At 65.5% G+C, this 56362-nt stretch carries 50 protein-coding genes and 1 pseudogene (2 of these 51 only partly in view); 22 read left to right on the top strand and 29 right to left on the bottom strand.

The window, feature by feature from the left end:
* The 4 genes from BMZ43_RS10695 to BMZ43_RS10680 form a co-directional block, all read right to left on the bottom strand.
* Window positions 1–71: the beginning of a LysR family transcriptional regulator gene (locus BMZ43_RS10695; protein ID WP_026083654.1), read on the bottom strand. It extends 871 nt beyond the left edge of the window; the window shows 71 of its 942 coding nt (coding positions 1–71); it begins with the start codon at window positions 69–71; its stop codon lies beyond the left edge, outside the window.
* A gap of 232 nt (window positions 72–303) precedes the next feature.
* Complete coding sequence (locus BMZ43_RS10690; protein WP_064307759.1) at window positions 304–3354, bottom strand: efflux RND transporter permease subunit; 3051 nt, start codon at window positions 3352–3354, stop codon at window positions 304–306.
* On the bottom strand, window positions 3351–4421 hold the full coding sequence (locus BMZ43_RS10685; RefSeq protein ID WP_017639332.1) for an efflux RND transporter periplasmic adaptor subunit: 1071 nt from the start codon (window positions 4419–4421) through the stop codon (window positions 3351–3353). The genes BMZ43_RS10690 and BMZ43_RS10685 overlap by 4 nt, the downstream gene beginning before the upstream one ends.
* Window positions 4418–5521, bottom strand: a complete 1104-nt coding sequence (locus BMZ43_RS10680) for an efflux RND transporter periplasmic adaptor subunit (protein WP_143075251.1) — start codon at window positions 5519–5521, stop codon at window positions 4418–4420. Before BMZ43_RS10680 ends, BMZ43_RS10685 begins: the two co-directional genes overlap by 4 nt.
* 308 nt (window positions 5522–5829) lie before the next feature.
* Here BMZ43_RS10680 and BMZ43_RS26050 point away from each other — a divergent pair, with 308 nt between their 5' ends.
* Window positions 5830–6057, top strand: a complete 228-nt coding sequence (locus BMZ43_RS26050; protein ID WP_143075250.1) for a hypothetical protein — start codon at window positions 5830–5832, stop codon at window positions 6055–6057.
* A 124-nt stretch (window positions 6058–6181) separates the two neighbouring features.
* Here the strand turns inward: BMZ43_RS26050 and BMZ43_RS10670 are convergent, their stop codons facing one another.
* Complete coding sequence (locus BMZ43_RS10670; RefSeq protein ID WP_017639329.1) at window positions 6182–6391, bottom strand: DUF1127 domain-containing protein; 210 nt, start codon at window positions 6389–6391, stop codon at window positions 6182–6184.
* Between the two features lie 355 nt (window positions 6392–6746).
* Window positions 6747–8135, bottom strand: a complete 1389-nt coding sequence (gene gabP, locus BMZ43_RS10665; protein WP_064307758.1) for a GABA permease — start codon at window positions 8133–8135, stop codon at window positions 6747–6749.
* 574 nt (window positions 8136–8709) lie between these two features.
* Here gabP and BMZ43_RS10660 point away from each other — a divergent pair.
* The 6 genes from BMZ43_RS10660 (at window position 8710) to gpmA (ending at window position 14870) form a co-directional block, all read left to right on the top strand.
* Window positions 8710–9441 (top strand): gluconate 2-dehydrogenase subunit 3 family protein, encoded by a 732-nt coding sequence (locus BMZ43_RS10660; protein ID WP_064307757.1) that lies wholly within the window; start codon window positions 8710–8712, stop codon window positions 9439–9441.
* Window positions 9441–11228 carry a GMC family oxidoreductase gene (locus BMZ43_RS10655; protein WP_064307756.1) on the top strand — a complete coding sequence of 596 codons (1788 nt, stop codon included), beginning with the start codon at window positions 9441–9443 and terminating at the stop codon, window positions 11226–11228. Before BMZ43_RS10660 ends, BMZ43_RS10655 begins: the two co-directional genes overlap by 1 nt.
* Before the next feature lie 11 nt (window positions 11229–11239).
* Complete coding sequence (locus BMZ43_RS10650; RefSeq protein WP_177344802.1) at window positions 11240–12583, top strand: cytochrome c; 1344 nt, start codon at window positions 11240–11242, stop codon at window positions 12581–12583.
* Window positions 12584–12640: 57 nt separating this feature from the next.
* Window positions 12641–13261, top strand: coding sequence for a DUF2268 domain-containing putative Zn-dependent protease (locus tag BMZ43_RS10645; RefSeq protein ID WP_093253278.1), 621 nt, complete (start codon window positions 12641–12643; stop codon window positions 13259–13261).
* Window positions 13262–13767: 506 nt separating this feature from the next.
* On the top strand, window positions 13768–13995 hold the full coding sequence (locus BMZ43_RS10640; protein WP_017639323.1) for a hypothetical protein: 228 nt from the start codon (window positions 13768–13770) through the stop codon (window positions 13993–13995).
* Window positions 13996–14123: 128 nt separating this feature from the next.
* Complete coding sequence (gene gpmA, locus BMZ43_RS10635) at window positions 14124–14870, top strand: 2,3-diphosphoglycerate-dependent phosphoglycerate mutase (protein WP_064307752.1); 747 nt, start codon at window positions 14124–14126, stop codon at window positions 14868–14870.
* A gap of 360 nt (window positions 14871–15230) precedes the next feature.
* Here the strand turns inward: gpmA and BMZ43_RS10630 are convergent, their stop codons facing one another.
* From BMZ43_RS10630 to BMZ43_RS10615, 4 genes are all read right to left on the bottom strand, one after another.
* The gene (locus tag BMZ43_RS10630; RefSeq protein ID WP_093253271.1) at window positions 15231–16220 is read right to left on the bottom strand and encodes a YihY/virulence factor BrkB family protein; all 990 of its coding nucleotides are present in this window, start codon (window positions 16218–16220) and stop codon (window positions 15231–15233) included.
* 126 nt (window positions 16221–16346) lie between these two features.
* On the bottom strand, window positions 16347–17189 hold the full coding sequence (locus BMZ43_RS10625; protein WP_068384589.1) for a glycosyltransferase family 2 protein: 843 nt from the start codon (window positions 17187–17189) through the stop codon (window positions 16347–16349).
* Window positions 17186–18223, bottom strand: coding sequence for a hypothetical protein (locus BMZ43_RS10620; protein WP_093253266.1), 1038 nt, complete (start codon window positions 18221–18223; stop codon window positions 17186–17188). Before BMZ43_RS10620 ends, BMZ43_RS10625 begins: the two co-directional genes overlap by 4 nt.
* A gap of 7 nt (window positions 18224–18230) precedes the next feature.
* Window positions 18231–19307: a glycosyltransferase gene (locus tag BMZ43_RS10615; protein WP_093253259.1), complete on the bottom strand. Its 1077-nt coding sequence runs from the start codon at window positions 19305–19307 to the stop codon at window positions 18231–18233.
* Window positions 19308–19494: 187 nt separating this feature from the next.
* Between BMZ43_RS10615 and BMZ43_RS10610 the strand changes: the two genes are divergently transcribed.
* Window positions 19495–20226: a glutathione S-transferase gene (locus tag BMZ43_RS10610; protein ID WP_068384583.1), complete on the top strand. Its 732-nt coding sequence runs from the start codon at window positions 19495–19497 to the stop codon at window positions 20224–20226.
* Window positions 20227–20277: 51 nt separating this feature from the next.
* On the opposite strand, the gene BMZ43_RS10605 is transcribed toward BMZ43_RS10610, so the two are convergent.
* Window positions 20278–20469 carry a CsbD family protein gene (locus BMZ43_RS10605; RefSeq protein WP_026083651.1) on the bottom strand — a complete coding sequence of 64 codons (192 nt, stop codon included), beginning with the start codon at window positions 20467–20469 and terminating at the stop codon, window positions 20278–20280.
* 247 nt (window positions 20470–20716) lie between these two features.
* Here BMZ43_RS10605 and gloA point away from each other — a divergent pair, with 247 nt between their 5' ends.
* The 3 genes from gloA to BMZ43_RS26895 all read left to right on the top strand — a co-directional run bounded on the left by gloA (window position 20717) and on the right by BMZ43_RS26895 (window position 23346).
* On the top strand, window positions 20717–21241 hold the full coding sequence (gene gloA / locus BMZ43_RS10600) for a lactoylglutathione lyase (protein WP_017639315.1): 525 nt from the start codon (window positions 20717–20719) through the stop codon (window positions 21239–21241).
* Between the two features lie 195 nt (window positions 21242–21436).
* Window positions 21437–23065: a methyl-accepting chemotaxis protein gene (locus BMZ43_RS10595; protein WP_082731533.1), complete on the top strand. Its 1629-nt coding sequence runs from the start codon at window positions 21437–21439 to the stop codon at window positions 23063–23065.
* Window positions 23066–23223: 158 nt separating this feature from the next.
* Window positions 23224–23346 carry a hypothetical protein gene (locus BMZ43_RS26895; protein ID WP_256562921.1) on the top strand — a complete coding sequence of 41 codons (123 nt, stop codon included), beginning with the start codon at window positions 23224–23226 and terminating at the stop codon, window positions 23344–23346.
* A gap of 42 nt (window positions 23347–23388) precedes the next feature.
* On the opposite strand, the gene BMZ43_RS27330 is transcribed toward BMZ43_RS26895, so the two are convergent.
* Both BMZ43_RS27330 and BMZ43_RS27325 read right to left on the bottom strand, forming a co-directional pair.
* Entirely contained in the window at window positions 23389–24252 is an 864-nt protein-coding gene (locus BMZ43_RS27330) for a methyl-accepting chemotaxis protein (protein WP_371099768.1), read from the bottom strand.
* A pseudogene (locus BMZ43_RS27325) lies at window positions 24244–25014 on the bottom strand (MCP four helix bundle domain-containing protein); the annotation flags it as partial. The pseudogene BMZ43_RS27325 and the gene BMZ43_RS27330, both read right to left, overlap by 9 nt.
* 669 nt (window positions 25015–25683) lie before the next feature.
* Here BMZ43_RS27325 and BMZ43_RS10585 point away from each other — a divergent pair.
* The 3 genes from BMZ43_RS10585 (at window position 25684) to BMZ43_RS10575 (ending at window position 28847) form a co-directional block, all read left to right on the top strand.
* A complete protein-coding gene (locus tag BMZ43_RS10585; protein ID WP_017639311.1) occupies window positions 25684–26391 on the top strand; it encodes a carbonic anhydrase in 708 nt (235 codons plus the stop codon).
* Window positions 26392–26600: 209 nt separating this feature from the next.
* On the top strand, window positions 26601–28148 hold the full coding sequence (locus BMZ43_RS10580) for a SulP family inorganic anion transporter (protein WP_068384581.1): 1548 nt from the start codon (window positions 26601–26603) through the stop codon (window positions 28146–28148).
* 423 nt (window positions 28149–28571) lie between these two features.
* Window positions 28572–28847, top strand: a complete 276-nt coding sequence (locus tag BMZ43_RS10575; RefSeq protein ID WP_017639309.1) for an HU family DNA-binding protein — start codon at window positions 28572–28574, stop codon at window positions 28845–28847.
* A gap of 88 nt (window positions 28848–28935) precedes the next feature.
* Here the strand turns inward: BMZ43_RS10575 and BMZ43_RS10570 are convergent, their stop codons facing one another.
* Entirely contained in the window at window positions 28936–29103 is a 168-nt protein-coding gene (locus BMZ43_RS10570; protein ID WP_007161456.1) for a rubredoxin, read from the bottom strand.
* Window positions 29104–29277: 174 nt separating this feature from the next.
* Here BMZ43_RS10570 and BMZ43_RS10565 point away from each other — a divergent pair, with 174 nt between their 5' ends.
* The 3 genes from BMZ43_RS10565 to BMZ43_RS10555 all read left to right on the top strand — a co-directional run bounded on the left by BMZ43_RS10565 (window position 29278) and on the right by BMZ43_RS10555 (window position 32122).
* Window positions 29278–30426 carry an MFS transporter gene (locus BMZ43_RS10565; RefSeq protein WP_068384579.1) on the top strand — a complete coding sequence of 383 codons (1149 nt, stop codon included), beginning with the start codon at window positions 29278–29280 and terminating at the stop codon, window positions 30424–30426.
* Window positions 30427–30524: 98 nt separating this feature from the next.
* Window positions 30525–31850, top strand: a complete 1326-nt coding sequence (locus tag BMZ43_RS10560) for a type II toxin-antitoxin system HipA family toxin (RefSeq protein WP_093253245.1) — start codon at window positions 30525–30527, stop codon at window positions 31848–31850.
* A complete protein-coding gene (locus BMZ43_RS10555) occupies window positions 31847–32122 on the top strand; it encodes a helix-turn-helix domain-containing protein (protein WP_064307743.1) in 276 nt (91 codons plus the stop codon). The genes BMZ43_RS10560 and BMZ43_RS10555 overlap by 4 nt, the downstream gene beginning before the upstream one ends.
* Window positions 32123–32173: 51 nt before the next feature.
* On the opposite strand, the gene BMZ43_RS10550 is transcribed toward BMZ43_RS10555, so the two are convergent.
* The 4 genes from BMZ43_RS10550 to BMZ43_RS10535 form a co-directional block, all read right to left on the bottom strand.
* Window positions 32174–32950 carry a MetQ/NlpA family ABC transporter substrate-binding protein gene (locus BMZ43_RS10550; protein ID WP_044341151.1) on the bottom strand — a complete coding sequence of 259 codons (777 nt, stop codon included), beginning with the start codon at window positions 32948–32950 and terminating at the stop codon, window positions 32174–32176.
* A gap of 70 nt (window positions 32951–33020) precedes the next feature.
* Window positions 33021–33803: a MetQ/NlpA family ABC transporter substrate-binding protein gene (locus BMZ43_RS10545; protein ID WP_371913873.1), complete on the bottom strand. Its 783-nt coding sequence runs from the start codon at window positions 33801–33803 to the stop codon at window positions 33021–33023.
* Window positions 33804–33854: 51 nt separating this feature from the next.
* Window positions 33855–34520, bottom strand: coding sequence for a methionine ABC transporter permease (locus tag BMZ43_RS10540; RefSeq protein WP_017639302.1), 666 nt, complete (start codon window positions 34518–34520; stop codon window positions 33855–33857).
* A complete protein-coding gene (locus BMZ43_RS10535; RefSeq protein WP_068384573.1) occupies window positions 34520–35527 on the bottom strand; it encodes a methionine ABC transporter ATP-binding protein in 1008 nt (335 codons plus the stop codon). The genes BMZ43_RS10540 and BMZ43_RS10535 overlap by 1 nt, the downstream gene beginning before the upstream one ends.
* A gap of 285 nt (window positions 35528–35812) precedes the next feature.
* Here BMZ43_RS10535 and katE point away from each other — a divergent pair, with 285 nt between their 5' ends.
* Window positions 35813–37942: a catalase HPII gene (gene katE, locus BMZ43_RS10530; protein ID WP_093253241.1), complete on the top strand. Its 2130-nt coding sequence runs from the start codon at window positions 35813–35815 to the stop codon at window positions 37940–37942.
* 531 nt (window positions 37943–38473) lie between these two features.
* Here the strand turns inward: katE and BMZ43_RS10525 are convergent.
* Genes BMZ43_RS10525 through rpoZ form a run of 3 tightly spaced genes read right to left on the bottom strand, consistent with a single transcriptional unit; the run spans window position 38474 to window position 41349 of the window.
* Entirely contained in the window at window positions 38474–38854 is a 381-nt protein-coding gene (locus BMZ43_RS10525) for a RidA family protein (protein ID WP_064307739.1), read from the bottom strand.
* Window positions 38855–38913: 59 nt separating this feature from the next.
* A complete protein-coding gene (spoT, locus tag BMZ43_RS10520; protein WP_017639298.1) occupies window positions 38914–41073 on the bottom strand; it encodes a bifunctional GTP diphosphokinase/guanosine-3',5'-bis pyrophosphate 3'-pyrophosphohydrolase in 2160 nt (719 codons plus the stop codon).
* A gap of 3 nt (window positions 41074–41076) precedes the next feature.
* Window positions 41077–41349, bottom strand: coding sequence for a DNA-directed RNA polymerase subunit omega (rpoZ, locus tag BMZ43_RS10515; RefSeq protein ID WP_007161465.1), 273 nt, complete (start codon window positions 41347–41349; stop codon window positions 41077–41079).
* 304 nt (window positions 41350–41653) lie between these two features.
* Here rpoZ and BMZ43_RS10510 point away from each other — a divergent pair, with 304 nt between their 5' ends.
* Entirely contained in the window at window positions 41654–42646 is a 993-nt protein-coding gene (locus BMZ43_RS10510; RefSeq protein ID WP_017639296.1) for an Abi family protein, read from the top strand.
* A 182-nt stretch (window positions 42647–42828) separates the two neighbouring features.
* On the opposite strand, the gene BMZ43_RS10505 is transcribed toward BMZ43_RS10510, so the two are convergent.
* The 5 genes from BMZ43_RS10505 to glcD all read right to left on the bottom strand — a co-directional run bounded on the left by BMZ43_RS10505 (window position 42829) and on the right by glcD (window position 49385).
* Window positions 42829–45003, bottom strand: a complete 2175-nt coding sequence (locus BMZ43_RS10505) for a malate synthase G (RefSeq protein ID WP_093253237.1) — start codon at window positions 45001–45003, stop codon at window positions 42829–42831.
* 173 nt (window positions 45004–45176) lie between these two features.
* Window positions 45177–45581 (bottom strand): heme-binding protein, encoded by a 405-nt coding sequence (locus BMZ43_RS10500; protein WP_017639294.1) that lies wholly within the window; start codon window positions 45579–45581, stop codon window positions 45177–45179.
* A 14-nt stretch (window positions 45582–45595) separates the two neighbouring features.
* Window positions 45596–46828, bottom strand: a complete 1233-nt coding sequence (gene glcF, locus BMZ43_RS10495) for a glycolate oxidase subunit GlcF (RefSeq protein WP_093253234.1) — start codon at window positions 46826–46828, stop codon at window positions 45596–45598.
* 11 nt (window positions 46829–46839) lie between these two features.
* On the bottom strand, window positions 46840–47886 hold the full coding sequence (gene glcE, locus BMZ43_RS10490; protein WP_093253231.1) for a glycolate oxidase subunit GlcE: 1047 nt from the start codon (window positions 47884–47886) through the stop codon (window positions 46840–46842).
* The gene (gene glcD, locus BMZ43_RS10485; RefSeq protein WP_093253229.1) at window positions 47886–49385 is read right to left on the bottom strand and encodes a glycolate oxidase subunit GlcD; all 1500 of its coding nucleotides are present in this window, start codon (window positions 49383–49385) and stop codon (window positions 47886–47888) included. The genes glcE and glcD overlap by 1 nt, the downstream gene beginning before the upstream one ends.
* A 207-nt stretch (window positions 49386–49592) precedes the next feature.
* On the opposite strand from glcD, the gene glcC reads away from it, so the two are divergent.
* The gene (gene glcC / locus BMZ43_RS10480; RefSeq protein WP_093253226.1) at window positions 49593–50360 is read left to right on the top strand and encodes a transcriptional regulator GlcC; all 768 of its coding nucleotides are present in this window, start codon (window positions 49593–49595) and stop codon (window positions 50358–50360) included.
* A gap of 147 nt (window positions 50361–50507) precedes the next feature.
* The gene (locus BMZ43_RS10475; protein WP_093253223.1) at window positions 50508–51872 is read left to right on the top strand and encodes a hemolysin family protein; all 1365 of its coding nucleotides are present in this window, start codon (window positions 50508–50510) and stop codon (window positions 51870–51872) included.
* A gap of 12 nt (window positions 51873–51884) precedes the next feature.
* Here the strand turns inward: BMZ43_RS10475 and BMZ43_RS10470 are convergent, their stop codons facing one another.
* Both BMZ43_RS10470 and BMZ43_RS10465 read right to left on the bottom strand, forming a co-directional pair.
* Window positions 51885–53786, bottom strand: coding sequence for a sensor domain-containing diguanylate cyclase (locus BMZ43_RS10470; protein ID WP_017639288.1), 1902 nt, complete (start codon window positions 53784–53786; stop codon window positions 51885–51887).
* Window positions 53787–53974: 188 nt separating this feature from the next.
* Entirely contained in the window at window positions 53975–54862 is an 888-nt protein-coding gene (locus tag BMZ43_RS10465) for a M23 family metallopeptidase (protein ID WP_093253219.1), read from the bottom strand.
* Window positions 54863–55212: 350 nt separating this feature from the next.
* Here BMZ43_RS10465 and BMZ43_RS10460 point away from each other — a divergent pair, with 350 nt between their 5' ends.
* Window positions 55213–56013 (top strand): helix-turn-helix transcriptional regulator, encoded by an 801-nt coding sequence (locus tag BMZ43_RS10460; RefSeq protein ID WP_093253216.1) that lies wholly within the window; start codon window positions 55213–55215, stop codon window positions 56011–56013.
* Between the two features lie 215 nt (window positions 56014–56228).
* Here BMZ43_RS10460 and BMZ43_RS10455 read toward each other — a convergent pair whose 3' ends face one another.
* Window positions 56229–56362, bottom strand: the 3' portion of a protein-coding gene (locus BMZ43_RS10455; protein WP_093253211.1) for a peptidoglycan DD-metalloendopeptidase family protein. 766 nt of this gene lie beyond the right edge of the window; the window shows 134 of its 900 coding nt (coding positions 767–900); the start codon falls outside the window, past its right edge; the stop codon is at window positions 56229–56231.

Here is a 56362-nt window from a genome sequence, read left to right as displayed (position 1 = left end):
TGGGCGGCAGCCGTGAGACTGCCCAGATCCACCACCCGGACGAAGATGCGCATGCCTTGGAAAATATCCATTATTGCCTTTTTCGCAATGGAGTTTCGTCAAGCCGTCACTTTATTGAAAAAGTCACACGCCCGATAGTGGTGCGGTGAGCTGCTGTGGATTCGACATTTTGACCGCGCGAATCCTTCCCTCCGGCAGTGGCTCCTTGGATAGCTCCTTGCGGCCTTCCGGCAGACGTCTCCTCTGGAGACCTTGGTCGGAAGGCCGTTTTTTTTGCCCGGCTTTTGAGCCAGGCCCGCTGCCTCAGCCCTTCCGCTCCGGCTCGCGAATGCGGTAGCTGGCGATATAGAGCGCCGGCAGGAACAGCAGGGTCAACAGCGTCGCCGCGACGATACCGCCGATCATGGCATAGGCCATGGGCCCCCAGAACACCTCGCGGGCGATGGGAATCATGCCCAGGCTGGCCGCGGCGGCGGTCAACAGGATCGGCCGGCGGCGGTGGCGGGTGGCTTCCACTACGGCGTCCCAGGGCGAGCGACCGTCACGCTCGAAGGCGTCGATCTGGGTCACCAGGATCACCGAGTTGCGGATGATGATGCCGATCAGCGCCAGCACCCCGAGGATGGCGACGAAGCCCAGCGGCTGGCCGAAGGGGATCAGCCCCAGCACCACCCCGATCAAGCCCAGGGGCGCCACGCTCGCCACCAGGAACAGCTTGCGGATGCTGTGCAGCTGGATCATCAGGAAGGTAGCCATGAGAAACAGCATCAGCGGCACCACCTCGGCGATGGGGCCCTGGGCCTTGCTGCTCTCCTCCACCGTGCCGCCCACCGCCACCTGATAGCGCGGCGGCAGCTTGGCGATGAAGGCATCCACCTCCGGCTGCAGCTGCTTGACCAGGTCCGGTGCCTGGATCTCGCTGAGAATGGACGCCTTGAGGGTGATGGTGGGCAGGCGGTCGCGGCGCCACACCAGCGGCTGCTCCAGGGCGTAGTCGATACGGGCGAAGGCCTTGAGCGGCACCGCGACGCCCTGGGGCGTCATGATCTGCAGATTCTCCAGGGTCTCCACCGAGCGCCGCTCGGCCTCGCTGGCGCGGGCCACCACGTTGACCAGGTAGATGTCGTCGCGCACCTGGGTCACCGGGGTGCCGGTCACCACGCCATTGAGGATCTGCGCCACGTCCTGGGAAGAGAAACCCAGCTGCCGCGCCTTGTCCTGGTTGACCTCGACCTTGAGCATCCGCGCCGGCTCGTTCCAGTCGTAGAGGAAGTCGCCCAGCTGCGGACTCTTGCCCAGCACGCTGGCCAGGGCCAGGGCCTGGCGACGCACCTCGGCGACGTCCGGGCCGCTGATGCGGTACTGAATCGGCCGCCCCACCGGCGGGCCCATTTCCAGGGGCTGAACGTAGCCGGACAGCCCGACGAAGTCCTGGCGCAGGCGCTGTTTGAGCTTGGGCAGCAGCCGATTGCGGGCTTCCAGATCCTTGGCCACCAGGATCACCTGGCCATAGAAGGGATTCTCCAGCTGCTGGTCCAGCGGCAGGTAGAAGCGCACCGCGCCCTGGCCGACATAGGAACTCCAGTGGGCCACGTCCGGATCGTCGGCCAGGGTCTTTTCGAACCTGTCCATCTGCGCGCGGGTGGCGTCGAGGGAGGCGTTCTGCGGCAGGTTGAAGTCGATCAGCAGCTCGGGCCGATCCGAAGACGGGAAGAACTGGTTCTGCACGAACTTCATGGCGAACAGCGCCGCGGCGAACAGCAGCACCGTGAGGATGATGGTCAGCCAGCGATGGCGCATGGCGCCCAGCAGCAGGCCGTCGGACCAGCGCGCCAGGCGACCGGGCTGGTCATGATCCTTCTGCTTCACCTTCTTCGGCAGGATGTGCACGCCGATCACCGGCGAAAAGAACACCGCGACGATCCAGGACAAGAGCAGCGCCACGGCGATCACCGCGAACAGGGTGAAGGTGTACTGGCCGGCGCTGCTGGAGTTGAGGCCGATGGGCACGAAACCGGCCACGGTCACCAGGGTGCCGGTGAGCATGGGAAAGGCGGTGGATTCGTAGGCGAAGGTCGCCGAGCGGTGCAGCGACTCGCCCTCCTCCCGCTTGGTCACCATCATCTCCACGGTGATCATGGCGTCGTCCACCAAGAGGCCCAGGGCGATGATCAGGGCGCCGAGGGAAATCCGCTGCATGGTGATGCCGCTGTATTCCATGAAGACGAACACCAGCGCCAGGGTCAGGGGGATCGACAACGCCACCACCAGGCCGGCGCGCACGCCAAGGCTGATGAAGCTCACCACCAGCACGATGATGACCGCCTCGAACAGCGCCCGGGTAAAGCCGCCGACGGCCTTTTCCACCACCTGCGCCTGGTTGGAGACCACGTGCACGCCGATGCCCACCGGCAAGGCGCCGGTCAGCTCCTGCATCTTTTCGGTCAGGGCCGCGCCAAAGGTCTGGATGTTGCCACCGCTGCTCATGGCGATGGCCAGGCCAATGGCCGGCTGGCCCTTGTAGCGGAACAGCGAACTGGGCGGATCGGCATACCCGCTGCGGATGTCGGCCAGATCGGTGAGGCGATAGAAGCGATCGTCGATGCGCAGATTGACCGCGGCCAGATCGGCGGTGGAGCGGAATTCGCCACTGGTACGCACGCTGATGCGCTCGGCGCCGGATTCGATGGTCCCCGAGGGCGTCACCGCGTTCTGCTGCTGCAGACTCTGCATCACCTGGCGCTGATCCAGCCCCAGGGCGGCCAGCTTGCGGGTGGAGAAGTCCAGGTAGATGACCTCGTTTTCCGCACCGATCAGTTGCACCTTGCCGATGCCCGGCACGCTGCGGATCTCGCGGCGCACCTGCTCCACCTGGTCGCGCAGCTGGCGCATGCTGAAGCCGTCGCCGGTGAAAGCATAGATGCTGCCGAAGACGTCACCGAATTCGTCGTTGAAGGCCGGTCCCTGGATGCCCTGGGGGAAGTCGCCCTGGATGTCGGAGACCTTCTTGCGCACCTGATACCAGATATCCGGAATCGCCTTGGCCGGCGTGGTGTCACGCAGATAGACGAATACCGTGGACTGGCCCGGCCGGGTAAAGCTCTTGGTGTAGTCCAGCGAATCCAGCTCTTCGAGCTTCTTTTCCACCCGCTCGGTGACCTGGCGCAGGGTCTCCTCGGTGGTCGCCCCCGGCCAGCGGGTCTGGATGACCATGGTCTTGATGGCGAAGGACGGGTCTTCCTCGCGGCCCAGCTTCATGTAGGAGAAGACGCCCATCAGCAGGGCGACGAACATCAGGTACCAGACGAAGGATTGGTGGCGCAGCGCCCAGTCCGACAGGTTGAAGCCTTTCATGGCCGAGCGCCCTCCTGATCCTTCACCCGCTGTCCCTCCTCGAGACTGTTGACCCCGGCTATCACCACCCGCTCACCGGCGCTCAGACCATTGCCGATCCATGCCAGGCCGTCCGCCTCGCGCAGCACCTCGACCGGCCGCTGGCGCACCTGCGCCTGCTCGCCCTGGCCTGCCACCACCCAGACCGAGGTCTGGCCGTTCTGGCGCCGCAGCGCCTGGGCCGGCAGAGACAGGCCCGCGGCCGGTGGCGACGCCAGTTCGCCCTGTACCAGACTGCCGATGCGCAACGCGGCCGGTGGCTCGTCCAGGGTCAGGCGCACCCGCCGGGTACGGGTGGTGGCATCGGCCTGGGGCTCGATCTCGCGCACCTGGCCCTGCACCGCCACGCTCGGATCCAGCGCCATGCGCACGGTCAGGACACGACCTGGGGTCAACTGGCCGATGGCCTGGGCCGGCAGGTCCAGCACCGCCTCGCGGATGTCCGGGCGGGCGACCCGCACCACCGGCTGACCGGCGGACACCACCTGGCCGACCTCGGCCTGCCAGGCGGTGATCACGCCGTCGAAATCGCTGTAGAGCTCGGCATAGTTGCGCTGATCGCGGGCCTGCCGCTCGGCGCTCTGGGCCTGTTCGCGGGCGGCCTCCAGGGTATGCAGCCGGGTCAGCGCCTGGTCCAGCTGGGAGCGCGAACCAACGCCCTGGTCGAACAGCTGCTGCTGGCGCCGGGCATCGTTGCGGGCATCGCGCCACTGGGCGTCGGCATCGGCGCTCTGGCCCTGGCGACTGCGTAGGGCATTGTCCTGATCGGTGGGGTCCAGCGCGGCCAGCAACTGGCCGCGGCGGACCGGCTGACCCACGTCCAGCAGGCGGCGGGTCATGCGGCCACCGACGCGAAAGCCCAGCACGCTCTCGTAGCGCGCTTGGATGCTGCCAGCGAACACCTCACGCTGGGGCTGCGGCGCGCTGAGGGTCAGGGTCGCTACCGGCCGGATCGGCGGCGGTGGCGCCTCGTCGTCGGAACAGCCGGCGAGAACCAGCAGCAGGCAGAGCGGCAGGAGGGGCTTCATGGGCGCACCTCGTTGAAGGCGGAGCGCTCGGCGACCTCGACTTTCTGGCCGGGACTCAGGGCCTGGCCGCCGGCGACCACGATGCGGTCGCCGGCCTTGAGGCCGTCGCTGACGATGATGCTGTCGCGGGTGTAGCGCTCGATGCGCAGCGGCTGCAGGCTGACCCGGCCGTCTTCGTTCAGGCGCCAGGCGGCGGGCTGATCGGTGGTGCCGTTCAGCGCCGTCCAGGGCAGGGCGAAGCCCTGCTCGGCCACGCCCTCCAGCTGCGCATTCACCACCGCGCCAAGGGTCATGGCGGCGGGTGGCCGGTCCAGCTGTACCTTGATGCGTACCGTGCCGCTGCTCGCCACCGTCGGGGCGATCTCGCGCAGGGTGCCCTGGGTCGCGATCGCCGGTTGCGCCTGCAGGGCGACGGGCAGCCGCTGGCCGACCTGGAGTTCGCGGGCCAGGGATTCGTAGAGATCAAAGACGGCATCGAGTTCGCCGCTCACCGCCAAGTCGAAGATCGCCGCGCCGGCCTGCACCACCTGACCGGCTTCGGCATGACGGGCGGTCAGCACCCCAGCGGCGCTGGCGCGCAATTCGGTATAGCCCAGCTGCTTGCGCGCATCGTCGCGCTGGGCTACGGCGGTTTGCAGCGCACTGCGGGCGCCATCGAGGGTGGCCTGGGCCTGGTCGTACTGGCTGCGACTGGTATAGCCCTTGGGCAAGAGCGCGGCCTGGCGCTCGAAATCGACCCGCGCCAGCCGGGCGCGGGCTTCCTGGGCCTCCACCTGGGCCTGGGCGGCGGCCAGGTTGTTGCGCAGATCCTGAGGATCCAGCCGCGCGAGGATCTGGCCCTCGCGTACCCGATCCCCGACGTCCGCCAGCCGCTCGCTGATCTTGCCGCTCACACGGAAGCCGAGCGGTGCCTGCACCCGCGCTTGGATATCACCGGTGAAGGGAATGCGCTGGGCATCCTTTATCGGGCTCAGCTGCGTCACCACCACCCGCGCCGGTTCCTCGGTGGGCGGTCGCTCCTGGGAACAGCCTGGCAACAACGTTACCAGGGCCAGAGCGACCGTTACCTGGCAGAGGTGAGCAAGGCGGAGAGCCCTCATGATTATCCTTATCGGTGGAAGAGGCGCGATCTGCGAACTGACCACAGGCGGCGCGGGGGGTTCGTCCGACGAATTGTCCGGCGCTGGGCGCTGCTTGGGAAGCGCTACGGCGGTGCCGCCTGCGCAAATGGTCGGTACCAGAGCGGCAACTTGCCCACAAATGTTCACAAATGCTCTGGAACCCGGCATTCCAGGGCGCAGTCAACTACAACGAGCGCTGTGGACCTGCCCGTTCGCAGCTGATGCCCGTCTCTCCACTGGAACGGGCCCAACCAGATTCCCAGGTTTACTTCGACGAGGCCGAACTCATGAAAAAGCTGCTGATCACCTCTACCGCTGCTGTGATGCTGTCGATGGCCACGGGTGTCTTCGCGGCCGAAACCTCCAAGAGCGCCACGGCCGTCAATGGTTCGGCTACCGAAGCCGTACCGGGCAAGACCACCGTCAAGGGCGGTGCTGATGGTGGTGCCGAAGTCCCCTTCAAGAGCGAGAAGCCCAACAAGGTCGACGCGCGCAACCAGAACAACATGCAGTAAGCCCAGCTTTCTGGCGGTAACAAAAGCCCCGGCATGCCGGGGCTTTTTGCTGCCTGACGTTCGAAACGCAGACAAAACAAACCCCGCCGAAGCGGGGTCTGTGGAAACTGTGCAGCAGCCGGGCTTAGCGCCAGAACGGCTTGTGCATTTCCTGGTAGCGCTGGGCCTCGGTGATACCAGCGTCAGCCAGCATACGGGTGTCCAGGCGAGCCAGTTCGTTACGGCTGGCGATGCGACGTTGCCAGGTGGACAGGGTGGAGATAACGCGCAGGGCAACGGGCACACGGTTGCTGGGCTTGGCGTTGTACAGCGAGGAACTGAAGGTGCGTTCCATGGTGGCTTTCCTTCCCGCTTGTGACGGGTACTGGTCATCGAATGGCGCCATTGTCTCGCCAGACGAGTGCTACCACCAGTAACAGTACAAGGAAAGGTTCGCGGATCACTCAGCACACAATTGCAACTGTACTGCTGCAATTTGGGTCATTCTGTAACGCTTTGCACCATTGCAGTGCAAAAATTGGTTACCAGAAGGAACATCGCGAAAAATCGAGCTATACAGTTGGCCCGAAGCCAACGAAACAGGACTGCTGTTCTACCTGTTACCGCACCCACTGTCCAGCCTGGAAACGCCGTCATGCTCCAGAAAGGAGCGCTTCCGACGCCCGGTGGGCGCCGGAAGCCTCTCACCGTCAACGCGCGGCAGCGGCCAGGCTCGGGGCGGCAGGCTGACGCCGACCCACCCAGGTACCGATGGCCACGACCACCAGTGCCAGCAGCCCGGTCGCCAGGATCTCGAAGCGATGGGCGTCGCTGAACAGCATCACGGTCAGGGCGCCAACGATGAAGACGATCACCGCCCAAGTCAGCCAGGGGAACAGCCACATACGGAATTCCAGACGCTCGCCACGGGCCATCAGCTTGCGTCTCAGGCGCAGCTGGGTCACGGCGATCACTAGGTAGACCAGCAGGGCTACGGCACCGGAGGTGGACAGCAGGAAGCTGAACACCGCCTCGGGCATGGTGTAGTTGGCGATGGTGGTCAGGAAACCCACGGCGGTGCTGGCCAGCACCGCCGTACGGGGCACGCCAGCGCTAGAGGCACGGCCCATCTTGGCCGGGGCATCGCCACGGCGGGCCAGGGAGTAGAGCATGCGCGACGCGGTGTAGAGCGCCGAGTTCAGGCAGCTGGCCACGGCGACCAGGACCACACAGTCGACGATCAGCTTGGCATTGGGAATCGACAGCACTTCCAGGGCGCGCTGGTAGGACCCCACCAGCGGCAGCTGGGCGTCGTTCCAGGGCACCATGGACACCACCAGGAAGATGGAGACCAGATAGAACAGCGCGATCCGCCAGATCACCGAGTTGGTGGCCTTGCTGATCTGCCGGGACGGATCCTTGGACTCGGCCGCGGCGATGGTGACGATCTCGGTCCCCATGAAGCTGAACATGGTGGTCAGCAGGGCGCCCAGCACCGCACCGAAGCCATTGGGCATGAAGCCACCGGTATGGGCCATCAGATTGCTCAGGCCACTGACCTCACGACCTGGCAGAGCACCGACCAGCGCAGCCGCGCCCAGAGCGATGAAGGCGACGATGGCGATGACCTTGAGCAGGGCGAACCAGAATTCGAACTCGCCGTACTTGGCAACGCTGAACAGGTTGGTCACGGTCAGGATGCCGGTGATGATCAGCGCGAACTGCCAGGTGGCAATGGCCGGGAACCAAGCATTGAGGATGGCGGCCGCAGCCACGGCTTCAAGCGGAATGACCAGCACCCAGAACCACCAGTACAGCCAGCCGATGGTGAAGCCGGCCCAGCGGCCGATGCCCTGTTGGGCATAGGACGAGAAGGAGCCGGTATCGGGTGAGGCGACCGCCATTTCACCCAGCATGCGCATGACCAGAACCACCAGGGTGCCGGCCAGGGCGTAGGCCAGCAGCACGGCCGGGCCGGCAGCGGCGATGGCATGACCGGAGCCGACGAACAGACCGGCACCGATCACTCCAGCGATGGACAACATGGTCACATGGCGCGGTTTGAGCGCCGGAGAGAGGTTGCATTCTACGTTGGACATAAGGTGTTACCTGACAACGGAAAGCCTCCCAAGTGCAACTTGCGCGCCACCCCCGCTGAAATCGGCACAAAATGAACTCAAAGGGTGCAACGCTTCGCGCAAAGTCGCGAAAAAGCGGCACTTTGCCTAGCTATTGCACTAACTATTTGATGTGCAAAACGATTTCTTTCGTGTGCCGCTGCGCTTCCACCTTGCTTCGTTAGGTATCACTTTGTGCAACTTGCACCATCATGGTGCCGACAAAGGTGGAACCTCAGGTAACCGCATGTGACGAGGATGCTACTGCCTCCACCCGACGAGGCAGCAAGAAGGGCTCGATCTCCTCAAGAAATATTCTTTCCACGGTAAAGGTCCATCGCAGCTGCTCGGACTGACGAAATCAGGACTTCAAAGGCCAACAAAGAGGCTTTTGCGCATCGCCGCACGGGTGAAGGGAACTTGAATGCCTGCCAAGCCTCTGCACAGCTGCGACAAAATGTAACCGTGGCGGACAGATGTTGGTAATATTCCAACATATTAGCTAGCTAACCATAAGCCCTGCGGATCACGTCGGGCACCTGATGAGACCCTGATCATGTCCGCAGACGATTCCGTCCCGGCCCGTCGCGACTTCCTGCGCAAGTCCCTGAGCCTGATCCCCGTGGTCGCCCTGGCGGGCGGCACGAACCCCGGCCTGGCCTTCGCCACGCCCGCCGCGGAAAACAAGCCTGGCAGCAGTCCGCGCGCCGACCACTACCAGCCGGTGTTCTTTACCGCCGAGGAATGGGCCTTCGTACAGGCTGCGGTGGCCCGGCTGATTCCGGCGGACGAACTGGGTCCGGGTGCCCTGGAAGCCGGCGCGCCGGAATTCATCGATCGGCAGATGCAGACCGCCTATGCCCGCGGTGGCCTCTGGTACATGCAGGGCCCCTTCGCCGCCGATGCCGCACCGGAAATGGGCTATCAGAGTCGCCTGGTGCCCCAGGATCTCTATCGCCTGGGGATCGCCGCGGTGGACCGCTGGACCCGTCAGCAACACGGCAAGGTCTTCGCCGAGCTGGTACCTGCCGAGCAGAACGCGGCCCTCAAGGCCCTGGAAAGCGGTGACGCCACCCTGGAAGGGGTACCGGCCAAATTGTTCTTCGCCCAGCTGCTGCAGAACACCAAGGAAGGCTTCTATTGCGATCCGCTGCATGGCGGCAACAAGGAACTGGTCGGCTGGAAACTGGTGAATTTTCCCGGCGCCCGCGCCGACTTCATGGACTGGGTGGAACGCGATGAGCGCTATCCGCTGCCCCCGGTCTCCATTCGCGGGGAGCGCGGTTGATGGCCAAGGTACTGCCCAGCAAGAACGTGGTGATCGTCGGCTTCGGCTGGACGGGGGCCATCATGGCCAAGGAACTGACCGAGGCCGGCCTGGACGTGGTGGCCCTGGAACGCGGCAGCTACCGTGACACCTATCCCGACGGCTCCTATCCCCAGGTGATCGACGAACTCACCTACAGCATCCGCAAGAAGCTGTTCGTCGATGTGTCCAAGGAAACCGTCACCATCCGCCACAGCGTCAACGACGTCGCCCTCCCCAACCGCCAGCTGGGCGTCTTCCTGCCCGGCGATGGCGTGGGTGGCGCGGGCCTGCACTGGTCGGGCGTGCACTTCCGGGTCGATCCGGTGGAGCTGCGCCTGCGCAGCCACTATGAAGAACGCTACGGCAAGAAATTCATCCCCGACGGCATGACCATCCAGGACTTCGGCGTCAGCTACGCCGAGCTGGAGCCCTACTTCGACTTCGCTGAAAAGGTGTTCGGCACCTCGGGCACCGCCTGGAGCGTCAAGGGCCAGGTGGTGGGCGACGGCAAGGGTGGCAATCCCTATGCCCCGGATCGCTCCAGCGACTTCCCGCTGCCGGCGCAAAAGAACACCGTCTCGGCGCAGCTGTTCGAGAAGGCCGCGCGCGAGGTGGGCTATCACCCCTACAACCTGCCGTCGGCCAACACCTCGGGCCCCTACACCAATCCCTATGGGTGCCAGATGGGCCCCTGCAACTTCTGCGGCTACTGCAGCGGCTACGTCTGCTACATGTATTCCAAGGCCTCGCCGAATCTCAACATCCTGCCAGCGCTCAAGCAGGAGCCGCGCTTCGAGCTGCGCAGCCAGGCCCATGTGCTGCGTGTGAACCTGGACAGCACCGGCAAGAAGGCCACCGGGGTGACCTACCTGGACGCCCAGGGCCAGGAGCTGGAACAGCCAGCCGACATCGTCATCCTCGCCGCCTTCCAGTTCAACAACGTGCGCCTCATGCTGCTGTCGGGCATCGGTCAGCCCTATGATCCCAAGACCGGCGAGGGCGTGGTCGGGCGCAACTTCGCCTATCAGAACATGGCCACCATCAAGGCCTTCTTCCGCCAGGATCAGCACCACACCAATCCCTTCATCGGCGCCGGTGGCAACGGCGTGGCAGTGGACGACTTCAATGCCGACAACTTCGACCATGGCCCCCACGGCTTCGTCGGCGGCTCGCCCATGTGGGTCAACCAGGCCGGCACCCGGCCCATCGCCGGGGCAGCCAATCCACCCGGCACCCCGCAGTGGGGCAGTGCCTGGAAAAAGGCCCAGGCCGGCTACTACAACCACCAGCTGTCGATGGACGCCCATGGCGCGCACCAGTCCTATCGTGACAACTACCTGGATCTGGACCCCACCTACCGGGACGCCTATGGCCAGCCGCTGCTGCGCATGACCTTCGACTGGAAGGACAACGACATCCGCATGACCCGCTTCATGGCGGCCAAGATGAAGAAGATCGCCGAGGCCATGAATCCCGAGCACATCAGCGTCTCGGTCAAGGATTTCGGCGGGCACTTCAACACCGCCAGCTACCAGACCACCCACCTCAACGGTGGCGCCATCATGGGTACCGACCCCAAGACCAGCGCGGTCAATCGCTACCTGCAGAGCTGGGACGTGCACAACGTCTTCGTGCCGGGCGCCTCGGCCTTTCCCCAGGGTCTGGGCTACAACCCCACCGGCCTGGTGGCGGCCCTGACCTATTGGTCGGCGCGGGCCATCCGCGAGCAGTACCTGAAGAACCCCGGCCCCCTGGTGCAGGCATGAGAGGCGCGCCCATGATCCTCCGTACCCTCGCGACCCTGCTGCTGGGCGCCGGTCTGGCCATGACGGCCCAGGCCGCCGAAGACGCCGATCCGGCGCTGGTCAAGCAAGGCGAATACCTGGCCCGGGCGGGCGACTGCGTGGCCTGCCACACGGCGCCGGGCGGTCAGCCCTTCGCCGGCGGCCTGCCCATGCAGACGCCCATCGGCACTCTCTACTCGACCAACATCACCCCGGATCGGCAGACCGGCATCGGCGACTACAGCTTCGCCGACTTCGACGCCGCCATCCGCCAGGGCATCGCCAAGGAAGGACACACCCTCTACCCGGCCATGCCCTACCCCTCCTATTCCCGGGTGACCGAGGGGGACATGCGCGCCCTCTATGCCTACTTCATGCACGGGGTCACCCCGGTCGCCCAGGCCAATCGCGACAGCGACATCCCCTGGCCGCTGTCGATGCGCTGGCCCCTGGCGATCTGGCGCCAGTTGTTCGCCCCCGAGGTGGTGCAATTCCAGCCGGCCCCGAGCCAGGACCCGGTGGTGGCGCGCGGCGCCTATCTGGTGGAAGGCCTCGGCCACTGTGGCGCCTGCCACACACCACGCGCCTTCACCATGCAGGAAAAGGCCCTCTCGCCTGCCGATGGCAAGGACTTCCTGGCCGGCAGCGCACCCCTGGAAGGCTGGATCGCCAAGAATCTGCGTGGCGATCATCGCGATGGCCTGGGCAACTGGAGCGAAGACCAGCTGGTGCAGTTCCTCAAGACCGGTCGCTCCGCCGACAGCGCCGTGTTCGGTGGCATGACCGAGGTGGTGCAGCACAGTCTGCAATACCTGAGCGACGCCGACCTGCGCGCTATCGCCCGCTACCTCAAGACCTTGCCGGCCAAGGATCCGCACGATGCGCCCTTCCAGCCCGATGGCCGCGCTGCCGCGGCGCTCTGGCGAGGTGATGACAGCGCCCGCGGCGCCCAGGTCTATGTGGACAATTGCGCCGCTTGCCACCGCACCGATGGCCAGGGCTACGACCGGGTCTTCCCTGCATTGGCCGGCAATCCGGTGCTGCGCACGGCCGACGCCAGCTCGCTGATCAACATCGTGCTCAAGGGCGGCACCCTGCCCGGCCTGCACAGCGCACCTTCGATGATCGTCATGCCGCCGTTCGGCTGGCGGCTGAACGATGCCGAGGTGGCCGACGTGGTCAGCTTCATCCGCGCCAGCTGGGGCAACGACGCTGCCCCGGTCAGCGCCGCCGATGTCGCCAAGTGGCGCACCGATGACACCCGCGCCACCTCGGGCGATGACCTGGGCCAGGCCTTTGGTCACGGTCAGCCAGAGCCGCGCGAAGCGGGCAAGTAGCGAACGAAGGGGCGCGACTTCGTCTATAAAGACAGGCCGCGCTCCGGAGATGCCTGGATGACCTGCGTACTACATCTGCTCAACGCCAATGGTCGCTTGGACTCCTGGCGCGCCATCCTGGAAGAGACCTTCACCGATGCCCTGACCCGTATCGCTGCGCACCTGCCCGAACAACGGGTAGACGTGGTGGTGCAGGCGGGCGCCTGGGTGATCCCGGAGTTGGGTCTGAATGGCTACAGCCCGGACGCCGAGCGAGTCTTTATGACCCTGGACCCCGACAGCCCGCACCTGCAGCAAGCCTTCCCTGATCACTTCACCGCCCTGCTCGGCCACGAATTGCACCACTGCCTGCGGCATGCCGGTCCTGGTTACGGATCCACACTGGGCGAGGTCTTGGTCAGTGAAGGCCTCGCCTGCCAATTCGAGCGCGAGCTGACTGGCCGGCTGCCGTTCTATGCCCAGGCCGCACCCCAGGAAATGGCGGCACACTGGGAAGCACTAGATGCTGAACTGGGCCAACCGTACGATCACGCCCGCTGGTTCTTCGGCAGTGGCGACCTGCCTCGCCATCTCGGCTATGCGCTGGGTCGCTGGCGAGTCGATCGTTATCTGCAACGTCATGGCCTGACGGCCGCCGCCTGCGGACACTACCCGGCTACAGCCTTTCTCGCGGAATGATCTCACCGCCTTAGCCAAGCGAGCGCGACGGCGGCGAACACCTCGTCCAGCCATTCGACCCAGGCGCGCACCCCTGCGAGGTCTCCACTCCTAATGGTCGTTACGCCACCTAATTTTCGCCCAGCGACCTTTCGTACAGACCTGAGGACCATCAAGCCCATCGCCGACCAGCGGGCTTGCGCGGCTGGCATCGATCCTGCTAGCTTGATCGGGTTAGTACCAAGCTGACCCCAATCGCTGGACGCCTTTCCGCTCGTTGTAGCAGCGTGAAACAAGCGTCACCCAGATCAAACCGATCCCTCGATTGCTCAGGATCTGCCGCCCTGGCCTCTGAATCTCGTGCCCGGCCGGTTGCCTGCCTTCCCAAGTACTTACCTGCATGCCTGGGCGTCTCGCCCACACGCTGCCTTCCTCCAGCCAGAGATTCAGCCGTCGGCCGTTATGGGTACGAGGTTGCTGGAGTTATTTCACCGCGCCGACTGAGCGTGGATCCCAAGGATAGTTAGATGAACATTCAAAATCAGGCCATTGCGGCCATGCAACACCTCCAAGCGGCCTTCGCGCCGTTTCAATGCATCACCACCCCGGCTTCGCGCAAGGGCGGCTTCAGTTTCACCGTGATCGACGAGCGCGGTGTCGCCTGTCGCAGCGAGCGCCTCTACCCCGAGCAGTACAACGCTGCCGACGGCCTGGAGCGGGTCATCGCCCGTACCCGTCGCGCCCTGGTGGCCTAAGGCTCCCTGCGAGTGCCGGACGCATCACGGTTTCCGTGATGCCCATGCCGGCAGCCTCCATCTGCGGTATGTTTGGCACAGCTTCGCGTAGGCGTGAGCCAAACAATGAATCCCAAGATGGAGGTCGCATGTCGCAAGTCGTATTCATCCGCCATGGCCAGTCGGCGTGGAACCTGGAAAACCGCTTCAGTGGCTGGGCGGATGTGGATCTGACCGAACAGGGGATCCGCGAGGCCCACGAGGGCGGCAAGGCACTCAAGGACGCCGGCTTCCTTTTCGACGTGGCCCACGTCTCGGTGCTCAAGCGCGCCGTGCGCACCCTGTGGCACGTGCAAGAAGGCATGGACCAGATGTGGCTGCCAGTGGTGAGCGACTGGCGCCTCAACGAACGTCACTATGGTGGCCTGACCGGTCTGAACAAGTCCGAGACCGCTGCCAAGTTCGGTGAAGAGCAGGTCCTGGTCTGGCGCCGCAGCTACGACGTACCGCCGCCCGAGCAGAGCGTCGAGGAGCAGCAGGCCCTGGCCGCCGATCCGCGCTATGCCGGTCTGTCGCTGGATCAGGTGCCGCGCACCGAGTGCCTCAAGGATTGCGTCGAACGCGTCCTGCCCTACTGGAACGAAGTCCTGGCCCCGGCCATTCGCAGTGGCCAGCGCGTGCTGGTGGTCGCCCATGGCAACTCCATGCGCGCCCTGATCAAGTACCTGGACAACATCTCCGACAGCGACATCGTCAGCCTCAACATCCCCAACGGCGTGCCGCTGGTGTACGAGTTCGACGAAGACCTCAAACCCACCAAGCACTACTACCTGGCCGACCCGGACGAGGTCGCCGCCAAGATGGCCGCGGTGGCCAATCAGGGCAAGGCGAAGTAAGGCCTCTTTCGTCCGTCCTCTGGTGGAGACCTGGCACGGTTTTCCACAGGGTCGACGAGGTGTGAGCGGTGGATAAGGCTGAAGCCATTATCCACCCTGCCGACGGCTGACCTATCGTGGTCACGGGTCGCCGTAGGTTGGGTTGAGCGCAGCGAAGCCCGACAGGTCTCGCCTCAAGGTGCTGGCCCTGTTGGGCTTCGACGGTGAAGCCGTCTCAGCCCAACCTACGATACTGGCGCGGCCCATGGCCGCCATGCCCCGTACGCCCAGACCCGCGGAAGGGAAAACCGCCTGGCGTTTTCCACAACCAAGGCCGCAGGGGAACGGTGGATAAGGCGGCGCCGTCATCCACCCTACCACTCAGGTTCGGTCATTCGGGCGCTTCACCACCCGCGCCTCACCCAGGACGCCTTCTCGCTGGGCGCCCTCGTCCTGACCCGCCTGAATCTCTTCGTCGGCTTCCAACCCACCGTCGCCCGGGGTCTTCTCGCCCTTTTCCTTGCCTTCGTCGCTGTGGTGTTCGATCACCGCATTGATCTCCGCGCCGAACAGCAGCACCGCCGAAGACAGATAGAAGTACAGCAACAGCACGATGATGGCGCCGATGCTGCCGTAGGTGGCGTTGTAGTTGGCGAAGTTCTGCACGTAGTAGCCAAAGCCCAGGGACGCCAGGATCCAGACCACCACTGCCAGCACCGAGCCCGGGGTGATGAAGCGAAAGCTCTGCTTCACGTCCGGGGTGACGTAGTAGAGCGCCGCCACGGCGATCATCAGCAGGGCCACGGCCAGCGGCCAGCGGATCAGCGCCCAGAGGGTGACCATGTAGTCTTCCAGCCCGACATAGGCGGCCAGCCAGTTCATCACCTGGGGGCCCAGCACCATGAGGGCGGCAGCGCTGAGCAGCAGGCCGGCAAGGCCGATGGTGTGCAGCACCGACAGGGGAATGCGCTTCCAGGCCGGGCGGCTTTCCACCACGTCGTAGGCGCTGTTCATGGCGGTCATCAGCGAGCGGAAGCCACCCGAGGCGGACCAGAGGGCAACGATGATACTGAAGGACAGCAGGCCGCCCTTCTGCGTCTGCAGCTGGTCGATGATGGGGTTGACCGTGTCCAGCGCGGTGACCGGCAGCAGGTAGGCGGCCTGTTCGCGCAGGAAGGTGAAGAAGTCCGGCAGGTGCAGGAAACCGATCAGGGCGATCAGGAACAGCAGGAAGGGAAACAGCGAGAACAGCATCTGGTAGGCCAGCGCCGCCGCATAGGTGGGCATGTCGTCGGCCACGAATTCCTGGACGGCACGCTTGACGAGGGTGAACGGCGAAATGCCGCGCAGGCTGAAGGCAAACAAGGACATAACGGCTCCTGACGAACATTCCTCACGAAGGATTCCTGGAGCGGGCCTGCACGGCCTGCGCCCGGCGGCTTTTGCAGACCGCCCTACCTTCAGAGTGGCGGCAGCCGGGTTGGTTGCGCGCCGTCGTCAGAAGCCGGAACCGGAGGCATCCCGGCAGGCGGCGATCTCGGCGGCCGTGGGCACCCGGAGCTCCTCTATCCCGCGACGTTCATCGAAGTGGATGAAGCCGGCGGCGGCGAATTCGCGCAACCAGCCCTCCATGGGCCAGAGCCCCCAGCGCGCCTGAAAGCGCCGGGCATTCTCCAGGATACTGGCGAAGTGGTTGAGCGGCGGGTGATAGGTCGGGTGGTACTGGTGGAAGGCGCGCGCCTCGGCCTGATAGACGGGCACCCCCGCGTCACGTGCACGAAAGGCGAAATCGGTGTCCTCGCCGCCATAGCCACGATAGCCCTCGTCGAAACCGCCGATGCGGCTGAAGGTGGCGCGCGTGCAGGCGAAATTCAGCGACCAGAACAGCGGATGGGGAATCATCTCCCCGCTCGGTCGATCCCGGTGCAGGGGATGGACGACGCCCGAGGCGAGCAGCGCCTCCGGCGTCCAGTCACCTTCCGCGACGCCGGCCGGCAGGTAGTGGACGAAGCCCTGGTGCAGGGCGTCGGGGCGCGCGGCCAGCGCCCGGCGATAGGCATCGAGCAGGTCTGGTGCGGGGATGCAGTCCACGTCGAGAAACACCAGCGCCTCGCCGGGTGCAGCGGCTACGGCGGCATTGCGCGCGGCGGCCAGGGGCAGGATGCCGTCGCCTTCGACCGCCTGTACCTGGATCGGAAAGCGCGAGCTGTGCAGTGCGCTTGGTGCCTCGTTCATCTGCACCACCACCAGGGCGGCGGGCGGGGTCGGCGCCAGCTCCAGGCCGCGGATCAGGTTGGCCAGTTGCCGCTCGCGGCCATGGACCAGGGTCAGGACAATCATGTCAGCACCTCCTGGGCGACTTCTCGAATACAGGCTGCGGCGCGCCGGGCGCCCTCGCCATCGCCTACTGCCGCCCAGCGCTCGGGATCGAGCGCGCGTGCCCTGGCCAGCAGCTCCGGCCAGTCATCGTCAGCGGGCCAGGTTTCGCCGGTGAGCGCCAGGCCCTGCATGGCCAGCAGGCGCCCGGTGGACAGTTGCTCGTCGAAGGGCCGGGCATCCGGCAGGCAGATGAAGCGACAGCGCAAATCGGCCAGCTCCGCCACCAGGCTGTCACCCGCCGAGCCGACCACCAGCTCGGCGCGGGTCAGCCAGGGCGCGGGATCGGCGACGCTGCCCAGAAAGCTTAGATTGGCCGGTGCCACGGTGGCGTCCTCCGCCACCGGACCCAGCACCGTCCAGCGCCAGGCGGGACAGGCGCGCGCCGCGGCGACCAGTCGCGCGCGGCTGAAGGCGGTGCCGCCATGGCCGGCGATGACGGTGACCGTGCCGGGCTCGCGCAGGCTGTCGCGCCGTTGCCCGGCATAGCGCGACAGGCTGCCGGCATAGCAGGTCTTGGCTCGCCAGATGGCTGGAGTGGCGGGTTCTTCCAGATGTTCCGGATAGGGTGCCAACAACCGGCTGGCACTGGCATAGGCCAGTTCGTGGGCGGCATCGAAGCGGTTGCCGCGCTGGCGCAGATAGATCGTCGGTACACCACACAGCCTGGCCAGCAGTGCCACCTCCACCGAGACGTCGACCACCAGCAGACAGGGCCAGGCGCGGCGAAACCAGTCCACCAGCAGGCCCATGCGCTCGCGCAGCCCTGCCACCCCCAGCGGCGCATAGTGCAGGCAGGCGAAGGCTTCGCCCTCGACACCCGGGGCCACGTCGGGCGGCAGCGGGCAGAGCTGGACGTTGGGCAGCTCCACCTGTTCGGGCAGGCGACTGCCGAACAGGGTCAGGGGGCCATCGAAAGCGGCGGCGATGGCCAGGGCACGGGTCACATGGCCGGCGCCGTGATGGTGGGCGTAGTAGCCGATGTTCAGCTCAGCCACGGGCGGTCTAGCCACGGGCCACCCGACCGGCGGCGACATCGGCGAGCAGGCGCTCGTAGCGATCGATCATCTGGCGATGGCTCCACTGGGCCTCGGCCCGCGCTCGGCAAGCCTCGCGGGACAACGACAGGGCCTCGCGCAGGGCTGCGGCCAGTGCCGGGACATCACCCGGCGGGGCCAGGACGCCGGTCTCGGCGGTGAGGAGTTCCGGCAGGGCACCGCGGGCGAAGGCCGCCACCGGCGTACCACAGGCCAGCGCCTCGGCGACGATCAGGCCGAAGGGTTCGTCCCAGCAAGGGGTCACCAGGCAAGCGCGGGCCTGGGCGACTTCGACGGCCAGGGCGGTGCGGTCCAGGTGACCGAGGTAAACGGCCTGGTCACCCAGACGCGGCGCGATCTCCTGGCGAAAGTAACGCTCGTCGGTGGCCTGGCCAGCCAGGCGCAGGGGCACACCGGCCGCCCGTGCGGCGTCCAGCGCCAGGTGCGGCCCCTTGTCGGGCACCAGGCGACCGAACCAGAGCGCATGGTCGCCGATTGGGGTACCGCGTGGCCGCCAGGCGTCGAGATCGATGCCGTTGGGAATCACGTGGCAGGCCGGCGCCAGGTGCGCCCAGTTGTCGGCATTGGCCTGGGACACGGTGCAGTAATGACCGCCACCGCGCTTGTGCAATTCGCCGATGGCGTTGATCAACTCGAAGAACGGCGGGGTATGCAGCACCGTGAGCATGGGCGTGCGGATCAGCCCGGACATGGTCACCGGCACATAGTGCAGGGCATTGTTGAAAATGACGTCGAAGCCATGGCTGTCGATGCGCTGCATGCAGTCGAGATAGCCGTGGTGCTCGTCGAGGTACTCGGAGCTGAGTACGTTGCGCTTGCGCCGGCAACCATCCGTCCCGTAGTTGCCGTCGTCGAGGATGGGTACCACCTCCAGCTCCGGCGCCGAAGCCGAACTGGCGAACAGAGTCACCCCATGGCCACGCTCGCGCAGTTGCAGGGTGATGTCGTAGGTGAAGGCCTCGAGACCACCGGCGAACGGCTGGCGTACCGGGTGTTTCACGTGGGTGAGAATGCCTATGCGCATGGAGCCGTCCGCTTGCTGTTGACCGTCATCCCACCGTCCTCATTGCTAGCCGCTGGTTGATAGGAGTCTCAGCGATGGGAATTGGTTGTGCGCTTCGTCGTGAAAGCCGCACGGCGGGAAAACCTCCGAACCCCGCAGGGAGTCAGCCTTCCTGGACCCGTATTCCCAGCAGACGACGGAGGTTTCCATGCGTTATGAACTGCACTACTGGCCCAGCATCCAGGGCCGCGGCGAATTCGTCCGCCTGGCGCTCGAAGAAGCCGGCGCGGACTACCTGGATGTGGGCAACGCCCCGGAGGACGAAGGCCTGGGCATACCCGCCATGGAGGACTACCTGCAAGGCAAGCAGACCCACCGCCCACCCTTCGCCCCGCCCTTTCTCAAGGCCGGCGACGAGGTCGTTTCCCATGTCGCCAACATCCTCCAGTACCTGGGGCCGCAGCTGGACCTGGTGCCGCCGGACGAGGAGTCACGCTTCTGGGTACATGGCCTGCAACTGACCATCACCGACCTCACCGCCGAGGCCCACGATGTCCACCATCCGGTGGCCATCTCCCTGACCTATGAAGAGCAGCAGGACGAAGCCCGGCGCCGGGCCAAGGCCTTTGCCGGCGAGCGAATCCGTACCTATCTGAGCTATTTCGAACGGGTGCTGGGTTACAACCCGGCGGGTGATACCTGGCTGGTGGGCGAGCAGCGCTCCTATGTCGACCTGTCGCTGTTCCAGGTGGTGGCCGGCCTGACCTATGCCTTCCCCAACGCCATGCATCGTCTCGCCCCGGAGATCCCGCGGGTCCTGGCCGTGGCCGAACGGGTGGCGGCCCTGCCCAACATCGCCGCCTACCTGGCCTCGTCGCGCCGCCTGCCGTTCAGCGAGAACGGCATCTTCCGTCACTATCCGGAGCTGGATCCGGCCTGACAGGCAAAAGAAAAGGCCGCCCGGGGGGCGGCCTTTTCATCACGACTGGACTCAGGCGCGGTCGATAGTGTTCTTGACCGCTTCCTTACCCTTGCCCACGTTCTTTTGCAGTTTGCCTTCGGCTTCCTGGGCACGACCCTCGCCTTTCATGCGCGAGTTGTCGGTGGCATCGCCGACGCCTTGCTTGACCTTGCCGGCCACTTCTTTGGCGGTACCCTTGATCTTGTCGCTGGTGCTGCTCATATCAGTCTCCTTGGGATCGCACAGGCAGTGCGCTTGTAAAATCCGACTACGGCTCTAACCGGGTGGTTTCGACCACTCGTCGCCCAGCGCAGCGGCCAGGAGCCTCAGGAAGCTTTGGGCAGCGGCCCTGGAAGCCTTTAGACTTCCCGCCCTTTTTCGTGAGCGATTGCCCAGGCGCCGCCCCTTGGCGGGAACGTTGCGCAGGGCCGCCTCTCCAAATTCCACACCCCTTCAATGGAGACTTCTGATGTCGCTGAGCCAATTCGACAACCTGCCGGGCGTGACCGCCCAGCCCGACGCCGCCACCCGCGAGTTCGTCTTCAACCACACCATGCTGCGGGTCAAGAACCTGGAGACCTCGCTGGACTTCTATACCCGCGTACTGGGTTTCACCGTGGTCGATCACAAGGACTTTCCGGACGCCAAATTCAGCCTGACCTTCCTCGCCCTGGTCGATCGCAACCAGGTGCCGACAGACCCGGAAGCCCGCCAGCGCTGGCGCAAATCCACGCCGGGCATTCTCGAGCTGACCCACAACCATGGCACCGAGAACGATGCCGCCTTCAGCTACCACAACGGCAACAGCGATCCGCGTGGCTTCGGCCATACCTGCGTGGCGGTCCCGGACATCCGCGCCGCCTGCGAACGTTTCGAGCAGTTGGGCGTGGCTTTCCAGAAGCGCCTGACCGACGGCAGCATGAAGGAAATCGCCTTCATCAAGGACCCCGACGGCTACTGGGTCGAAGTCATCCAGTTCACCCCGCTGTCCTGATCCCTCCGGGCCCGGCGTCCGTCGGGCCCACCCTGCCTGCCCTTCTGAAGACATCCGACGACTTTTCGGCGCTTAACTGATACCGACTGGCTCCAAGCCATCGACGCCTGCTCATGCCTTTGGCGTACTGCTGGCGAATAGCCTTACCAAAGTCGTATTGCGACCCCAGCCAGCGACGTCTTCAGAGAGCCCATCATGAAAAAAACAACAAGAATTCGAACGGGGATGTACAGCGTCCTCAGCCTGTTCGTCGCCTGCCTGCTGCTGGCTTGCCTGTATGGGTGGCTCAGCGCCCGGACCAGTGCCCAGCAGATCCGCGACCTGGATAGTCTGACCATGGAGCAGCTGGACAAGGTCAACAACGCCGCCACCTGGATCAGCCGCGCCAGTGCCAACTCCCATACCGCCATGCTCGATCGGGTCAATGGCGATGCGGCCAAGGCCGAAAAAGGCACGGTGCTGGCGCTGGAACGCCTGAACATCGCCCGCACGCTGATCACCGAGATGCTGGCCAGCACCACCGAGCCCAAGTTGCGCGGCCAGATCGACGCCATGCTCAAGGCCTTCGATGCCTACAAGGTCATCGTGGAAAATCAGATCAAGGCCTGCCGCGCCGGTGATCTGCCGGGCTACATCCGCATCAGCGATGGCGCCAAGGACGCCAGCACCGCCTTCGCCGACACCCGCAAGGTCTTTACCGACGAGATCACCGGGCGCATCGACGCCACCCTGGCCGCCTCCGACAGCCGCGTGCTGCAGGCCGAGATCGGCACCCTGGTACTGGTTGGTCTGACCCTGCTGCTGGCGGTGCTCTCCGGCTGGTTCATCGCCCGCCGGGTGCTGGCCCCGTTGAACGAAGCCGGCGAGCACTTCGCCGCCATGAGCGAAGGCGATCTGACCCGCCGCATCGAGGTGCGCAGCCATGACGAGATCGGCCAGCTGTTCGCCGGCCTCGCCACCCTGCAACGCCGCCAGCGCGACACCCTGGCCCAGCTCAATCGCACCGCCGAGCAACTCGACGGCGCCGCCCAGGAACTGGGCCAGGTCACCGCCCAGAGCAATCGCACCCTGAACCAGCAGCAACAGGAACTGGAACAGGCCGTGACCGCGGTGACCGAGATGACCACCGCCGTGGAAGAGGTGGCACGCAATGCCGCCTCCACCTCGGATACCGCCCGCGAATCCGATCGCCTGGCCACCGGCAGTCGTGGCCAGGTGGCCCAGGTCCTCAGCGAATTGCAGAGCATGCAGACCACGGTCAACGAAAGCGAAGCCGTGATCGCCAGTCTGGCGCAGCAGGCCAACCAGATCGGCAAGGTGCTGGACGTGATCCGCGCGGTCTCCGAGCAGACCAATCTGCTGGCGCTCAACGCCGCCATCGAAGCCGCCCGTGCCGGCGATGCCGGGCGTGGCTTCGCCGTGGTGGCCGACGAGGTGCGCAGCCTGGCCCAGCGCACCCGCCAGTCGACCCTGGAGATCGAGCAGATGATCGGCAACATCCAGGCCGGCACCGGCCAGGCGGTAACCGCCATCCAGCGTAGCAACACCCTGGCCGGTACCACCCTCGAGACCACCGAGCGCACTGGCCAGAGCCTGGAGCACATCTTTGTCGCCATCGGCGATATCAACGAGCGCAACCTGGTCATCGCCAGCGCCGCCGAGGAGCAGGCCCAGGTCGCCCGCGAGGTGGATCGCAACCTGATCAACATCCGCGAACTGGCAGGCGTGTCCAAGCGTGGCGCCGACCAGATCGAGACCTCCAGTCGCCAGCTCGCCGAGCTGACCCGCGAGATCCACAGCCTGGCCGCGCGCTTCCGCGTCTAGCCCGGCGCGCCGTCGCTCCCGGGAAGAGTCATCCCGGGGCAGCGGTGGCTTTACCCATCTTTACCTTTTCTTGGCATGACGTCGCTGCCGGTACAGGCGAAAATTGGCCCCGGGCGCCCAGCGTGGCGCCGGTTTTCGCTACGGAGCTGCCTGACGTCATGACGACCTGCCCTACCCCGCGCGGCCCTCGCCTGAGGTGCCTGCTGCTGTCCGTTCTCGCCTCGCCCCTGGGCCTGCTGGTGCTGCTGACCGGCGTGCTGCAGCTGCTCGGTCCCGGCTAGTGCCGCAGCGTACGGTCACCACAGCGACCGGACGCGCCAGGGTCACAGGCGGAAGCGCGTCACCAGCCCATTGAGGTCCACGGCCAGGCGCGACAGCTCGGCGCTGGCGGCGCTGGACTGCTCGGCACCCGCGGCGGTCTGGACCGACAACTCGCGAATGTTCACCAGGTTGCGATCCACTTCGCGAGCCACCTGGGCTTGCTCTTCCGCCGCACTGGCGATGACCAGGTTACGTTCGTTGATGCCGCCGATGGCGCCATGGATGCGCTCCAGGGCATGGCCGGCGCCGCGCGCCACTTCCAGGGTGGACTGGGCACGCTCGGTGCTGCTGCGCATGGCCGCCACCGCCTGATCGGTGCCCTGCTGGATGGTGCCGATGGAGGTCTCGATCTCGCGGGTCGACTCCTGGGTGCGATGGGCCAGCGCCCGCACCTCGTCGGCCACCACGGCGAAGCCACGACCGGCTTCCCCGGCGCGCGCGGCCTCGATGGCGGCATTGAGCGCCAACAGATTGGTCTGCTCGGCCACGCTGCGGATCACGTCGAGCACCTTGCCGATGTCGTTGACCTGTACCGCCAGATCGCCCACCAGGGTGGCGCCGTGCTGGACGTCTTCGCTCATGGTGGCGATGGCGCCCACGGTTTCCTGTACCAGGTCGCGACCGTCACGGGCCACGCCGGCCGACTCCTGGGAGGCCTGGGAGGTGTTGACGGCGTTGCGCGCCACCTCGTCCACCGCCGACGACATCTGGTTCACCGCGGTGGCGGCCTGTTCGATCTCGGCGTTCTGGCGCTGCAGGCCGCGACTGGATTCATCGGTCACGGCATTGAGTTCTTCCGCCGCCGAGGCGAGCTGGGTGGCCGAGCCAAGGATGCCCTGCAGGGTCTGGCGCAGCTGGCCCTGCATGGTTTTCATGGCCTGCAGCAGGCGCGCGGCCTCGTCGCGGCCTTCGCTGTGGATCTCTTCGCTGAGGTCGCCGGTGGCGATCACCTCGGCCGCCCGCACGGCCCGGGCGATGGGCTGGGTGATGCTGCGGATCAGCAGCCAGGCGAAGACCACGGTCAGCAGCGCAGTGGCCGCCAGCAGCAGCACCAGCCACTGGATGGCATGGCTATAGTCGGCAGCGGACTGGGCGTTGGCGGCGGCGGTCTGCTGATCCACCAGGTCGGTGAGTTGCTTGAGCACGCCATTGACCGCATCGGAGTTGGCCAGCAGGTCTTCGTTGAGCAGCCGGCGCAGGGGCTCCAGCTGATCGGCGGCGGAAAACGCCAGCATGCGCTGCTGCAGACCGTCGTACTGGGCGATCAACTGGCCGTAGCGACCGTAGGCGGTGCGTTCTTCGGCGGACTGGATCAAGGCCTCGTAGCGCTGCTGGGCGGCGCGCATCTGGCCGTTGCGCTGCTGGAACAAGGCCTGGGTCTTGGCGATGATCTCCGGCTCGCGATTGAGCAGCAGACGATAGGAGAGCACCCGCAGGCGCAGGGTCAGGGCGGTCAGCTCGTCGAGGGCGGCCACGCGCGGCATGGCGCGTTCTTCGATGGCCAGGCCCGAGGCGCGGATATCGTTCATCTTGACCAGGGCGGTGCCGCCGAGCAGCAGCAGGAGCAGACCGATAAAGGCGAAACCGAGCGTGGCGCGCCGCGCGATGGAGAGGTTGCGAAAGGACATGGAGAGTTTCCGTTGAGCCTGGAAAGTTCCCCTATCGACCGCTGGCGGCAGATCCTGAGGCCAATTATCGACCTGGATCCGGACGGCTTGCAGGAGCATGCGTCGAGCAAAGCCACCAAACCCTTGTCTCATAGGGCATTGGAGCTATTGAAAGGCTGGCGAAAGGTCTAGGCTGCGGCACTGTGCCGCAGATCACAGGCTGGATGCAAAGCGGGAGAAAGGCGAGCAATCTCCACCAGCGGCATTGTGTTCACATTTTTGCACATCTTTCGCAAGCCACTGATCATCAAGGAAATCTGTTCGGCTATCGCGATTTACATTTTCTTCACGGGGAAAAGCGTGATCCGGTGGCGAAATGCAGGGTTCGTGTCGATAAAAGGGCTAAATGCACTGATCATGTCGCGATAATGGCGGGATGATCTCAGTATTAGTTTGAAATATCTTCTGCGTTGTCGGTCACGAGCTATTGTTTCAGCGTGGATTAAGGTTGTGTTCACCAAGATGCGACACCGGGTGCCAGGACACCGCCCGACTACGCGATGGATTGCCGGAAAATGAAGCCACCAGAGCCCGAGATGGCCGGGGCGTATCGAAGCGATGCCAGGGGGCGTCTAGCCACTAACCAGCGCTTGCCGCTGCCATTGCGTACTTGAGAGAGGTCAGAAACAGATGAGCGACAACACGGATACCTTCGGCGCACCCGACGAGGCCCTCCTGCAGCTGGTCGATGGTTTCAAGCGTTTCCGCCAGGATGTCTTTCCCGAACAGGAAGCGCTGTTCAAGAAACTCGCCAGTGCACAGTCGCCCAAGGCCATGTTCATCACCTGCGCCGACTCGCGCATCGTCCCGGAACTGATCACCCAGAGTTCGCCAGGCGATCTGTTCGTGACCCGTAACGTCGGCAACGTGGTCCCCCCCTACGGCCAGATGAACGGCGGCGTCTCCACCGCCATCGAATACGCGGTCGTAGCCCTGGGCGTGAAGCACATCATCATCTGCGGCCACTCCGACTGCGGCGCCATGAAAGCCGTACTCAATCCCGATCCGCTGGAAAAGATGCCGACGGTAAAGGTCTGGCTGCGCCATGCCGAGGTCGCCCGTACCGTGGTCGAAGACCATAGCCATTGCGACTGCGGCCACGGCGGCACCTTGGGTTTCCTGACCGAGGAAAACGTAGTGGCCCAGCTGGTACACCTGCGCACCCACCCCTCGGTGGCTTCGCGTCTGGCCAGTGGTCAGCTGCAGATCCACGGCTGGGTCTATTCCATCGAGACCAGCGAGATCAAGGCCTACGACGCCCAGCAGGAACGCTTCCTGCCCCTGGATGGCGAAAACATGCCAGTCGCCACCCCGCGTCCGCGCCTGCAGCAGGCCTGATCCACCGCGGTCATCCGGTTCGCCGGCTGGCCGCCCGGAGACGGGTCCCTGGACCCGTCCCTATAACAGCGCACCGCGCCGGACGATCCCACCTGGGGCTCCATCGGGATCGCCCACCCTTTCCGCTAGCCGCCTAAATCCCGCACCGTGTCATATGACGTGATATGACGCGCGGGCACCTTTTTCCTAGTCGCTGGAGGACCAGGACCATGCTTGGCAATCAACAGACCCCGGGGCGCAACCTGTCGCGCGACGCCCTGGCCTCACTCGTAGTGTTTCTGGTCGCCCTGCCGCTGTGCATGGGGATCGCCATCGCCTCCGGCATGCCACCGGCCAAGGGCATCATCACCGGCATCATCGGTGGCCTGGTGGTCGGCTTTCTCGCCGGCTCGCCGCTGCAGGTCAGTGGTCCGGCCGCCGGCCTGGTGGTGCTGGTGTTCGACCTGATCAACCGGCACGGCCTCGAGGCCCTGGGCCCGGTACTGCTACTGGCCGGTCTCATGCAGCTCGTCGCCGGTCTCACCCGGCTGGGTGCCTGGTTCCGCGTCACCTCGCCAGCGGTGGTCTACGGCATGCTCGCGGGCATCGGCATCCTCATCGTGCTCTCGCAGCTGCACGTCATGCTGGACGCCAAACCAGCGGCGTCGGGCCTGTCCAATCTGCTGGCCTTCCCGGGCGCCGCCCTCACCGCGGCCGGCCAGTGGAACGGCAGTGGCAGCGGCGCCCAGGCGGCGCTGATCGGCCTGCTGACCATCGCCAGCATGTGGCTGTGGGAGAAATTCCGCCCACAGCCGCTACGCTTCCTGCCCGGCGCGCTGATCGGCGTGACCCTGGCGACCCTGGCCAGTCTTTGGCTGGCGCTGGACATCCGCCGGGTCGAAGTGCCCAACAACCTGGCCGATGCCATCGACTGGGTGACCTTCGCCGATCTTGGCATGCTGGCCAACGCCGAGCTGGTGGTAGCCGCCCTCGCCCTGGCCTTCATCGCCAGTGCCGAGACCCTGCTCTCGGCCGCCGCGGTGGACCGCATGCACAACGGGCCGCGCTCGCACTTCGACCGCGAACTGGGTGCCCAGGGCATCGGTAACCTGCTCTGCGGCGCCGTCGGGGCGCTGCCCATGACCGGCGTCATCGTGCGCAGCTCGGCCAATGTTCAGGCCGGCGCCACCAGTCGCGCCTCCACCATCTTCCACGGCCTCTGGCTGCTGGCCTTCGTCGCCGCCCTGCCCTTCGTGCTCAAGCTGGTACCGGTGGCGAGCCTGGCCGGCGTACTGGTGTTCACCGGCGTCAAGCTGGCCGATCCCAAGTCGCTGACCGGACTCAAGCGCTATGGCCGCGCGCCCATGGCCATCTATGCCCTGACCGCGCTGATGATCGTCGCCACCGATCTGCTGACCGGGGTGCTGGTGGGCTTCGGTCTGTCGATCGCCTTCCTGGCGGTCAAGGCGGCACAGCTCAAGGTCAGCCTGACCTATCGCGAAGACCAGCCGGACCAGGCCGACCTGCGCCTGGTGGGCGCCGCGACCTTCCTGCGCGTGCCCCAGCTGACCAAGGTGCTGGAGCAGGTCAAGCCGGGCACCACCCTGCACGTGCCCCTGGAACGCGTCTCCTATATCGACCACGCCTGCATGGAGCTGCTGGAAGACTGGGGCCGCACTCAGGCCAGCAATGGCATGCGCCTGGTGATCGAGCCCAAGGCGCTGGAACGGCGCCTGGAAGGTCAGGCCTCCGCCGGGCAAACGGTGATGTCGACCTAGGCGCCGGTTTGCTAGCGATGGCGGAGCCTTCTGGCCGCTCCGCCATCCGGTCGTTTTGGTAACGAAATGATGCAAAGACGCCTTGACATCAAGACGCTCCATTCGACCCGACAGTGGCTTGCCAGAGCATCTCGCTAAAATCTGGACGGCCTCGCCATTGGTCATATTGTGGACAATCTGTCCACAAATAGTGCGCAAATCAGCGGATAAAGGCCGAAGCCGGGGTCAGTCATCCTACCAACGGCTAATAGTCTGCTAATTAACTTTCGCTCTTCTCGGCTTTGCCTTATAACGCTATCTGGTTCGACTTTTGTCGCACCAACGATCTTTGTGTCGGGCCACCCTCTATCCCGGGGGTAATCGCTTTGCCAGGAAAGCCATGCGACGCCCACACGGCTAAAAATGACTCCACGAGAGGTAGCTATGCGCAAGCCTGAATTGGCGACTGTGATTGCAGAAAAAGTCGGACTTCCTAAGGAACAAGCCAACGTCGTGCTCAACACGCTGCTGGACGAGATCGCGAATGCGCTGCACCGCAAGGACAGCGTGACGCTGGTCGGCTTCGGTACCTTCCTGCCGCGTCATCGCGGTGCTCGCATGGGGAAGAATCCCCAGACCGGCGAGCCGGTCAAGATTCGTGCGAGCAACACGGTGGCGTTCAAGCCGGGCAAGGCACTGAAGGACAGCATCGAAGGCTGAGGATGAGGCGGCAGGGATGGCCGCTGCAGCCACAAGGCATCGCTCGTGCGATGCCTTTTTTGTGTCCGCGTGGCGCACGCGGAGCCGATCAGCCGATGGCGATCATCTCGAAGTCACCCTTGCCCACGCCGCAATCCGGGCACAACCAATCCTCGGGCACATCTTCCCAGCGCGTTCCGGGAGCGATGCCGTCGTCCGGCCAGCCCAGGGCTTCGTCATAGATATAGCCGCACACGATGCACTGCCATTTCCGCATGTTCTGTTATCTCTCAACCGGCTTCAGGTAGCGCGCACGCTACGCGAAAGCCTGGCAAAGGCCAACCGTGCCAGAACCCAGGCCGCTGCCGGTGGCTCTATAGCGGCTCTTGGCGACTGTCCGTCGTCCGCGTTCATCAGCTAGGCTAAGCCCATGACTTCCTCACCCTCCCCCATGCCCTGGGCCATCTATTTCGCCGTACTGGGCAGTGTCATCAGCGTGGGCCTGGCCATCGGCCTGTCGATGCCGCTGGTCTCGCTGCGCCTGGAGGGCTGGGGCTATGGCAGCTTCGCCATCGGTGTCATGGCCGCCTCGCCGGCCATTGGCATCCTGACCGGCGCCAGCCTGGCCGGGCGCCTCGCTTCACGAGTCGGCACGCCACGACTGATGCAGCTATGCCTGGTGACGGGTGCCGCCTCGCTGATTCTGCTGTCGCTGCTGCCCAGCTACCCTCTGTGGCTGCTTCTTCGCCTGGCGCTCGGCGCCATCCTCACCCTGGTCTTCGTGCTGGGCGAAAGCTGGATGAACCAGGTCATCACCGATCGCTGGCGGGGTCGCCTGGTGGCCCTCTACGGCAGCAGCTACGCCCTGAGCCAACTGGCCGGTCCGCTGCTGCTGGGCGCGCTCGGTACCGAGGGTGACCAGGGCTTCTGGCTGGGCGCCCTGCTCATGCTCGGTGGCGCCACCCTGCTGCTCGGCCGCCAGGGCGCACCAGCCGCCGGCGGCCACACCGCCGCCTGGCAGGCGCTGCTGGACTTCTGCCGCGGCGCTCCGGCCATCGCCTGGGCGGTAGCGCTGTTCGCCTGCTTCGAGGCGATGATCCTTACCCTGCTGCCGGTCTATGCCCTCAACCAGGGCTTCGGCCAGCAACTGGCGCTGTACATGGTCAGCGCCGTGGTGGTGGGCGATGCTCTGCTGCAGCTGCCCCTGGGCCTGCTCGCCGACCGCCTCTCGCGCCAGGGCCTGTTCCTAGGCTGCACCCTGGGGCTGCTGGCGGTCAGCCTGGCCTTGCCACTGCTGCTGCACACCCCGGGCGTCTGGCCGCTGCTGGTGCTGTTCGGCGCCACCGCCGGCGGCCTCTTCACCCTGGCACTGATCCTGGTGGGCGAGCGCTACCGTGACGCCGAGCTGGTCAGCGCCAACGCCTGCATCGCCCAACTCTGGGGCCTCGGTTGCCTGGTCGGTCCGCTGGTCACCGGCGCTGCCAGCCAATGGCTCACCGGCCATGCCCTGCCGCTGCTGATGGCGGCCGGCGCCGCGGTACTGCTGGTGATCGTTGGGCGCCGAGGTAGCGCGCCGGTCACAGCAGAAACGGCAATTTAATGCCCAAACGCAGTTCTTAGAGTCGCGATTTTGGCATTATATTGCCGATAGTGCGCCAAGGACCCATACTACCGGCAGTATATTGCCGGAGGTCGTCCGTGAGTGCGCTGGTGGTTCAAACCTATCTGACCGGGCGTTGGCAGGATGCCTTACGCTTGGTTTTTGATGATCCGAGGCAAGGTCCCCAACAAGGCGCCTGCACCCTCAGCTATCTGGCTGCCTACCTGAGCGATCATCTCGACGATTTCGGCAAGCCCACAGCTGCCGCAGTGAGCGCTAATCTGCCTTTGAGCTGGGAAGTCGAGCGACTGTCCCATTGGCCGGCGTTTCTCCATGACATTCTCCCGGCCGGCGCCGCTCGCCGTTTTCTGCTACCTCGCCTTGGGCTGAGCGCAGCGGAAGCCACTCAGACCGACTTTCGGTTGTTATCACGCTGCACGCCAGCGCCCATCGGCCATTTGCGGATTCGTGAGTCGCTAGATGAGCGTGCGCAGACACCCTCCGTGGGCTTTACCCGTGAGCAGGTCGTCGCTCGCGATCAAGGCTTTCTGGAATATGCCTATGAGCAAGGTGCCGCCCTTGGCGGTGCAACCGGCGCGGGTGGTGACGCACCCAAGCTGCTGCTGACCGAAGATCCTCAGGGCCTGCTCCATCCAGATGCCACCCTGCCCGATGACCTGGTCTGCCGACATTGGCTGGTGAAGTTTCCACGCAACAAAGCCAGCGCCACGGACCAGGACATCCTGCGCAGCGAGCACTGCTACTATCAAGCCCTGAACGCCCTAGGACTGGAGACCGTTTCCGCAAACGGACTCGCCCTGGAAGAAGGCCGACGCCCCAGCCTCTGGATGCCACGCTTCGACCGCCGCACCAGCCCCCAAGGGGTGGAGCGTCTGGCCGTTGAATCTCTCTATTCGCTGACTCACACCCTGGTACCTGGTAGCTATCTGAATCATCTCGACGCCATTGGTGCCCTGACCAGGGTTTGGCGTGCAGCCGATCAGGACCAGGGGATACCGGCGCTGCTGGATGATTACCTGCGGCGTGACCTGCTCAATCAACTGCTGGGCAACAGTGACAACCACGGTCGCAATACCGCCATCCTGCGTGATGAGCGTGGTGTTCGTCTGACCCCCCTGTACGACCTTGCACCCATGGTCATGGACGAACAGGGCATCACCCGAACCAGCAAATGGCCCCTGCCCGTCGAGCAGGCGGGCGTTGTCGATTGGCACGCCGCTTGTCGGCTACTGGCCGAATGGGACGATCCGGAGCGGCTGTGGGATGCCCTCAAGAAGAGCGCCGAGGTGCTCCGTGCTCTGCCGGACCTGCTGCAGCCGGTGTTGCCGCAGGCCACCTGGGAGCATCCGCGAATTCCGCTGCGGCGCCTGGATAGCCATCTGCGCGAGGCAGGGCTGCTATGAGTCTTGATGATCAAGAACGGCGGCAACGTACGCTGGATGATATCCGTGAGGGATTACAGACTGGACGCCTGAGCCTGGGCACTGGCATCCGACGTCTGCGGCGCGAGATCACCGGCCTTACCCAGACCGACTTCGCGCGCATGGCCCGTATCTCGCTGCGCACCCTACGGCAACTGGAGCAGGACGAAGGCAATCCCACGCTGGCGACGCTACAGGCGGTTTTTCGGCCCTTTGGCCTGGGGATGGGTGTCGTACCCTTGAAACGCCATTGAGCCCATGAAAAACGCCGGCACTGGGCCGGCGTTTTTTATTTCAAACCACGATCAGAACGCGGGCACCACGGCACCCTTGTACTTCTCTTCGATGAACTGCTTCACCGCCGGGGTGTTCAGCGCCTTGGCCAGCTTCTGCACGGCGTCGCTGTCCTTGTTGTCCGGACGGGCGACCAGGATATTGGCGTAGGGCGATTCCTTGCCTTCCAGCAGCAGGGCGTCCTGGGTCGGGTTGAGCTTGGCTTCCAGGGCGTAGTTGGTGTTGATCAGCGCCAGGTCGACCTGATTCAGCACGCGCGGCAGGGTCGCGGCTTCCAGCTCCTTGAACTTGAGCTTCTTGGGATTCTCGGCGATGTCCTTGGGCGTGGCGAGGATGTTGGCGCTGTCCTTGAGCTTGATCAGGCCGGCCTTCTCCAGCAGCAGCAGGGCGCGACCGCCGTTGGTGGCGTCACTGGGGATGGCCACGACGGCGCCTTCGCGGACTTCGTCGAGCTTCTTGATCTTCTGCGAGTAGATGCCGAAAGGCTCGACGTGCACCTGGGCGACGGTCACCAGGTCGGTGCCACGGCTCTTGTTGAATTCATCCAGGTAGGGCTGGTGCTGGAAGAAATTGGCGTCCAGACGCTTCTGGGCCACCTGCAGATTGGGCTGCACATAGTCGGTGAAGACCTTGATCTGCAGGTCCACCCCTTCCTTGGCCAGCTGGGGTTTGACGAATTCGAGGATCTCCGCGTGAGGCACCGGGGTGGCGGCGACGCTGAGGGTCTCGGCGGCGTGGGCGGTCAGGCTGGCGGCCAGCAGGGCGGCGGTGGCGAGCAGTTTCTTCATGGCAGTTTCCTAAGGCGGGGTGGAACCGCCGGTGCCTCTGGGGGCGCCGGCGGTAGCTGGAGCGAGGTTCTTAGAACGCGGGCACGACGGCGCCCTGGTACTTCTTCTCGATGAATTGCTTCACCTCGGGGGTGGTCAGGGCCTTGGCCAGCTTCTGGATGGCCGGGTCATTGGCCTTGTCGGCGCGGGTATAGAGCAGGTTGGCATAGGGCGACTCGCCGCTCTCGATGAAGAGGGCGTCCTTGGTCGGCACCAGCTTGGCTTCCAGGGCGTAGTTGGCGTTGATCAGCGCCAGGTCGACCTGGTTCAGCACGCGCGGCAGGGTCGCGGCTTCCAGCTCCTTGAACTTCAGGTGCTTGGGATTCTCGACGACGTCACGCGGGGTGGCGGTGACGTTGCTCGGATCCTTGAGGGTGATCAGGCCCTGCTTGGCGATCAGCAGGAGCGCACGACCGGAGTTGCTCGGATCGTTGGGGATGGCCACGGTGGCGCCGTCCTTGAGCTCCTTGATGTCCTTGATCTTCTGCGAGTAGGCACCGAAGGGCTCGACGTGCACCGCCACCACCGGCACCTGGTCGCTGCTCGGGTTGCTCTTCTGGTAGCTGGCGTAATAGGGCTTGGTCTGGAAGTAGTTGGCATCCACCTGCTTCTGATCGGTCTGGCGATCGGGCTGGATGTAGTCGGTGAAGACCTTGATCTTCAGGTCCACGCCTTCCTTGGCCAGCTGCGGCTTGATGAATTCCAGGATCTCCGCATGGGGAACCGGATTGACCGCAACGGTCAGGGTCTCGGCGGCCTGGGCGGCGGTGGCAACACCTAGGCCGAAGGCCAGGGACAGCAGGGTACGTTTCAGCGACATCTGGGATTTTCCTTGTGCAAAACCTTCGAGTGGATGAAGCCTGAATCAACGACGACTGAAATGGGCGACAAGCCGATCGCCGACCATCTGCAGTACCTGGACCAGCACCAGCAGCAAGAGCACCGTGACCACCATGACGTCGGTCTGGAAGCGCTGGTAGCCGAAACGAATGGCCAGATCGCCCAGGCCGCCGCCGCCGATCACTCCGGCCATGGCGGTGTAGGACACCAGGGCGATGGCGGTGACGGTGGTGGCCGCGATCAGCCCGGGCAGGGCCTCGGGCAACAGGGTGCGGGTGACGATCTGCCAGAGACTGGCGCCCATGGCCTGGGTCGCCTCGATGATGCCGCGGTCGACCTCGCGCAGGGCGGTTTCCACCAGCCGGGCGAAGAAGGGCGCGGCGCCCACCACCAGCGGCGGGATGGCGCCCTCGACGCCCAGGGAGGTGCCGATCAGCCAGACCGTGATGGGGATCATCAGGATCAGCAGGATGATGAAGGGCACCGAGCGCAGCACATTGACCACGAAGGAGAGGATGCCGTAGACCAGCGGCTGCTCCAGCAACTGGCGGCGGCTGGTGAGAAACAGCAGCACGCCCAGCGGCAGCCCGAGGATCAGGGTGAAGAGCATGGACCAGCCGAGCATGGCCAGGGTGTCCTGGGTCGCCTGCCAGATCTCGGCCCAGTCGATGTTGCTGAATAGTTCGTCCATCAGCGCAGGACCTCCACGGTGACGTCGGCGGCCTGGAAGCGAGCCAGGGCGGCGTCCAGGTCACCGCCCACCAGGGCGATGGTGAGCTGGCCATAGGGCTCGTCCCGGATGCGGTCGATGCGACCGCCGAGAATGCTGTAGTCCACACCGGTCTCCCGGGCGACGTGGCCCAGCAGCGGTGCATAGGTGGCTTCGCCGCGGAAGGTCAGGCGCAGGATGCGCCCTTCGACATGGGCATAGGCGTCGGCCAGTTCGGCCTCGTCCTGGTGCTCGGCTTCGAACACGAAGCGGCGGGTGGTGGGGTGCTGCGGATGCAGGAAGACATCGGCCACGGTGCCCTGCTCCACCACGGCGCCGCCGTCGAGCACGGCGACGCGGTCGCAGACGCGGCGGATCACGTCCATCTCGTGGGTGATCAACACGATGGTCAGGCCCAGTTCGCGATTGAGCTCGGCCAGCAGTTGCAGCACCTGGGCGGTGGTCTGGGGATCGAGGGCGCTGGTGGCCTCGTCGCAGAGCAGGATCTTCGGCTCGGTGGCCAGGGCGCGGGCGATGCCGACGCGCTGCTTCTGGCCGCCGGACAGTTGCGCCGGGTACTTGCGCGCCTGGTCGGACAGCCCGACCCGCGCCAGCAGCTCCTCGACCCGCTGGGCGATCTGCGCCCGCGAACGGCCGCCGGCCAGTTCCAGCGGCATGGCCACGTTGGCCGCCACGGTCTTGGACGAGAGCAGGTTGAAATGCTGGAAGATCATGCCGATGCGGCGGCGGAAATCGCGCAGCTCGCTCGCGCCAAGGGTGGTGACCTCGGCGCCATCGACCTGCAGGCGACCGCCACTGGGGGCTTCGAGGCGGTTGATCAGGCGCAGCAGGGTGCTCTTGCCGGCCCCCGAATGGCCGATCAGGCCGAAGATCTCGCCGGCTTCGATCCTCAGGTCGACCGGCTGGAGCGCCGCGACCTCGCGACCGCGCGTGCGGTACGTCTTGTGGACAGCGTGGAATTCGATCAATGGAAAAACCTTGTGGGTAACATCAGACAACAGGATGGTGATCCAGCCGTGCAGTTTAACGTGCGCGCTTATATCTGCTTAGCACTTGTTGTCGGGTATTACGCCAATAAAGGCATATGGCCAGCCCAGACAATGACCAAGCGCCAGGCGCACAGCCCGTCGCTTCGCATCAGCCAAACGGAACACCGGCTCTGGACCGCGAGTCACTAGAGGACTGCCTGAATTCGCCCCACATTCCGTAGGGGACGCAAAGAGCGCCCTACAGGCGCCTGATGAGGACTTTCCATGGCTACGCCCCCCAAGAGTGAACTCGCCGGTACCGATACCCTGGATCGCCAGAACACCTCGAAGAAAATCGAGCAGCTCGAACAGTTCCGCTCCGATGCCACCGGCCAGGCACTGCGCACCAACCACGGCGTGAAGATCGCCGACAACCAGAATTCGCTGCGCGCCGGCACCCGCGGACCCTCCCTGCTCGAAGACTTCATCATGCGGGAGAAGATCACCCACTTCGACCACGAGCGCATCCCGGAGCGCATCGTCCATGCCCGCGGCACCGGCGCCTATGGCTATTTCCAGCCCTACCAGGACTGGTCCGACCTGACCAAGGCCGCCCTCTTCCGCGACCCCAACCACCAGACCCCGGTGTTCGTGCGCTTCTCCACCGTGCAGGGCCCGCGTGGCTCGGGCGATACCGTGCGTGACGTGCGCGGCTTCGCCATCAAGTTCTACACCGAGGAAGGCAACTGGGACATGGTCGGCAACAACATGCCGGTCTTCTTCATCCAGGACGCCATCAAGTTTCCCGACTTCGTCCATGCGGTGAAGCCCGAGCCGCACAACGAGATCCCCACCGGCGGCAGCGCCCACGACACCTTCTGGGACTTCGTCTCCCTGGTGCCCGAGTCGGCGCACATGGTGCTCTGGACCATGACCGACCGTGCCATCCCGGTGAACCTGCGCAGCATGCAGGGCTTTGGCATCCACACCTTCCGCATGATCAATACCGCCGGCAAGGGCATCTTCGTCAAGATCCACCTGAAACCCGCCGGTGGCGTGCGTTCCCTGGTGTGGGACGAAGCCCAGAAGCTGGCGGGCAAGGACACCGATGCCCACCGCCGCGACCTCTGGGAAGCCATCGAGGCCGGTGACTATCCCGAGTGGGAGTTCGGCGTGCAAATCATCCCCGAGGAAGACGAGCACAAGTTCGACTGGGACATCCTCGACGCCACCAAGATCATTCCCGAAGAGCTGGTACCCATCACGCCCCTGGGCAAGCTGGTGCTCAACCGCAACCCGGACAACTACTTCGCCGAAACCGAGCAGGTGGCCTTCTGCCCCGGGCACGTCGTGCCCGGCATCGACTTCAGCAACGATCCCCTGCTGCAAGGCCGGCTGTTCTCCTACACCGACACCCAGATCAGCCGCCTCGGTGGCCCGAACTTCCATGAGCTGCCGGTCAACCGTCCGGTGGTGCCGAACCACAACGGCCAGCGTGACGCCAAATACCGCATGACCATCGACAAAGGCCGTGCCTCCTATGAGCCCAATTCCATCGACGGTGGCTGGCCCAAGGAAACGCCGCCAGCACCCCAGGATGGCGGCTTCGAGAGCTATTACGAGCGCATCGACGGTTACAAGGTGCGCGAGCGCAGCGAGTCCTTCGGCGACCACTTCTCCCAGGCCACGCTGTTCTACAACAGCCTGTCGGAAGCCGAGCAGGCCCACGTCGCCGATGCCTACAGCTTCGAGCTGGGCAAGGTCGAGCGCATGTGGATCCGTGAGCGTCAGGTCAACGAGATCCTCGCCAACATCGATCTGGACCTGGCGCAGAAGGTCGCCAAGAAGATCGGCGTGACGCCGCCCACCGCACCCACCGTGCAACCGCGCCAGATCTCCATCGACAAGTCGCCGGCACTGAGCCAGCTCAACCTGCTGTCCGGCAACATCAAGGGCTTCAAGGTGGCGGTACTGGTGGGTGACGGCGTCATCGCCAGTGAAGTGGACGCCATCAAGCAGGCACTCAAGGCCGAAGGCGCCCATGTGAAGGTGCTCGGCCCCACCGCCGGCCCGGTCAAGGCCGCCGATGGCAGCGAAGTGGCCGTGGACGGCTCGGCCGAGGGCATGCCTTCGGTAGCCCTAGACGCGGTCTATGTGCCGGGCGGCGTCGAGAGCGTCAAGGCCATGCTCGACGACGGCGTGATCAAGCACTACCTGCTGGAAGCCTATAAGCACCTCAAGGCCATCGCCCTCACCGGCGAAGCCGAGCAGCTGCTCAAGGCGGTCTACCTGAGCCCCGACGAGGCGCTGCTCACCGGCGGTGACTTCAAGGCGGTGCAGCAGGACTTCTTCGCCGCCATCGCCAAGCACCGTTGCTGGGCGCGGATGCCGAAGATCAAATCCATCCCGGCCTGATTCAGGCAGGCATGAAAAAGCCGACCGTCGCGAGACGGTCGGCTTTTTTATTTTGGGGCTATCGCGATCGTTGCCCGTTTAGGCCATCGCGGCCATGGGCCGCTCCTACAGAAGATTGATGCTGCTGTAGGAGCGGTCGTTACGGCGCACCGGCACGGCCGCAATGCCTCCCTACCTTCGTAGGTTGGGTTGAGACGGCTCCATCGTCGAAGCCCAACAACGCGCGGCTGACAGCGTGCTCCGTTGTTGGGCTTCGCTGCGCTCAACCCAACCTACGGACCCTGCGTTGGGATCGGTCCCGTAGGTTGGGTTGAGACGGCTCCATCGTCGAAGCCCAACAATGCGGGGCTGACAGCATGCTCCGTTGTTGGGCTTCGCTGCGCTCAACCCAACCTACGGATCCTGCGTTGGGATCGGTCCCGTAGGTTGGGTTGAGACGGCTCCATCGTCGAAGCCCAACAAGGCGAGCCATCAGCGCGCTTATTGTTGGGCTTCGCTGCGCTCAGCCCAACCTACGGGTCCTGCGCGGGATCAGCCCAGCACCAACACCCCGTCCATTTCCACCTGGGAGCCCTTGGGCAGCGCAGCCACGCCGATGGCGGCACGAGCCGGATACGGCTGCTGGAAGTAGCGACCCATGATCTCGTTGACGGTGGCGAAGTGCGAAAGGTCGATCAGGAAGATGTTCAGCTTGACGATGTCAGCCAGCGAACCACCGGCGGCCTCAGCCACGGACTTGAGGTTCTCGAACACCTGGACCACCTGGGCCTCGAAGCCGTCTACCAGCTCCATGCTGGTGGGATTGAGCGGGATCTGCCCGGAGAGATAGACGGTGTCACCGACCTTGATCGCCTGGGAATAGGTACCAATGGCGGCAGGCGCCTTGTCGGTGTGGATCACTTGCTTGCTCATGGGTCGCTCCTGTGCGGGAAAGGCTCGATTCTGCAAGCCCGTGGCGACCCACTGCAACCTCAGCTACGAACCCGAGTGATACCAGCCACGCCCTTGAGCGTCCGCAGCTTCTTGATCACCCGCGCCAGATGGACACGGTCGCGCACGCTGACCACCAGCTGAACCACGCTGACTCGGCCGTCGCGCTCATTCATGCCGATCTTCTCGACGTTGGCGTCCGCGGCGGTGACGTTGTTGGCCAGCATGGCGATCAGGCCGCGCTGGTGCTCCAGCTGGACGCGCAACTCGACGCTGAATTCGCCGGTGACGTCCTTAGCCCAGTTGAGCACGATGCATTTTTCGCTGTTGTGCCGGAATTCGGCGATGTTCCGACAGTTTTCCAGGTGGATCACCATGCCCTTGCCTGCCGAGAGGTGGCCGACGATGGGGTCGCCCGGAATCGGCGTGCAGCACTTGGCGTAGCTGATCACCAGGCCTTCGGTGCCACGGATGGCCAGCGGCCCCTGGGGCGTGGTACTAGCCTGGGGTTCCAGCGGCTCTTCTTGCTCGCTGCCGGACACCAGGCGCCGCGCCACCACATAGGCCATGCGATTGCCCAGGCCGATCTCTTCGAGCAGGTCTTCCAGCACCACGCCCTTGTATTCGCCGAGCACCGAGAGGATGCGCATCGGCGAGATCTTCGACAGCTGGGTGCCGAAGCCGGATAGCGCCTTGTTCAGCAGCCGCTCGCCGAGGCTGATGGACTCGGAGCGACGCTGCTGCTTGAGCGCATGGCGGATATTGGTGCGCGCCTTGCCGGTGACCACGAAGTTGAGCCAGGCCGGATTGGGCCGGGCACCGGGCGCGGTGACAATCTCCACCGTCTCGCCACTGCCCAGCGGCTGCGACAGCGGCGCCAGGCGACGATTGATGCGGCAGGCGATGCAGCTGTTGCCCACATCGGTGTGCACCGCATAGGCGAAGTCTACGGCCGTGGAGCCCTTGGGCAGCTCCATGATGCGACCCTTGGGCGTGAAGACGTAGACCTCGTCGGGAAAGAGGTCAATCTTCACGTTCTCGATGAATTCCAGGGAGTTGCCCGCACGTTGCTGCAACTCGAGGATGCCCTTCACCCACTGGCGCGCGCGCAGGTGGCTGGCGCGCGGCTCGTCGCCCCCGGCCTTGTACAGGCCATGGGCGGCGATGCCGTTGTTGGCCATCTCTTCCATCTCGCGGGTGCGGATCTGGATCTCGATGGGCACGCCGTGCATGCCGAACAGGGTGGTATGCAGGGACTGGTAGCCGTTGGCCTTGGGGATGGCGATGTAGTCCTTGAAGCGTCCCGGGAACGGCTTGTAGAGATTGTGCACTGCGCCGAGCACCCGATAGCAGGTGTCGACCTTGTCGACGATGATGCGGAAGCCATAGACGTCCATGATCTCGTTGAACGACTTACGCTTGCCACGCATCTTCTGGTAGATGCTGTGCAGGTGCTTTTCACGGCCGACCACCTCGCCGTCCAGGCCATCGCGGGCCAGGCAGTTGGCCAAGGATTCCTGGATCTTGCCGAGGATCTCGCGGCGATTGCCCCGCGCGGTCTTGACCGCCCGCTGGATGCGCTCGGCGCGCATCGGATGCATGGCGCGAAAACCCAGGTCCTCGAATTCCACATAGAAATCGTGCATGCCCAGCCGGTTGGCGATGGGCGCGTAGATTTCCAGGGTTTCCTTGGCGATGCGCCGGCTCTTGTCCGGCGGCATGGCGTCCAGGGTGCGCATGTTGTGCAGCCGGTCGGCCAGCTTGACCAGGATGACGCGGATGTCCTTGGACATCGCCATGGTCATCTTCTGGAAGTTCTCCGCCTGGGCCTCGGCCTTAGTCTCGAACTTCATCTGGGTCAGCTTGCTGACCCCGTCCACCAGCTCCGCCACCGTCTCGCCGAACTGGCCAGCGAGGGCTTCCTTGGCGATGCCGGTGTCCTCGATCACGTCGTGCAGCATGGCCGCCATCAGGCTCTGATGGTCCATGTGCATGTCGGCGAGGATGTTGGCGACGGCTAGCGGATGGGTGACATAGGGCTCGCCGCTGCGGCGGCGCTGCCCATCGTGAGCCTGCTCGGCGTAGTAGTAGGCCCGCCTGACCAGATTGACCTGGTCGGGGGTCAGGTAGTCCGCCAGTCGCTCGGCCAGCAGGTCGATGCCGGTCGGGCGGACGTCACCATACGCAGGCTCGGCAGCCATGGCTTAGAGGGCCTCGCCGTCCGCTTCTTCGTTGACTTCGAAGGCGGCGAACAGCGGCTCTTCTTCAACGATGTCGTCCAGACGGATGACTTCCTCGTCAACCAGGCCTTCGGCGATCTCGCGCAGGGCGACGACGGTGGGCTTGTCGTTATCCCACGGTACCTTGGGCTCCTTGCCGCCGGTGGCCAGCTGGCGCGAGCGCTTGGTGGCGAGCATGACCAGCTCGAATCGGTTGTCTACGTTGTCCAGGCAGTCTTCGACAGTAACGCGGGCCATGGTCTTCCTCGTGGCGATGATGATCCCGGGAACGGGGGACCCGATAGTATAAAAATTCGCCAGTGGCAAGGGAAGAGGCGGTGGTCGGAGGGCCAGCGGTTGTCGACGTTCCGGTAGAGGATCCGCCCAAAGCAAAGGGCTTCTGCCTGAGCCGCGGGATCGCTAACGTATTCCAAGCTTTTCTTGTACTCGCAGAACACCTCTCCTTGAGCGCTCTTCGAAAAGGCCCGAGGGATCGCGCCGCCCGGGATAGATGCTATTTGCTAAGACTCTGCATAGCGTTCTGATCGAAAGGAATGGATCAATGTCGGCATACGCCAAACCATGGATGAGTCTGGATGACCAGCTGGATCAATTGATTCGACGTGGTCTGACCGTCACTGATAGAACACTGGCGCTCAACTACCTGGGCCGAATCGGCTATTACCGCTTGAGCGGCTACTGGTATGCGTTTCGAGAGCGAAGCGGTGCCCTGGTGTTGCTTGATAAAGGTAAGAAGCCACAAAAACTCAAGGTCACCACCTTGACGCTGGATGATTTCAAGGTCGGAGCCACCTTTCAGAATGCCGTCGACCTCTATGTGTTCGACAAGAAGTTACGCTTACTGACGCTGGATGCACTGGAGCGCATCGAAGTCGGATTGAGAGTCGACATTGCCTACTGTCTCGGAGCCCAAGACGCCTTTGCCTACTTGCGCCCCGAACTATTGCACGCCGACTTCAGCAGCAAGCTCGATCCTAGAACCGGCCTTAGCCGCCACCACGATTGGCTGGGACGGCACGCCAAACTGATCGCTCGCTCCAGGGAAGACTTCATCAGGCATTGCAAGGACAAATACGGATTGCCCTTGCCGATCTGGATAGCGGCGGAAGTCTGGGATTTCGGCACGATGTCCACGCTGTACAGTGGTCTGCAAGAGACCGAACAGGACGCCATCGCAGCCAAGTATGGGCTATCGAACGGTCGGATCTTCTCGTCCTGGTTACGTAGTCTCAACTATCTACGCAATGTGTGCGCACACCATAGCCGACTGTGGAATCGCAACATCATTGATCAGCCGAAATTGCCCTCTCTGGCCGAGGCGGCTTGGGCACAGCCTTTCATAGGCAATGCGCATGCTCTGGCGCGTTGCTATCTACTGCTGTGTATGACACGTCATCTTCTGGACGTCGTGAATCCTCGGTCAACGTGGTCACAGCGAATCAAGGCGCATCTGCTGAGTTTTCCAGAGCTGTCGCACCTGGGCCTGAACATCGCAGGCATGGGAGCCCAGCCTGGCTGGGAAACCGACTGGTAAAAACGCAGGCAATAAAAAACCCCTCAGCAGCGTCATCACCTAGGTGAGTCAGCCGAGAGGGGCCGTGTTGGGATCCATACTAGGGAACGACCTGAGGTCCGTCAAGCCGGCGCCTACAGCTCTGGATCAAGGGCACAACGCTCGCTCCGCAAGCTACGTCCGAGCGTTGGGAATCATACCTCTCAAGCCCCCGCTTTCTTCTTCAATCGCCAGGCGTGCAGCAGCGGCTCGGTGTAGCCGCTGGGCTGTTCGCGGCCCTTGAAGATGAGGTCACGGGCGGCGCGATAGGCGTAGGAGCTGTCGAAGTGGCCGGCCATGGGTTCGTAGAACGCGTCGCCGGCGTTCTGGCCGTCCACCACCTTGGCCATGCGCTGCAGCGTCTCGTCCACCTGTTCGGCGCTGACCACGCCGTGGTGCAGCCAGTTGGCGATGTGCTGGCTGGAGATGCGCAGGGTGGCGCGGTCTTCCATCAGGCCGACGTCATGGATGTCGGGCACCTTGGAGCAACCCACGCCCTGGTCGACCCAGCGCACCACGTAGCCGAGGATGCCCTGGCAGTTGTTGTCCAGCTCCTGCTGGATGGCCTCGGCGGACCAGTCGGGCGATTCGGCCACTGGTACGCTGAGCAGGCCGGCGAGCAATTCGCCGCGGGCAGCGTCGACATCGCTGCGCTCCAGCTCCTGCTGCACCTGCTGGACGTTGACCTGGTGGTAATGCAGGGCGTGCAGCACGGCGGCGGTGGGCGACGGTACCCAGGCGGTGTTGGCGCCGGCCTTGGGATGACCGATCTTCTGTTCCAGCATGGCGGCCATCAGGTCGGGCATGGCCCACATGCCCTTGCCGATCTGCGCCTTGCCTCTCAGGCCGCAGGCCAGACCGACCAGCACGTTGTTGCGCTCGTAGGCGGTGATCCACTTCGAGGTCTTCATGTCGCCCTTGCGCAACATGGGCCCGGCCAGCATGGCGGTGTGCATCTCGTCACCGGTGCGGTCGAGGAAGCCGGTGTTGATGAAGGCGACCCGCGCGGCGGCGGCGGCGATGCAGGCCTTGAGGTTGACGCTGGTGCGGCGCTCCTCGTCCATGATGCCCAGCTTGACGGTGTTGGCCGGTAGCCCCAGCAGGGCCTCGACGCGATCGAACAGCTGCACGGCGAAGGCCACCTCGGCCGGACCGTGCATCTTGGGTTTGACGATGTACACCGAGCCGCTGCGCGAGTTGCCCTGGCGCTTGAGGTCGTGCATCGCGATGGTCACGGTGACCAGGGCATCGAGGATGCCTTCGGGGATCTCGCGAACGTCTTCCAGCAGCACTGCCGGGTTGGTCATCAGGTGGCCGACGTTGCGGATGAACAGCAGCGAGCGACCGTGCAGGGTCAGCGGCTGACCGTCGGCGCCCTGGTACTCGCGGTCGGGGTTGAGGCGGCGGGTAAAGGTCTCGCCAGCCTTGCTCACTTCTTCTGCCAGGTCGCCCTTCATCAGGCCCAACCAGTTGCGATAGGCCAGCACCTTGTCGGCAGCATCCACCGCGGCGATGGAATCTTCCAGGTCCATGATGGTGCTGACCGCGGCCTCCATGAGCAGATCCTTGACCCCGGCGGCGTCGGTCTTGCCGATGGCGCTGTCGCGGTCGATCTGGATCTCCAGGTGCAAGCCGTTGTGGCGCAGCAGCACCGCGGACGGCGCGGCGGCGTCGCCCTGGTAGCCGACGAAGGCCGCCGGATCGGCCAGTTCGCTGGTGCCGCTCTTGAGGTCCACCACCAGGCGACCGTCCTGGATGCGGTAGGCGGTGGCGTCCCTGTGCGAGCCACTGGCCAGGGGCGCCACGCCATCCAGCACCTGGCGGGCGAAGGCCACCACCTTGGCGCCGCGGGCGGGGTTGTAGCCCTTGCCGCGCTCGGCGCCGTCGCTCTCGGGCAGGGCGTCGGTGCCATAGAGGGCGTCGTACAGCGAACCCCAGCGGGCATTGGCGGCGTTCAGGGCGTAGCGGGCGTTGAGCACCGGCACCACCAGCTGCGGACCTGCCTGCTCGGCGATTTCACGATCGACGCCGGAGGTCGAGGCCTGCACCTGACCGGGCACCGGCTGCAGATAGCCGATGCTTTCAAGAAAGCTCTGGTAGGCGGGCAGATCGGTGACCGGACCGGGATGGGCGCTGTGCCAGTTGTCCAGCTCCACCTGCAGGCGATCACGCTCGGCCAGCAGTTCCCGATTGCGCGGTGCCAGCTCGTGCACCAGCGCGTCCACGCCCGACCAGAAGGCGGCGGTGTCGAGGCTAGTGCCGGGCAGTACTTCCTCGTCGATGAAGCGCTGCAGCTCGGTGGCCACCTGCAGGCGGCCCAGGGTAATGCGGTCGGTCATGATGGCTTTCCTTGAGACATGAAAATTAAATGGAAGCCTGTCCACGATCTCGCGAGCTAGAGCCAGGCAAGGCGAAAACAGCCGAGGAAGCGGAGTTTACGAAAGGTAAATGAGCATTCCGAGGCGGTTTTCAACACAGCCTGGCCGACGTGCAGCAGATCGTGGGCAGGCGATCAGCCGAGGGCGGCGATGGCGGCCTTGGCGACCTGGGCATCTTCCGGGGCCTTGACGCCGGAGACGCCGACCGCGCCCACCACCTGGCCGTCCACCAGGATGGGCACCCCGCCTTCGAGCATGCCCTGCATCAGCGGCGCGCTGAGAAAGGCGGTGCGGCCGTTGTTGATCATCTCTTCCAGCACCTTGGACTCCTTGCGCGCCAGGGCGGCGCTGCGGGCCTTTTCCGGGGCGATGTAGGCGCTGTTGGGCGCGGCGCCGTCGAGACGCAGCAGGGCCAGCGGATGACCGCCGTCGTCGGCCACGGCGATGCACACGGCCCAGCCCTGGCGCTCGGCTTCGGCACGCCCGGCGGCCAGCAGGGTGTCGATCTCGGCAAGGGTGAGCACGGCTTTGGTCTTCATGGGGCCTCCAGGGTTCAGGGATGGGTCGGAGCGGCCAGGGCCGCGTCGAGGATTTCGATCCAGTGGCGCACGGGAGTTCTCCCAGCGCCGTCGAGATGGCTCTGGCAACCGATGTTGGCGGTGGCGATCACCTCGGGGTGACCACTTTCCAGGGCATCGAGCTTGGCGTCACGCAGCCGCCGCGACAAGTCCGGCTGGGTCAGCGAATAGGTGCCGGCCGAACCGCAGCAGAGGTGACCGTCCGGCACCGGCGCCAGCGGAAAGCCGAGGCGCTGCAGGACGCCCTCCACGGCGCCGCCGAGGCGCTGGGCGTGCTGCAGGGTGCAGGGGCAGTGGAAGGCCAGCCGCGGCGTGTCCTTCAGCCGCAGCTCTTCCAGCGGGAGCTCGCGCAGCACCTCCACCAGGTCGCGGGTGCGCGCCGAGACCTCGCGGGCCTTGGCGGCATAGGCCGGGTCGTCCTTGAGCAGGCTGGCGTACTCCTTGACGAAGGCGCCGCAGCCGCTGGCGGTCTGGATGATGGCTTCGGCGCCGCCCTGCAGCGCCGGCCACCAGGCGTCGATATTGCGCCGGGCGCGATCGAGGCCGGCTTCCTGGGCATTGAGGTGATAGTCCACCGCGCCACAGCAAACAGCGCGGGGCGCGGCGTCCAGGCTGATGCCGAGGCGATCCAGCACCCGCGCGGTGGCGGCATTGGTATTGGGCGACAGCCCCGGCTGCACGCAGCCTTCGAGGATCAGCATGCGCCGGGCATGGCGCGGTGCTGGGCGCACACCCGGGGCGGCGATGCGCGCTGCCAGCTTGGCCTGGACGCTGGCCGGCAACAGCGGCTTGAGGGTCTGGCCGCCTTTCAGCAGGGCGCCGAACAGCCGCAGCTGCGGCAGCACCTGGCGCAGGCCGGCGCGCAGCAGGCGCTGCGCCAGGGGCCGCGGCACCCGGCGCTCCACCTCGGCGCGGCCGATGTCGAGCAATTCGTGATAGGAGACGCCCGAGGGACAGGTGGTCTCGCAGTTGCGGCAAGTCAGACAGCGGTCGAGGTGTTCGCGGGTCTTTTCGCTGACCTCGCCGCCTTCGAGCATGCCCTTGATCAGGTAGATGCGCCCGCGAGGCCCGTCCAGCTCATCGCCAAGCAGCTGGTAGGTCGGGCAGGTGGCGTTGCAGAAGCCGCAATGCACGCAGCTGCGCAATACCCGCTCGGCATCAGCGGCGCGGGGCAATTCACGAGCAGCGGGACTCAGATTGGTTTGCATAGGTCGCTCCCTTAGAGCCCGGCGTACAGCCGACCCGGATTGAAGATCCCCTGGGGGTCCAGGCGCGCCTTGAGGCGGCGGTGGTAGTCCAGCAGCGCGGCGGGCAGCGGATGCTGGGCCTCACGCTCGGCGTCCGGCGCATAGCAGAGGGCATGACCACCGGCGCGCTCGGCGATCTCGCGCAGGACCGTGGCCGGGGCATCGCTCTTGAGCCAGTACTGGGCACCGCCCCAGTCCAGCAGCCGGGTACCGGGCAGCTCCAGGAGTGGCGTATTGACCGGTACCGACAGTCGCCACAGCGGCGCGGGGCCGGCGAAGAAGGCCAGGCGCTGCTCGTTGAGCTCGTCCCAGAAGGCCTCGCCCAGGGCTTCACCGCCCAGGCGATCGACCGCCGAGCGTACCGAACCTTCGCCGCCTTCCAGGCGCAGGTGCAGGCGCTGGCCGTCATGGCAGGCCGCCGAAATCGGCAGGGCTTCGCGACCCCAGACGGCGAGGCGCTGCAGGGCGCGTTCGGCGTCCAGTTCCAGACTCAGGCTCTGGGTGCAGCGCGGCCTGGGTAGCACCTTGAAGGACACCTCGGTGACCACCCCCAAACACCCCTGACTGCCGGCCAGCAGGCGGGAGACGTCGTAACCGGCAACGTTCTTCATCACCTCGCCGCCGAATCTCAGGTGTTCGCCAGTGCCGGTGATCAACCGCGTGCCCAGGACGAAGTCCCTCAGGCTGCCGGCCCAGGGCCGGCGCGGACCGGAGAGACCGCAGGCCAGGGTGCCGCCGACCGTGGCGCCCTCCCCCAGTTGCGGCGGTTCGCAAGGCAGCATCTGGCCTTGCTCGGCCAGGGCGGCATTGAGTTCGGCCAGCGGCGTGCCGGTGCGCACCGTGGCCACCAGCTCGGTGGGGTCGTAGTGCACCAGACCGCGATGGCCGCTGACGTCCAGCGGCTCGCCGTCCACCGGGCGACCCAGATGAGCCTTGGTATCGCCGCCATGGATGCGCAGCGGCTGGCGACGGACCAGGGCCTCTCGGACCTGATCGAGGAGCAGTTCCAGGCTGTCCATCAGAAACGCTCCAGTTCGGGGTGGGGCAACTGGCCGTGATGCACGTGCAGGCCACCGAATTCGGCGCAGCGGTGCAGGGTCGGCACGTTCTTGCCGGGGTTGAGCAGCCCGGGGGCGTCGAAGGCCGCCTTCACCGCATGGAAGAAGGTCAGCTCGCCCGGCTGGAACTGGGTGCACATGGCGTTGATCTTCTCGCGCCCCACCCCGTGTTCGCCGGTGATGGTGCCGCCCACCGCCACGCAGAGGTCGAGAATGCGCCCGCCCAGGGCCTCGGCCTGCTCCAATTCGCCGGGCCGGTTGGCATCGAAGAGGATCAGCGGATGCAGGTTGCCGTCGCCAGCGTGGAAGACGTTGCCCACCGCCAGGCCGTATTCCGCGGACAGCGCCTCGATGCCGCGCAGCACCTCGGGCAGGGCGCGGCGTGGGATGGTGCCGTCCATGCAGTAGTAGTCGGGCGACAGCCGCCCCACCGCGGGAAAGGCATTCTTGCGCCCGGCCCAGAATTTCTGCCGCTCGGCCTCGTCGCGGGCCAGGCGGATCTCGGTGGCACCGGCGGCCGCCAGCAGGCTGCTGACGCGCTCGATGTCGGCGGCCACGTCGGCTTCCACCCCGTCCAGCTCGCAGAGCAGGATGGCCGCGGCGTCCACCGGGTAGCCGGCGTGGATGAAGTCCTCGGCGGCTCTCAGGGTCAGGTTGTCCATCATCTCCAGCCCACCAGGGATGATGCCGGCGGCGATGATGTCGGCCACCGCGGCGCCGGCACGCTCGATGTCGGCGAAGCTGGCCATCACCACCCGGGCACAGGGCGGCTTGGGCAAGAGCTTGACGGTCACCTCCACCACGACGCCGAGCAGGCCCTCGGAGCCGGTGAACAGCGCCAGCAGGTCGAAGCCGGGGCTGTCCAGGGCAGCGCTGCCCAGGGTCAGGCGTTCGCCCTCCAGGGTGACGATCTCCACCGCCAGCACGTTGTGCACGGTCAGGCCGTATTTCAGGCAGTGCACGCCACCGGCGTTCTCGGCCACATTGCCGCCGATGGAGCAGGCGATCTGCGACGAGGGATCGGGGGCGTAGTAGAGATCGTGGGGTGCCGCGGCCTGGGAGATGGCCAGGTTGCGCACTCCAGGCTGGACCCGGGCACGGCGGCCATCGGGGTCCACGTCGAGGATGCGATTGAAGCGCGCCATCACCAGCAGCACGCCCTGCTCCAGCGGCAGGGCGCCGCCGGAAAGCCCGGTGCCGGCACCGCGCGCCACCAGGGGCACGTTCAGCTCATGGCAGAGGCGCAGGGTCGCCTGCACCTGCTCCACCGTTTCCGGCAGCACCACCAGCAGTGGCGTGGTGCGATAGGCCGCCAGGCCGTCGCATTCGTAGGGCTTGAGGTCTTCCCTGTCGTGCAGCAGGCAGTGCTCGGGCAGCGCAGCGCGCAACCGCTGCAGCAGTTGCGCCTTGTCCGGGCGGGGCAAGGCGCCGTCGAGACGTTCGTCGTAGACCAGGCTCATCGGGTAACCGCCATTGTTGTTGTTCTGGCTGGAGAGGCTTTGTTGTACCCCGAGACTTGACGGCGAGTCCATCGCTCAAACCACTGGTCATACCAGTTTTTTCACCCTCTTCGACCAAAGGATTACCCGCTTTCAGCCTGCTTGACGGCGAATCCGGCCGATGGCTCACTAAAGCGAAACCTTGTGGTCATACCAGCAGGAACCTCCATGTCTGCACCCGCCCCCCGCCTTCCCGTCGCCGAGAACGTCAGTCAGCAGATCGAACGTCTGGTGGTGGACGGGGTGCTCAAGGTCGGCCAGCCGCTGCCGTCCGAGCGGCGCCTGTGCGACAAGCTCGGCGTCTCCCGCACCGCCCTGCGCGAGGGCCTGGGCCTGCTGCGCGCCCGCGGCATCATAGAAACGCGCCACGGCCAGGGCAGCTTCGTCGCCCGCCTGGCGGCGCCGGCGGCGGAGAATCCCCTGCTGCACCTGTTCAGCAGCCAGCCGCGTACCCTCTACGACCTGCTGGAGGTACGCGCCCTGCTGGAGGGCGAAGCCGCGCGCCTGGCCGCGTTGCGCGCCACCACCGCCGACCTGGTACTGATCGGGCGACGATACGAGGAGCTCTGCGCCGCCTGCCAGGATCCGGCCAGCCTGCCCGCGGAAACCCATGCCCGCCTCGACCACGCCTTCCACCTGGCGATCAGCGAGGCCTCGCACAACCCGGTGCTGGTGCACACCCTGCAGTCGCTCAACGAGTTGCTGCTGGGCTCGGTGTTCGCCTGCATCGCCAATCTCTACCATCGCCCGCCGCAACGCCGCGAGATCGATGCCCAGCACGCCCGCCTCTATGCCGCGGTGAGTGGACGCCTGCCCGACGAGGCCCACGCCGCCGCCCGCGACCATATCCACAGCGTGAGGGACAGCCTGCGCGAGATCGAGCAGGAAGAGCAGCGGCTGGTGCGGGCGACCATGCGTCTGGAAGGCTGGACCTAGATAAAAGGTCCCGCCGGCAAAGGTCAGTGCCAGAGCCGCTGTCCGTCAGCCCGCAGCATGCCCCCGTCCCCTCGGCGGGCGTAACATCTTGCAACTGCCCTGCCCCGCCCCCATGCTTAGCCGACCTTTTTCCAGCTCCCGGCCCTAATGGACCCTTCCACCAGTCTCGCCTCGACGTTGTTCGCCGATCTCGGCCTCGTGTTCTTCGCCTTCTTCCTCGTGCTGCTCAACGGCTTCTTCGTCGCCGCCGAGTTCGCCATGGTCAAGCTGCGCGCCACGCGTGTGGAGGCCATCGCCAAGAAGCACGGCTGGCGCGGGCGCATCCTCAAGAAGGTGCATAACCAGCTCGACGCCTACCTTTCCGCCTGCCAGCTCGGCATCACCCTGGCCTCCCTGGGCCTGGGCTGGGTCGGCGAGCCGGCCTTCGCCGAATTGCTCGAACCCCTGCTCGGCGCCGCCGGCGTTCGCAGCCCCGAGGTGATCCACGGCGTCGCCTTCTTCTCGGCCTTCTTCATCATCTCCTACCTGCACATCGTGGTCGGCGAGTTGGCGCCCAAGTCCTGGGCGATCCGCAAGCCCGATCTGCTGTCGCTGTGGACGGCGGTGCCGCTGTACCTCTTCTACTGGCTGATGTACCCGGCCATCTGGCTGCTCAACGCCAGTGCCAATGGCATCCTGCGCATCGCCGGCCAGGGCGAGCCGGGCGCGCACCACGAACACCACTACAGCCGCGACGAGCTCAAGCTGATCCTGCACTCCAACCGCGCCACCGACCCGGACGCCCGGGTGCTGGCCTCGGCCGTGGAGTTGGGCGAGCTGGAGGTGGTGGACTGGGCCAATTCCCGCGAAGACCTCATCTACCTGGACAGCAAGGCCAGCCTGGAGGAGATCCTCACCCAGATCCGCCGCTCCAAGTACAGTCGCTACCCGGTCTATGACGAAGATAGCCAGACCTTTACCGGGGTGCTGCACATCAAGGACCTGCTCCTGGCCATCGCCGGCCTGGACAGCGAAGCCGCCTCCTTCGACCTCGACGACCTGGTGCGTCCGCTGGAACGGGTGACCAAGCACATGCCGCTGTCGGACCTGCTGGAGCAGTTCCGCCGCGGTGGTGCGCACTTCGTGCTGGTGGAGGAAGCCGACCACAAGGTCATCGGCTTCCTGACCATGGAGGACGTGCTCGAGGTGCTGGTGGGCGACATCCAGGACGAACACCGCAAGACCGAACGCGGCGTGGTCGCCTATCAGCCGGGCAAGTTGCTGGTGCGTGGCGACACCCCGCTGTTCAAGGTCGAGCGCCTGCTGGGCATCGACCTGGACCACGTCGAGGCCGAGACCCTGGCCGGCCTGATCTACGATAGCCTCAAGCGCGTTCCCGAAGAGGAGACGGTGCTGGAGGCCGAAGGCCTGCGCATCATCGTCAAGAAGATGAAGGGTCCCAAGATCGTCCTGGCCAAGGTCATCAAGCTGGACCCCAAGGACGTCCGCCGGCGCCAGCCGGAGGAGCGCTGAGGCGACGCGGCCTCAGCCGCGTCCGCTGCCCAGTTCCGGCAGACCGTCGCTCAGGCAGACGCGATTGCGCCCACCGCGCTTGGCTGCATAGAGCGCCCGGTCGGCGTCTTCCAGCAGGCCCAGGCCGTGCTCGAGATTGCTCGGCACGGTCACCGCGACACCGATGCTGACCGACGGACGCAAGCGCCCCTGCTCGGTCTGCAACTCCAGCCCCGCTACCTCCTGGCGGATACGCTCGGCCAGGAGCTCGGCCGCCGCCCGGTCGCTGCCGGGCAAGGCAATGACGAATTCCTCGCCGCCATAGCGCGCCGCCACCTCCCCCGCGCGCTGGACGTGCTGGCGCAACACCTCGGCCACGCACCTCAGGCACTCGTCGCCCAGGGTGTGGCCATGGGTGTCGTTGACCGCCTTGAAGTGATCGAGGTCCACCAGCAGCACCGCCAGCGGCAGTTCGGCACGGATGGCGCGGCGGATCTCCTGTTGGAAGACCCGCTCGAAATGCCGGCGATTGCCGAGCCCGGTCAGGGAATCGGTCTGGCTCTGGTGCAAGAGTTCGCGATTCAGCCGCTCGAGGCTGGCCTTGGCCTGCTGCAACTCCACGGTGCGCAGCGCCACCCGCAATTCCAGCTCGACAAAGGAGGCTTCGCGCTCGCGGGCCAGGGCGTTGGAGGCTTCCAGGGCCTGCCGTTGGGCTTCGATTCGCGCCCGCCGCTGCAGACTCAGGCCCTCGGTGAGCCCCAGCGACAGCATCACGAAGCCCAGGGTGAAACCGGCTATCTGCCCATGGAAAGCCGGACTGTCGGCGGCCAGCCAGCCGGCCACAGCCAGCAGCTGGATCGCGCTGCCCAGCAACAGCAGGGCCCAGGCGGCGCTGAACCACAACGCCATGCGGCTACCGCGCAGCGCCAGGTAGGTGGTGGTGCCCAGCAGGCCCAGGCAACTCAGCGCCATCATGCCGAGCATTTCCTGGAAGCTCAGCAGGTGCGGCCAGATCAGCGTGACGACCAGCGTCACATTCCAGTAGCCGATCAGCAGACGATTGCCAAAGTCGATCCACCGGCCGCCGTGATAGAGACTGAGCAGATAGCGCACGAACAACCCGCCGCTCAGAAAGCACAGGGCGGCGAAGGCCAGGTGCGCACGCAGGGCGAAGGCCGGGCTCTCCGGCCAGAGTTGCCAGGCGCCATAGCCGCTGGTGACCGCCTGATAGCCGATGACGCTGAGCAGATAGAGGGCATACCAGCCAAAGCCCGAGCGGCGGCCGAACCCCCACAGCGTGAGGGTCAGCAGCAGGATGGTGATCAGGCAGCCAAAGAAGCTGCCGACCAGCCAGGCATCCTGCTGGGCCTCGCGCAGATAGATGGCCGGGGTCACCAGGCGCAGCGGCAGGATAAAGGTCTCCCGCGAATCCAGCCGCAGGTAGACCTCCTCCACGGCGCCGGCGGTCGGCGCCAGGGCGAACATCAGCTGGCGCCCGGGCAGCGCCCGTTGCGTCGCCGGCAGCGCCAGGCCGCTGCGCTGCAGCGGGCTCCAGCGACCATCGGCTCCGCGGGTGCGCAGGTCCAGACGATCCAGCACCGGCCAGGTCGGAATCAGCCACCAGGCCTGGTCGTCGCGACTCTGGATGGCAAAGCGCAGCCAGAGGCCCTGGCGGCCGTCATGGAGCAGCATTTCCAGTTCATCGGGCGCATGCCAGCCGTTTTCGCCACCGCTTGGACGCGCGGCGGCCTCGGCAAAGGTCAGACTGGCGGGCGCCTTGAGAATCTCCAGTGCCGGTCGGGGATCGTAACTGCGCGCCGGATCGTCGAGGCGCAGCACCTGCGCCTGGCCGTCGAGGGCGATCAGCAACAGGACCAGCAGATGCAAAGCCCGATTGCGCCCACCGGCGCACAGGACGGCCAGGAATCCTTTCATAGGGCGGCATCCAGAGCCTGAAGGAAGAAAAGGCCGCGGTAGAGCCCGCGGCCTGGAGGAAATAGCGTGGTGATAGCATAACGCCACCAAGCCTGGTCCTGCCAAGGGATTTCTACAGGCGACAGGGTGCCTGGGCCCTGGATGGGCCCGGTGGCGTCAGCCTGTCTGGAACGCCCTGAAGCGCGGACTCAGCGGTCGCCCAGCGCCATGTTGGGCAGGGCCGCCAGCGGCCGCACGAAACGGAAGGGAATGGAGACCATTTCACCGCCCGTGTGGGCCTGGACGACGAAATGCAGATGGGGACCGGTGCTGCGGCCGGTGTTGCCCGACTCCGCCAGGGGCGTGCCGATCTCCACCCGCTCCCCGGGTCGCACCTTGACCGAACCGCGGCGCAGGTGCAGGTAGGCGCTCTGGCTGCCGTCCTCGTGGGCGATGCGCACGAAGTTGCCGGAGGGGTTGGGACCATGGCCGAACTGGCCGTTTTCGACGTCGATCACCGTGCCGGCGCGAGCGGCGCTGATCGGCGTGCCCTCGGGCATGGCGATGTCCACCGCATAGCGCCCCTTGGGCGTGTTGTGGCTGAAATCGCCCCCAGCGCCCTGGGTCACGTAGTAGACCCCTTGCCGCCAGGGCCAGGCGTAACCATAGCCGATGCCGTTGTCGGCACCACTCGCGACATTCGTCGCCAGCGACGGCAGGGTGCCGACCGGCAGCTGCGGACTGTAGCTGAAGGCCTGGTCGAAGTGCATGGGAAAGCCCTGCTGGCGCTTGCGGATCACCGCCAGCTGCACCGTGGAGCGCGGCTCGATGACCTGGCGGATCGGGCGCTCGGCACCGGCCACGTTGACGGTGCGTTGCAGGCGCAGTTCGACGCGCACGGGCACGTCGAAATCGTTGCGGACTTCGAAGATGCGACCTTCGCTGCCGTTGCGGACTTTGAGCTTGACCTGCCCCTTGCGGGCCGGGCTCTTGGCGGAGGTCTTGGTCAGGGTCGCCTTTTCGGCAGCCGGCGCAACGGCAGGCACGGCCAGGGCGAGGGTCAGGCAGGTGATCAGGGCGGTCAGGCGTCGGTCCATGGCATAGGGCCACCATGATGGGCAAGGACAGAACCTAACAAAGCCGCGCGAGGCGGGCGATGGTCAAACCGCGGCTTTGTGAAGCCGCTGGCAAAGCATCGTCGCGAATAAAAAAGCGTGGCACTCAAATCCCTGTGCCACGCTGCCACCGATCGGACGGTAGTTCAAATACAGGCCTGATGGTTCAGGCAGGTCAGCCAAGCGGCGGGTGTTCTGTGCGACACTCCCGCAAGAGGCAGGTTTTCGGCGTGCAGAGGGATCACCTCTTGGGCGCGCCCAATGCTCCGGCCATAGTGCTGCAGGTTAGGTCCTGGCACCTTGACCCTGCCCAACCGAAACGGACAGCCGCTATGCAGGAACAGACAATCGACCCGGCGCGAAGCGTGGCTGCGGATGCGCCTATCTCGCCCGCCGGGCCGCTGGTATCCCAGCTTGGCACCTTCGCCCACGGCCAGGCGTGGCCGCCGCATGTGCACGATCAGGCGCACCTGATGTACACGGTCAACGGCGTGCTGGAGGTCACCACCCACGAAGGGGTCTGGTACGTTCCGCCCAAGCAGGCGATCTGGATTCCGCCCCGCGTCGAGCACCAGGCGCGGGCCAACGGCGAGGCCACCCTGCAGGTGGTGATCATCGAATTGCCGAGCGGCCTGCCCTGCCCCGAGGCGGCCACCCGCATGGTGCTCATCTCGCCGCTGCTGCGCGAATTGCTGCGCTGCCTGCGACGCGGCGGTACCTCCTATGGCGAGGCCGAGCTGGGCAGCCATGTGCGGGCGCTGATGCTGGCGGAACTGGTGTTTCTCGAAGAGACGGCCCTGCACCTGCCGGCGCTGGCCGATCGCCGGCTGCAGACCATCCAGACCACGCTGCACGCCGATCCGGCCAACGATACGGCCCTGGCGACCTGGGCGCAGCAGTTGCACCTCTGCTCGCGCAGCCTGGCCCGACTGTTCCTCAAGGAAACCGGCACCAGCTTTTCCACCTGGCGCCAGCACACCCGGCTGATGCTGGCCCTGCCGCGGCTGGCCGCCGGCGAGCCGGTGACCCGGGTGGCCCTGGATCTCGGCTACGCTTCGCCCTCGGCCTTTACCCGGATGTTTCGCCGGGTGCTGGGAGTGTCGCCGAGCGAGTACCTCGACGCCCAGGGCTGAAACTGGACGAGGGTAAGAGCCTGCTCAAAGGCTCGCGAGCCAGAGCCAAACAACGCCTAGGCGACCCACGAAAAGCCCTGAGGAAGCGGATCGGACCCGCGCTCGGGTTTACCGATGGTAAATGAGCATGGCGACGGGGCCGCCCAGGCGGGGCTGGCCTTCCAGGGGCTTTTCAACGCCGTTTGACCGACGCGCAGCAGCCTTTGAACAGGCTCTCAAGGTCCGCCGACGGCGAAGTTGGGCAAGCTGTCCACCGCCTGGGCGAAGCGGAAGGGAATGGATTCGACCGCCTCGCCGGTGTTGCGCTGGACCACGAAGTGCAGGTGCGGCCCGGTGCTGCGCCCGGTGT

The organism is Pseudomonas sp. Snoq117.2 (assembly GCF_900110545.1).
In the GTDB taxonomy this organism is placed as follows: domain Bacteria; phylum Pseudomonadota; class Gammaproteobacteria; order Pseudomonadales; family Pseudomonadaceae; genus Chryseomonas; species Chryseomonas benzopyrenica.
This window is presented reverse-complemented; position numbering and strand designations above follow the sequence as displayed.

Coding starts and splice junctions, on each gene's coding strand:
- BMZ43_RS26895 (WP_256562921.1), top strand. CDS start 23,224: ATGACGACCTGCCCTACCCCGCGCGGCCCTCGCCTGAGGTGCCTGCTG.
- BMZ43_RS10470 (WP_017639288.1), bottom strand. CDS start 53,786: ATGAAAGGATTCCTGGCCGTCCTGTGCGCCGGTGGGCGCAATCGGGCT.
- BMZ43_RS10570 (WP_007161456.1), bottom strand. CDS start 29,103: ATGCGGAAATGGCAGTGCATCGTGTGCGGCTATATCTATGACGAAGCC.
- BMZ43_RS10585 (WP_017639311.1), top strand. CDS start 25,684: ATGAGCGACAACACGGATACCTTCGGCGCACCCGACGAGGCCCTCCTG.
- BMZ43_RS10690 (WP_064307759.1), bottom strand. CDS start 3,354: ATGAAAGGCTTCAACCTGTCGGACTGGGCGCTGCGCCACCAATCCTTC.
- rpoZ (WP_007161465.1), bottom strand. CDS start 41,349: ATGGCCCGCGTTACTGTCGAAGACTGCCTGGACAACGTAGACAACCGA.
- BMZ43_RS10575 (WP_017639309.1), top strand. CDS start 28,572: ATGCGCAAGCCTGAATTGGCGACTGTGATTGCAGAAAAAGTCGGACTT.
- BMZ43_RS26050 (WP_143075250.1), top strand. CDS start 5,830: ATGAAAAAGCTGCTGATCACCTCTACCGCTGCTGTGATGCTGTCGATG.
- glcE (WP_093253231.1), bottom strand. CDS start 47,886: ATGGACAGCCTGGAACTGCTCCTCGATCAGGTCCGAGAGGCCCTGGTC.
- gabP (WP_064307758.1), bottom strand. CDS start 8,135: ATGTCCAACGTAGAATGCAACCTCTCTCCGGCGCTCAAACCGCGCCAT.
- BMZ43_RS27330 (WP_371099768.1), bottom strand. CDS start 24,252: ATGCAGGGCCAGCTGCGCCAGACCCTGCAGGGCATCCTTGGCTCGGCC.
- BMZ43_RS10510 (WP_017639296.1), top strand. CDS start 41,654: ATGTCGGCATACGCCAAACCATGGATGAGTCTGGATGACCAGCTGGAT.
- BMZ43_RS10475 (WP_093253223.1), top strand. CDS start 50,508: ATGGACCCTTCCACCAGTCTCGCCTCGACGTTGTTCGCCGATCTCGGC.
- BMZ43_RS10500 (WP_017639294.1), bottom strand. CDS start 45,581: ATGAAGACCAAAGCCGTGCTCACCCTTGCCGAGATCGACACCCTGCTG.
- BMZ43_RS10460 (WP_093253216.1), top strand. CDS start 55,213: ATGCAGGAACAGACAATCGACCCGGCGCGAAGCGTGGCTGCGGATGCG.
- BMZ43_RS10645 (WP_093253278.1), top strand. CDS start 12,641: ATGACCTGCGTACTACATCTGCTCAACGCCAATGGTCGCTTGGACTCC.
- BMZ43_RS10555 (WP_064307743.1), top strand. CDS start 31,847: ATGAGTCTTGATGATCAAGAACGGCGGCAACGTACGCTGGATGATATC.
- glcD (WP_093253229.1), bottom strand. CDS start 49,385: ATGAGCCTGGTCTACGACGAACGTCTCGACGGCGCCTTGCCCCGCCCG.
- BMZ43_RS10625 (WP_068384589.1), bottom strand. CDS start 17,189: ATGATTGTCCTGACCCTGGTCCATGGCCGCGAGCGGCAACTGGCCAAC.
- BMZ43_RS10610 (WP_068384583.1), top strand. CDS start 19,495: ATGCGTTATGAACTGCACTACTGGCCCAGCATCCAGGGCCGCGGCGAA.
- BMZ43_RS10655 (WP_064307756.1), top strand. CDS start 9,441: ATGGCCAAGGTACTGCCCAGCAAGAACGTGGTGATCGTCGGCTTCGGC.
- BMZ43_RS10565 (WP_068384579.1), top strand. CDS start 29,278: ATGCCCTGGGCCATCTATTTCGCCGTACTGGGCAGTGTCATCAGCGTG.
- BMZ43_RS10640 (WP_017639323.1), top strand. CDS start 13,768: ATGAACATTCAAAATCAGGCCATTGCGGCCATGCAACACCTCCAAGCG.
- BMZ43_RS10595 (WP_082731533.1), top strand. CDS start 21,437: ATGAAAAAAACAACAAGAATTCGAACGGGGATGTACAGCGTCCTCAGC.
- BMZ43_RS10525 (WP_064307739.1), bottom strand. CDS start 38,854: ATGAGCAAGCAAGTGATCCACACCGACAAGGCGCCTGCCGCCATTGGT.
- BMZ43_RS10670 (WP_017639329.1), bottom strand. CDS start 6,391: ATGGAACGCACCTTCAGTTCCTCGCTGTACAACGCCAAGCCCAGCAAC.
- BMZ43_RS10650 (WP_177344802.1), top strand. CDS start 11,240: ATGATCCTCCGTACCCTCGCGACCCTGCTGCTGGGCGCCGGTCTGGCC.
- katE (WP_093253241.1), top strand. CDS start 35,813: ATGGCTACGCCCCCCAAGAGTGAACTCGCCGGTACCGATACCCTGGAT.
- BMZ43_RS10540 (WP_017639302.1), bottom strand. CDS start 34,520: ATGGACGAACTATTCAGCAACATCGACTGGGCCGAGATCTGGCAGGCG.
- BMZ43_RS10550 (WP_044341151.1), bottom strand. CDS start 32,950: ATGAAGAAACTGCTCGCCACCGCCGCCCTGCTGGCCGCCAGCCTGACC.
- gpmA (WP_064307752.1), top strand. CDS start 14,124: ATGTCGCAAGTCGTATTCATCCGCCATGGCCAGTCGGCGTGGAACCTG.
- spoT (WP_017639298.1), bottom strand. CDS start 41,073: ATGGCTGCCGAGCCTGCGTATGGTGACGTCCGCCCGACCGGCATCGAC.
- BMZ43_RS10680 (WP_143075251.1), bottom strand. CDS start 5,521: ATGAGGGCTCTCCGCCTTGCTCACCTCTGCCAGGTAACGGTCGCTCTG.
- BMZ43_RS10615 (WP_093253259.1), bottom strand. CDS start 19,307: ATGCGCATAGGCATTCTCACCCACGTGAAACACCCGGTACGCCAGCCG.
- BMZ43_RS10630 (WP_093253271.1), bottom strand. CDS start 16,220: ATGTCCTTGTTTGCCTTCAGCCTGCGCGGCATTTCGCCGTTCACCCTC.
- BMZ43_RS10465 (WP_093253219.1), bottom strand. CDS start 54,862: ATGGACCGACGCCTGACCGCCCTGATCACCTGCCTGACCCTCGCCCTG.
- glcF (WP_093253234.1), bottom strand. CDS start 46,828: ATGCAAACCAATCTGAGTCCCGCTGCTCGTGAATTGCCCCGCGCCGCT.
- BMZ43_RS10660 (WP_064307757.1), top strand. CDS start 8,710: ATGTCCGCAGACGATTCCGTCCCGGCCCGTCGCGACTTCCTGCGCAAG.
- glcC (WP_093253226.1), top strand. CDS start 49,593: ATGTCTGCACCCGCCCCCCGCCTTCCCGTCGCCGAGAACGTCAGTCAG.
- BMZ43_RS10685 (WP_017639332.1), bottom strand. CDS start 4,421: ATGAAGCCCCTCCTGCCGCTCTGCCTGCTGCTGGTTCTCGCCGGCTGT.
- gloA (WP_017639315.1), top strand. CDS start 20,717: ATGTCGCTGAGCCAATTCGACAACCTGCCGGGCGTGACCGCCCAGCCC.
- BMZ43_RS10505 (WP_093253237.1), bottom strand. CDS start 45,003: ATGACCGACCGCATTACCCTGGGCCGCCTGCAGGTGGCCACCGAGCTG.
- BMZ43_RS10605 (WP_026083651.1), bottom strand. CDS start 20,469: ATGAGCAGCACCAGCGACAAGATCAAGGGTACCGCCAAAGAAGTGGCC.
- BMZ43_RS10580 (WP_068384581.1), top strand. CDS start 26,601: ATGCTTGGCAATCAACAGACCCCGGGGCGCAACCTGTCGCGCGACGCC.